The organism is Donghicola mangrovi (assembly GCF_013377535.1).
Taxonomy (GTDB): Bacteria; Pseudomonadota; Alphaproteobacteria; order Rhodobacterales; family Rhodobacteraceae; genus Donghicola; species Donghicola mangrovi.
Genome location: NZ_JABCJE010000006.1, coordinates 114,637 through 172,307 on the forward strand (window position 1 = coordinate 114,637; position 57,671 = coordinate 172,307).

General features: G+C 62.1%; 48 protein-coding genes (2 of these 48 only partly in view). 21 read left to right on the plus strand and 27 right to left on the minus strand.

Going from position 1 to position 57,671, the window contains the following annotated elements; genetic code table 11:
• The 6 genes from HJ536_RS13585 to HJ536_RS13610 form a co-directional block, all read right to left on the minus strand.
• Positions 1 to 1,265: the 5' portion of an aldehyde dehydrogenase gene (locus tag HJ536_RS13585; protein WP_177158133.1), read on the minus strand. 244 nt of this gene lie to the left of the window's left edge; 1,265 of the gene's 1,509 nt are visible here — the first part of the coding sequence; its start codon is at positions 1,263 to 1,265; its stop codon lies beyond the left edge, outside the window.
• 2 nt (positions 1,266 to 1,267) lie between these two features.
• On the minus strand, positions 1,268 to 2,185 hold the full coding sequence (locus HJ536_RS13590) for a dihydrodipicolinate synthase family protein (RefSeq protein ID WP_420811095.1): 918 nt from the start codon (positions 2,183 to 2,185) through the stop codon (positions 1,268 to 1,270).
• Positions 2,186 to 2,432: 247 nt separating this feature from the next.
• The gene (locus HJ536_RS13595; protein ID WP_228028722.1) at positions 2,433 to 3,539 is read right to left on the minus strand and encodes an alpha/beta hydrolase; all 1,107 of its coding nucleotides are present in this window, start codon (positions 3,537 to 3,539) and stop codon (positions 2,433 to 2,435) included.
• Positions 3,540 to 3,764: 225 nt separating this feature from the next.
• Complete coding sequence (locus HJ536_RS13600; RefSeq protein WP_177158135.1) at positions 3,765 to 4,817, minus strand: 2,3-butanediol dehydrogenase; 1,053 nt, start codon at positions 4,815 to 4,817, stop codon at positions 3,765 to 3,767.
• Positions 4,818 to 4,893: 76 nt separating this feature from the next.
• The gene (locus HJ536_RS13605) at positions 4,894 to 6,693 is read right to left on the minus strand and encodes an NAD(P)/FAD-dependent oxidoreductase (protein ID WP_177158136.1); all 1,800 of its coding nucleotides are present in this window, start codon (positions 6,691 to 6,693) and stop codon (positions 4,894 to 4,896) included.
• Positions 6,694 to 6,832: 139 nt separating this feature from the next.
• Positions 6,833 to 8,554, minus strand: coding sequence for a sigma-54-dependent Fis family transcriptional regulator (locus tag HJ536_RS13610; protein WP_177158137.1), 1,722 nt, complete (start codon positions 8,552 to 8,554; stop codon positions 6,833 to 6,835).
• A gap of 177 nt (positions 8,555 to 8,731) precedes the next feature.
• Between HJ536_RS13610 and HJ536_RS13615 the strand changes: the two genes are divergently transcribed.
• Entirely contained in the window at positions 8,732 to 9,988 is a 1,257-nt protein-coding gene (locus tag HJ536_RS13615; protein WP_177158138.1) for an SIP domain-containing protein, read from the plus strand.
• A gap of 51 nt (positions 9,989 to 10,039) precedes the next feature.
• Here HJ536_RS13615 and HJ536_RS13620 read toward each other — a convergent pair whose 3' ends face one another.
• The 9 genes from HJ536_RS13620 to HJ536_RS13660 form a co-directional block, all read right to left on the minus strand.
• A complete protein-coding gene (locus tag HJ536_RS13620) occupies positions 10,040 to 11,050 on the minus strand; it encodes a zinc-binding dehydrogenase (RefSeq protein ID WP_177158139.1) in 1,011 nt (336 codons plus the stop codon).
• A complete protein-coding gene (locus tag HJ536_RS13625; RefSeq protein ID WP_177158140.1) occupies positions 11,047 to 12,057 on the minus strand; it encodes a branched-chain amino acid ABC transporter permease in 1,011 nt (336 codons plus the stop codon). Before HJ536_RS13625 ends, HJ536_RS13620 begins: the two co-directional genes overlap by 4 nt.
• 12 nt (positions 12,058 to 12,069) lie before the next feature.
• Positions 12,070 to 12,930, minus strand: a complete 861-nt coding sequence (locus tag HJ536_RS13630; RefSeq protein ID WP_177158141.1) for a branched-chain amino acid ABC transporter permease — start codon at positions 12,928 to 12,930, stop codon at positions 12,070 to 12,072.
• A 1-nt stretch (position 12,931) separates the two neighbouring features.
• On the minus strand, positions 12,932 to 13,648 hold the full coding sequence (locus tag HJ536_RS13635) for an ABC transporter ATP-binding protein (protein ID WP_177158142.1): 717 nt from the start codon (positions 13,646 to 13,648) through the stop codon (positions 12,932 to 12,934).
• Complete coding sequence (locus HJ536_RS13640; RefSeq protein WP_177158143.1) at positions 13,645 to 14,373, minus strand: ABC transporter ATP-binding protein; 729 nt, start codon at positions 14,371 to 14,373, stop codon at positions 13,645 to 13,647. The genes HJ536_RS13635 and HJ536_RS13640 overlap by 4 nt, the downstream gene beginning before the upstream one ends.
• 6 nt (positions 14,374 to 14,379) lie before the next feature.
• Positions 14,380 to 15,672, minus strand: a complete 1,293-nt coding sequence (locus tag HJ536_RS13645; protein WP_177158144.1) for an ABC transporter substrate-binding protein — start codon at positions 15,670 to 15,672, stop codon at positions 14,380 to 14,382.
• A gap of 108 nt (positions 15,673 to 15,780) precedes the next feature.
• Positions 15,781 to 16,611, minus strand: a complete 831-nt coding sequence (locus HJ536_RS13650; protein ID WP_177158145.1) for an SDR family NAD(P)-dependent oxidoreductase — start codon at positions 16,609 to 16,611, stop codon at positions 15,781 to 15,783.
• A 28-nt stretch (positions 16,612 to 16,639) separates the two neighbouring features.
• The gene (locus HJ536_RS13655) at positions 16,640 to 17,155 is read right to left on the minus strand and encodes a 2,4'-dihydroxyacetophenone dioxygenase family protein (protein ID WP_177158146.1); all 516 of its coding nucleotides are present in this window, start codon (positions 17,153 to 17,155) and stop codon (positions 16,640 to 16,642) included.
• Between the two features lie 35 nt (positions 17,156 to 17,190).
• A complete protein-coding gene (locus HJ536_RS13660; protein ID WP_177158147.1) occupies positions 17,191 to 17,397 on the minus strand; it encodes a hypothetical protein in 207 nt (68 codons plus the stop codon).
• Here HJ536_RS13660 and HJ536_RS13665 point away from each other — a divergent pair.
• On the plus strand, positions 17,396 to 19,012 hold the full coding sequence (locus HJ536_RS13665; RefSeq protein WP_177158148.1) for a XylR N-terminal domain-containing protein: 1,617 nt from the start codon (positions 17,396 to 17,398) through the stop codon (positions 19,010 to 19,012). The genes HJ536_RS13660 and HJ536_RS13665 overlap by 2 nt on opposite strands.
• A gap of 43 nt (positions 19,013 to 19,055) precedes the next feature.
• Here the strand turns inward: HJ536_RS13665 and HJ536_RS13670 are convergent, their stop codons facing one another.
• From HJ536_RS13670 to HJ536_RS13690, 5 genes are read right to left on the minus strand one after another with little or no spacing between them, the layout of a single operon-like run.
• Entirely contained in the window at positions 19,056 to 20,621 is a 1,566-nt protein-coding gene (locus HJ536_RS13670) for an FGGY-family carbohydrate kinase (protein ID WP_177158149.1), read from the minus strand.
• Between the two features lies 1 nt (position 20,622).
• Positions 20,623 to 21,348 (minus strand): SDR family oxidoreductase, encoded by a 726-nt coding sequence (locus HJ536_RS13675; RefSeq protein WP_177158150.1) that lies wholly within the window; start codon positions 21,346 to 21,348, stop codon positions 20,623 to 20,625.
• A gap of 11 nt (positions 21,349 to 21,359) precedes the next feature.
• Positions 21,360 to 22,598 carry a sugar ABC transporter permease gene (locus tag HJ536_RS13680; RefSeq protein WP_177158151.1) on the minus strand — a complete coding sequence of 413 codons (1,239 nt, stop codon included), beginning with the start codon at positions 22,596 to 22,598 and terminating at the stop codon, positions 21,360 to 21,362.
• Positions 22,595 to 23,374 (minus strand): ATP-binding cassette domain-containing protein, encoded by a 780-nt coding sequence (locus tag HJ536_RS13685; RefSeq protein WP_177158152.1) that lies wholly within the window; start codon positions 23,372 to 23,374, stop codon positions 22,595 to 22,597. The genes HJ536_RS13680 and HJ536_RS13685 overlap by 4 nt, the downstream gene beginning before the upstream one ends.
• Before the next feature lie 57 nt (positions 23,375 to 23,431).
• On the minus strand, positions 23,432 to 24,466 hold the full coding sequence (locus HJ536_RS13690; RefSeq protein ID WP_420811096.1) for an ABC transporter substrate-binding protein: 1,035 nt from the start codon (positions 24,464 to 24,466) through the stop codon (positions 23,432 to 23,434).
• Between the two features lie 234 nt (positions 24,467 to 24,700).
• Here HJ536_RS13690 and HJ536_RS13695 point away from each other — a divergent pair, with 234 nt between their 5' ends.
• Positions 24,701 to 25,711: a substrate-binding domain-containing protein gene (locus tag HJ536_RS13695; protein WP_177158154.1), complete on the plus strand. Its 1,011-nt coding sequence runs from the start codon at positions 24,701 to 24,703 to the stop codon at positions 25,709 to 25,711.
• Positions 25,712 to 25,717: 6 nt separating this feature from the next.
• Here HJ536_RS13695 and HJ536_RS13700 read toward each other — a convergent pair whose 3' ends face one another.
• Complete coding sequence (locus tag HJ536_RS13700; protein ID WP_177158155.1) at positions 25,718 to 26,506, minus strand: IclR family transcriptional regulator; 789 nt, start codon at positions 26,504 to 26,506, stop codon at positions 25,718 to 25,720.
• A gap of 153 nt (positions 26,507 to 26,659) precedes the next feature.
• Between HJ536_RS13700 and fabG the strand changes: the two genes are divergently transcribed.
• From fabG to HJ536_RS13760, 12 genes are all read left to right on the plus strand, one after another.
• The gene (gene fabG, locus HJ536_RS13705; protein ID WP_177158156.1) at positions 26,660 to 27,391 is read left to right on the plus strand and encodes a 3-oxoacyl-ACP reductase FabG; all 732 of its coding nucleotides are present in this window, start codon (positions 26,660 to 26,662) and stop codon (positions 27,389 to 27,391) included.
• A 371-nt stretch (positions 27,392 to 27,762) separates the two neighbouring features.
• Positions 27,763 to 28,992, plus strand: coding sequence for a branched-chain amino acid ABC transporter substrate-binding protein (locus HJ536_RS13710; protein ID WP_177158157.1), 1,230 nt, complete (start codon positions 27,763 to 27,765; stop codon positions 28,990 to 28,992).
• A gap of 69 nt (positions 28,993 to 29,061) precedes the next feature.
• Positions 29,062 to 29,991 (plus strand): SMP-30/gluconolactonase/LRE family protein, encoded by a 930-nt coding sequence (locus HJ536_RS13715; RefSeq protein ID WP_177158158.1) that lies wholly within the window; start codon positions 29,062 to 29,064, stop codon positions 29,989 to 29,991.
• A gap of 1 nt (position 29,992) precedes the next feature.
• Positions 29,993 to 30,952, plus strand: coding sequence for a branched-chain amino acid ABC transporter permease (locus HJ536_RS13720; RefSeq protein WP_177158159.1), 960 nt, complete (start codon positions 29,993 to 29,995; stop codon positions 30,950 to 30,952).
• Positions 30,953 to 30,970: 18 nt separating this feature from the next.
• On the plus strand, positions 30,971 to 32,251 hold the full coding sequence (locus HJ536_RS13725; RefSeq protein ID WP_177158160.1) for a branched-chain amino acid ABC transporter permease: 1,281 nt from the start codon (positions 30,971 to 30,973) through the stop codon (positions 32,249 to 32,251).
• Complete coding sequence (locus HJ536_RS13730) at positions 32,248 to 33,006, plus strand: ABC transporter ATP-binding protein (RefSeq protein WP_177158161.1); 759 nt, start codon at positions 32,248 to 32,250, stop codon at positions 33,004 to 33,006. The genes HJ536_RS13725 and HJ536_RS13730 overlap by 4 nt, the downstream gene beginning before the upstream one ends.
• The gene (locus tag HJ536_RS13735) at positions 33,003 to 33,728 is read left to right on the plus strand and encodes an ABC transporter ATP-binding protein (protein ID WP_177158162.1); all 726 of its coding nucleotides are present in this window, start codon (positions 33,003 to 33,005) and stop codon (positions 33,726 to 33,728) included. Before HJ536_RS13730 ends, HJ536_RS13735 begins: the two co-directional genes overlap by 4 nt.
• A gap of 2 nt (positions 33,729 to 33,730) precedes the next feature.
• Positions 33,731 to 34,498: a 3-ketoacyl-ACP reductase gene (locus HJ536_RS13740; RefSeq protein ID WP_177158163.1), complete on the plus strand. Its 768-nt coding sequence runs from the start codon at positions 33,731 to 33,733 to the stop codon at positions 34,496 to 34,498.
• A 121-nt stretch (positions 34,499 to 34,619) separates the two neighbouring features.
• Entirely contained in the window at positions 34,620 to 35,462 is an 843-nt protein-coding gene (locus HJ536_RS13745) for an alpha/beta fold hydrolase (protein ID WP_177158164.1), read from the plus strand.
• Between the two features lie 12 nt (positions 35,463 to 35,474).
• On the plus strand, positions 35,475 to 36,953 hold the full coding sequence (locus HJ536_RS13750; protein ID WP_177158165.1) for a flavin-containing monooxygenase: 1,479 nt from the start codon (positions 35,475 to 35,477) through the stop codon (positions 36,951 to 36,953).
• Positions 36,954 to 36,964: 11 nt separating this feature from the next.
• Positions 36,965 to 37,744: a coniferyl-alcohol dehydrogenase gene (locus tag HJ536_RS13755; protein WP_177158166.1), complete on the plus strand. Its 780-nt coding sequence runs from the start codon at positions 36,965 to 36,967 to the stop codon at positions 37,742 to 37,744.
• 12 nt (positions 37,745 to 37,756) lie between these two features.
• Complete coding sequence (locus HJ536_RS13760; protein ID WP_177158167.1) at positions 37,757 to 39,202, plus strand: aldehyde dehydrogenase; 1,446 nt, start codon at positions 37,757 to 37,759, stop codon at positions 39,200 to 39,202.
• 44 nt (positions 39,203 to 39,246) lie between these two features.
• Here HJ536_RS13760 and HJ536_RS13765 read toward each other — a convergent pair whose 3' ends face one another.
• From HJ536_RS13765 to HJ536_RS13780, 4 genes are read right to left on the minus strand one after another with little or no spacing between them, the layout of a single operon-like run.
• Positions 39,247 to 40,077, minus strand: coding sequence for a PPC domain-containing DNA-binding protein (locus HJ536_RS13765; protein WP_177158168.1), 831 nt, complete (start codon positions 40,075 to 40,077; stop codon positions 39,247 to 39,249).
• The gene (locus HJ536_RS13770; RefSeq protein WP_177158169.1) at positions 40,074 to 41,690 is read right to left on the minus strand and encodes an acyl-CoA synthetase; all 1,617 of its coding nucleotides are present in this window, start codon (positions 41,688 to 41,690) and stop codon (positions 40,074 to 40,076) included. The genes HJ536_RS13765 and HJ536_RS13770 overlap by 4 nt, the downstream gene beginning before the upstream one ends.
• Positions 41,687 to 42,856 (minus strand): acetyl-CoA acetyltransferase, encoded by a 1,170-nt coding sequence (locus tag HJ536_RS13775; RefSeq protein WP_177158170.1) that lies wholly within the window; start codon positions 42,854 to 42,856, stop codon positions 41,687 to 41,689. The genes HJ536_RS13770 and HJ536_RS13775 overlap by 4 nt, the downstream gene beginning before the upstream one ends.
• Before the next feature lie 26 nt (positions 42,857 to 42,882).
• Positions 42,883 to 43,677 (minus strand): IclR family transcriptional regulator, encoded by a 795-nt coding sequence (locus HJ536_RS13780; RefSeq protein WP_177158171.1) that lies wholly within the window; start codon positions 43,675 to 43,677, stop codon positions 42,883 to 42,885.
• A gap of 212 nt (positions 43,678 to 43,889) precedes the next feature.
• On the opposite strand from HJ536_RS13780, the gene HJ536_RS13785 reads away from it, so the two are divergent.
• Genes HJ536_RS13785 through HJ536_RS13805 form a run of 5 tightly spaced genes read left to right on the plus strand, consistent with a single transcriptional unit; the run spans position 43,890 to position 48,419 of the window.
• Positions 43,890 to 44,912 carry a TRAP transporter substrate-binding protein gene (locus tag HJ536_RS13785; protein ID WP_228028723.1) on the plus strand — a complete coding sequence of 341 codons (1,023 nt, stop codon included), beginning with the start codon at positions 43,890 to 43,892 and terminating at the stop codon, positions 44,910 to 44,912.
• Between the two features lie 59 nt (positions 44,913 to 44,971).
• Positions 44,972 to 45,499: a TRAP transporter small permease subunit gene (locus HJ536_RS13790; RefSeq protein ID WP_177158172.1), complete on the plus strand. Its 528-nt coding sequence runs from the start codon at positions 44,972 to 44,974 to the stop codon at positions 45,497 to 45,499.
• A complete protein-coding gene (locus HJ536_RS13795; RefSeq protein ID WP_177158173.1) occupies positions 45,496 to 46,863 on the plus strand; it encodes a TRAP transporter large permease in 1,368 nt (455 codons plus the stop codon). The genes HJ536_RS13790 and HJ536_RS13795 overlap by 4 nt, the downstream gene beginning before the upstream one ends.
• Positions 46,860 to 47,657 (plus strand): SDR family NAD(P)-dependent oxidoreductase, encoded by a 798-nt coding sequence (locus tag HJ536_RS13800; protein ID WP_177158174.1) that lies wholly within the window; start codon positions 46,860 to 46,862, stop codon positions 47,655 to 47,657. Before HJ536_RS13795 ends, HJ536_RS13800 begins: the two co-directional genes overlap by 4 nt.
• A 9-nt stretch (positions 47,658 to 47,666) precedes the next feature.
• Positions 47,667 to 48,419 carry an SDR family NAD(P)-dependent oxidoreductase gene (locus HJ536_RS13805; RefSeq protein ID WP_177158175.1) on the plus strand — a complete coding sequence of 251 codons (753 nt, stop codon included), beginning with the start codon at positions 47,667 to 47,669 and terminating at the stop codon, positions 48,417 to 48,419.
• 133 nt (positions 48,420 to 48,552) lie between these two features.
• On the opposite strand, the gene HJ536_RS13810 is transcribed toward HJ536_RS13805, so the two are convergent.
• The gene (locus tag HJ536_RS13810) at positions 48,553 to 48,888 is read right to left on the minus strand and encodes a hypothetical protein (protein ID WP_177158176.1); all 336 of its coding nucleotides are present in this window, start codon (positions 48,886 to 48,888) and stop codon (positions 48,553 to 48,555) included.
• 723 nt (positions 48,889 to 49,611) lie between these two features.
• On the opposite strand from HJ536_RS13810, the gene HJ536_RS20915 reads away from it, so the two are divergent.
• A complete protein-coding gene (locus tag HJ536_RS20915) occupies positions 49,612 to 53,055 on the plus strand; it encodes a Hint domain-containing protein (protein ID WP_338082438.1) in 3,444 nt (1,147 codons plus the stop codon).
• Between the two features lie 45 nt (positions 53,056 to 53,100).
• On the opposite strand, the gene HJ536_RS13825 is transcribed toward HJ536_RS20915, so the two are convergent.
• Positions 53,101 to 57,671: the 3' portion of a LamG-like jellyroll fold domain-containing protein gene (locus HJ536_RS13825; protein ID WP_177158177.1), read on the minus strand. 2,878 nt of this gene lie beyond the right edge of the window; the window shows 4,571 of its 7,449 coding nt (coding positions 2,879–7,449); its start codon lies beyond the right edge, outside the window — the gene reads right to left on this strand; the stop codon is at positions 53,101 to 53,103.

A 57,671-nucleotide genomic window follows, 5' to 3' on the forward strand; every position in this document is an offset into this window, starting at 1 on the left:
TAATCGGTGTCATTGGCCACCGCGATAGCCTCTTCGAAATGGGCGACCTCGATCACAGTCAGGATGGGGCCAAAGATTTCCTCGACCGCCAGTTTGGCATCGCGGGCTTTGACTTCGGCGATGGTGGGCTCGATGAAGCCTTCGCCGATGATTTTACCGCCAAGGTGGATCGTCTCGGCCTGCGCGGCCTCGAGGTAGGAACAGACCTTCTTGAAATGCGCAGGGGACACCAGCGCGCCGACGCGGACCTGCGGGTCGAGGGGATCACCGACGACCCATTCGCGGGCGTGGGCTTTGATCCGTTCCAGCAGGGCGTCTTTGACACCCGACTGCACGATCAGGCGCGACGCGGCCGAGCAGTTCTCACCCATGTTCCAGAAGGCACCGTTGACCACGTGGGCCGCGACCGCATCCAGATCTTCGGCGTCGTCCAGAACGACGCAGGGGTTCTTGCCCCCCAGTTCCAGCACCACTTCCTTGAGGTTGCTGTCCGCCGAATAATGCAGGAAGCGGCGGCCCGTCACGGTCGAGCCGGTAAAGGACACCATGTCCAAATCCATATGGCGACCAAGAGGTTCGCCAACATCGGAGCCCGAGCCGGTGACCACGTTGAACACACCGCGGGGCACGCCCGCCTCATGGGCCAGTTCGGCCATGCGCAGGGCGGTCAGGGTGGTTTCGGCGGCGGGTTTCACCACTACAGAGCAACCGGCGGCCAAGGCAGGCCCGATCTTCCACGCCAGCATCAGCAGCGGGAAGTTCCACGGGAGTACCAAGCCGACCACGCCCACGGGCTCGCGTACGACCATCGCGATGTGGTTGTCCGAGGCCGGGGCGACCTGATCGTAAATCTTGTCGATCAGTTCCGCGTGCCACTTGATCACGTGGATGGACTCGGGGATGTCTACGGTCTCGCAGTCATAGATGGTTTTGCCGCTGTCGATGCTTTCCAGAACGGCCAGTTCACGGGCGTTGCGGGTCATCAGTTTGGCCAGACGGATCAGCACGTCCTTGCGCTCGGCGGGGTGGAGTTTCGACCAGCGGCCATCGTCGAACGCTTCGCGGGCCTTGGACACTGCGAAATCCACATCTTCGGCCCCGCAGGCGGCGATGTCACAGAGGGCGACACCTGTGGCTGGGTTCGTCGAGGTAAAGGTCTTGCCCGAGATCGCAGGGCGGTAGGTGCCGTCGATAAAGGCGTTCGTGGGCATGTCAATCGCGGCAGCAAGCGCCTGATATTCCGCGCGGGTCAGCAGATCGGCCATGGTCAGTTTCCTTCCTTAATCGCCGCGACAGCCAGTTTCAGCGTCCGGACCACCTGTTCGAGTTCGCGCTTTTCGTCTTTGTTCAGGCCCTTGAGCGGCGGGCGCATGGGGCCTGCCTTCAGGCCCGTGATTTCAACGCCGTGCTTGACGCACTGAATGAACTTGCCGCCCTGTTCGAGCACCCGCATCAGCGGCATCATTGCCGACATGATCCGGCGCCCCTTGGTGAAATCGCCCTGAACCACGCAGGTTTCATACAGGTAGATGTGCTCTTCGGGCAGGAAGTTGGAGCCTGCGCAAATCCAGCTGCGTGCGCCCCAGGCAAAGAATTCCAGCGCCTGATCGTCCATCCCGCAGCTGGTCTGGATATGGGGGTAATCCCGCGCCAGAAGGTGCAAGCGGTTGATATCGCCAGAGCTTTCCTTGATCCCGATAAAGTTGCGCGACCGGCCCACGCGGTCCAGAAACTCGCGCCCCATCTCGACGCTCATGCGGCCGGGGTAGTTATAGAGGATGATGGGCAGGTCGGCGGCGCGGTCGATGGCCAGCGCGTTCAGGGCGTTTTCGCGTTCGGTCGGAACCGAGTACGGGGGTGTTCCCAGCAGGATCGCATCTGCGCCCATGTCGCGGGCGCCAACGGCCAGCGCGATGGAGTCCGGCGTGCGCATCGCGCCCGTGCCGACGATCACTGGAATGCGGCCCGCCACGCGGTCGGTGATGAACCGCGCCAGCGCCAGACGTTCCTCGACGGTTTCGGCATAGTTTTCACCGGTGGACCCGCCCGAGATCAGGCCATGAACGCCCGCTGCAATCAGGGTTTCCACCAGCTCGGCCAGCGCGTTGTAATCAATGCCGCCATCGGCGTCGAACGGTGTGATCACCGGGGTGTAAATGCCTTCGAGCACCATCCTTGGCGTCATGTCGGGGTCTCCTGCACTGGCACGCGCCGAGGCCCGAGGGGCGCGGCGGTGCAATCCGTTTTATCCAGCTAAGTGGATTACGGACATTCGGGCAAAGGAGAAGTTTCACGCCTTTGGCATTAGAAAAACTATGGCAATAAGGTGGGGCCTGAAACACAACAGCCGGGCCGCGCCCCATGGCACGCCCCGGCTGCGTTCGAATTCCAGAGGGGACATGAGCACCAAACCCCTCTGGTCCGATAGGGTTTTACGCCAGATGTTCCCCGAAGAAGGCGGTCAGCTTGTCGAACGGGATCTTGTCCAGCTGATCATAAAGGTCCGTGTGGTTCGCATCGGGAATGATCATCAACTCTTTGGGCTCTGCCGCGTTTTCATAGGCGGTCTCGCTGAAATAGCGCGAATGGGCGTTCTCGCCGTGGATCAGCAGCGTGGGGCGCGGCGCGATTTCGTTGATGTAGGTCAGCAGGGGCATGTTCATGAACGACAGCGGGGTCGTGATGGTGAACGAACCGTTGGAGTTGATCGCGCGGGGGTGGAAGCCGCGCTCTTTGGATTTGTAGTAGGCGGCGTAATCGACCACGAACTGGGGCTCTCCGCCCTGAAGTTCCAGCGAAACGGGGCCATAGGCGGGGGCACCAGCCTCGGCGTCTTTCCAACGCTGTTCGGCCAGTTGCTGCAGCGTACCTGCGCGTTGCTCGGCGGTCATGCTATCATAGTAGCCCTTCGACATCACGCGGGACATATCGTACATGGTGCTGGTGGCCACGGCCTTGATCCGCTTGTCGATGGCGGCGGCGTTCAGGGCCATCCCGCCCCAGCCGCAAATCCCGATGATGCCGATATGCTCGCGGTTCACGGCGGGGTGCAGGCCCAGATAATCGACGGCCGCGCTGAAATCCTCGGTGTTGATATCGGGCGAAGAGACGTTGCGGGGCTCTCCGCCGCTTTCACCGGTATAAGAGGGGTCGAACGCCAGCGTGGCAAAGCCGCGCTCTGCCATGGTCTGGGCATAAAGGCCCGAGGCCTGTTCCTTGACCGCGCCATAGGGGCCGCTGATGGCGATTGCGGACAGGGTGCCTTCGGGACGGTCTTTGGGCAGGTACAGGTCCCCGACCAAGGTGATCCCGTAACGGTTCACAAAGCTGACCTTCTCGTGGTCCACGGTTTCGCTGCGTGCGAAGGTTTTATCCCAAGTATCCGACATCGTCTGAGCCTTTGCTAAGTTGGTGGAAAGGATCGACGCCGCGCCATAGGCCGCAATCGACGCGCCGCCCATTTTCAGCAGATCACGGCGCATCAGGCCGTCGTCGCTGCGGGTTTGGGCGATGGCTTGCGATGGGGTCTTTCTGGTCATCTCGGGCCGCCTTTCCATGTTGGTTTCGTTTCGCAGGATGGGCGGGATTGCCCTGTCTGCGTCATGAACGGGATGTAAGGGCGGACCTGTTTGTGAACTATCGGGGCAAAGTTCATAGCTTTGATGAACCTGCTTCATGGATGCTCGGGATTGTTCAGGGCGCAAAAGAGAACCGGCCAGAAGCATTCCGGCCGGTTCGACGCGCAGAGGGAGACGTATGCGCGGTTATTCCGGCGCTTCGACCAGAATTTTGACGTGGGACTTTTCGGCGACCAGCGCCTCGAAGCCTTCGGCCACGATGTCGTCCAGCGCGATGCGTTTGGTGACCAGCTTTTCGGCGCTGAAATAGCCTTGGGTCATCAGCGCCATGACCGCCGGATAGACATTGCGATAGGCGATGGTCCCCTGAAGCTGCCGTTCCTTGAGCACTGCGGTATTCGGCTGGAACGAGGCATCGCTTTCCCAGATCGACACGATAAGGGTCTGGCCTTCGTGGCGGGTGGCGTTGATGCACTGGGGCAGAACCTGCGGCACGCCGGTGACCTCGAACGCCACATGCACGCCGCCGGTGGCCTGAACGATCGCCGCAACCGCATCGGTCGAAGTCGGGTCAATCGCAGTGGTCGCGCCGATTTCCAGCGCCTTGGCCCGCCGCACTTCTGACGGTTCAACCACGTGGATTTCGGCAGCACCGGCCACGCGCAGCGCCTCGACTACCAGTAAGCCGATGGGGCCCGCACCGAACACGGCGGCCTTGTCACCGGCCTTGATCTTGGACAGACGCACGGCGTGCAGGGCAACGGCGGCGGGCTCGACCAGGGCGCCCTGCTCCATCGACAGATCGTCGGGCATCTTGTGCACCATCCGCGCGGGCACCACGGAATAGGCGGCAAAGCCTCCGTGACCGCCCGAGAGCCCCACAAACCCCAGACTGGCACACAGGTTATACTTGCCCTCCATGCAGGCGGCACATTCCCCACAGGCAAAGATCGGCTCGATCGCCACGCGGTCCCCGACCGACAGGCCGCTGACACCTTGGCCAAGCTCGGTGACGGTGCCGCAATATTCGTGGCCCATGGTGATGGGGGCCTTGTCGTGGCTCAGGGGGTGGTTTTCCGCAACGGGGACAAAGATCGGACCAGCCAGATATTCATGCAGGTCACTGCCGCAAATGCCGGTCCAGGCGACCTTGATCTTGATCTCGCCAGCGGCGGGGGTGGGTTCGGAAATGTCTTCGACGCGAATGTCCTTCACGCCGTGCCAACGCGCAACTTTCATAATGTGATCCAATATTCGGGAAATCTGGGGAAATTCCCCCGACGCAGGAGAGGCGTCGGGGGGACCGTCTGGCGCATCACTTCAGGTGATGCACCTCTTGGAGGCCGTAAACAGGGGTCTCCAGACCCTCGAGCCGCGCCTTGAGTTGCAGGGCCAGATACAGGGAATAGTGGCGCGACTGATGCAGGTTGCCGCCGTGGAACCACAGGTGCTCTTGCTGGGTCGGCTTCCACATATTGCGCTGTTCGCCCTCCCACGGGCCGGGGTCTTTGGTGGTGTCCGACCCCAGACCCCAGACCTTGCCGACCTTGTCCGCGACCTCTTGGCTGATCAGATCGGCGGCCCAACCGTTCATCGAGCCAAAGCCCGTGGCCATCACCACCAGATCAGCCTCTAGCCGCGTGCCATCGGCCAGAACCACAGCGGTTTCGTCAAAGTGGTCCACCTGTCCGTTCACCAGCTTGACCTCGCCATCAATGATCAGCTGGCTGGCGCCCACGTCGATGTAATAGCCCGACCCGCGGCGCAAGTACTTCATGAACAGGCCCGAGCCGTCATCGCCCCAATCCAGATCGAACCCTGCCTTTTCCAGCCCTGCATAGAATTCGGCATCCCGTTCGCGCATCTGGTCATACAGCGGGATCTGGAACTCGTGCATGATCTTGTAGGGCAGCGAGGCAAAGACCATGTCCGCTTTCTCGGTGGTCATGCCGCTGGCCACGGCCTCTTCGGAGTAGAGCGCACCAAGGCCGATCTCCATCAGGCTGTCCGACCGCACAATATGGGTCGAGGACCGCTGCACCATGGTCACATCCGCGTCGGCCTCCCACAGGGCCGCGCAGATATCGTGGGCCGAGTTGTTGGACCCCACCACGACCACTTTCTTGCCGGTCCAGTCATCGGGGCCCTTGTGCTGGGACGAATGCTGGATGGTCCCTTTGAAGGTGTCCATGCCGGGGAAACTGGGGATGTTCATCTTGCCGGACATGCCGGTTGCCAGCACCAGTTGGGTCGGCTCCAGCACAACCTTCTCGCCATCGCGGTTCACTTCGACCGTCCACTTGCCGGTCTCTTGGTCATAGGTCGCCTTCTCGACCTCGGAGCGGCTCCAGTAGTTAATCTCCATGACCTTGGTGTACATCTCCAGCCAGTCACCGACCTTGTCTTTGGGGGTAAAGACCGGCCAGTTGTCGGGGAACTTGATGTAGGGCAGATGGTCGTACCAGATCGGGTCGTGCAGACACAGCGACTTGTACCGGCTGCGCCACTGGTCACCGGGGCGGTCGTGTTTGTCCAGCACGATGGTCGGCACCCCCAATTGTTTCAGCCGCGCCCCAAGGGCGATGCCCCCCTGCCCTCCGCCAATGATTACCGTATAGGGCTGGGTGTCATACCCCAATGAAGCCTCGTCCGCCTGCTTGCGCTCCAGCCAGCTGGAGCGGTTCTTTTGCGCGCCATGTTCGGCGCCCATGGGGCGGCGTTTCCCGCGATTTTCCTCGAAGCCTTTCAGCTCTTGCAGGGCGGTCAGTAGGGTCCAGATGCGGTCATCCTTTAGGCGCATCAGACCCCAACCGCGGCCCGCTTTGGTTTCAAAGGTGATCCAGGCGGTGGTCACGCCGCCGTCCTCGGTCGGCATCTCGCCTGCCTGAATTTCAAAGTTCGACGGCTGGGTGTGCTGCAACTGAGCGGTCAGCATGTCGGCCACGCCCTCGGGGCCTTCGACGGTCTTTAGATTCCACGTCACCGCGATCAGGTCGCGCCAATAGCTGTCGGTGGCAAACAGGTCTTTGACGGCGTCGATATCCCCCGCCGCAAGCGCGGCATTAAGGCTGTCCAGCACCGATTGCGTTCGGGTCATCACTGTTGAATCAAGCATCGCATCTCCTCCTACGCGTGTACTTGGAGAAGAGCCTCGCCTGGCGTTGGGCCAGCAATCTATGGGGATTGGCGCGATTTACGACCAGAAAGACGGTTCTGCGGCGCGGCATGTTGCGGGCGCAACGCCGCGCAACAGGTCAGGCGGGCGGCTGCAACCCCGCCTTGCGCAAACGCCGCAGAACGGTGGACCGGTTCACCCCCAAACGCCGCGCGGCGCGGGACATGTTCCACTCGCACGCTTCCATGATCTGTTCGAGGGTGTCATCGGTTTCAGCGCGCGCCTCGCCTAAGGGGGCGGGCAAATCCGGCAGGTCGATCACATTCCCCTCGGCCATAGCAAGGGCGACATCCAGCACCTGCTCCAGTTCGCGAAGGTTTCCGGCCCAACTGCGCCCCAGCAGATCGGCCTTCGCGGACGGAGACAGCCGGATTTCGCTGGCAGTGCGCCGCCGGAGCATCCGATCCACCAGCCAGCCCAAGTCCTGCCGCTGCCGTAGGGGCGGAATGGTCAGGACGCTGCCGGTCAGCCGATGGAACAGCGTGCGCGGCACATCCAGATCGGCGGGTCCCACGCAACTGGTCACCAGCGGGCGCAGATCGGGGGCGGCATCCAAGAGGGCGGTCAGGGGGGCGGCGCAATCCTCGGGCAGTTCCTCGATCCGGCGCAGCAGCAGGGTCGTCGCCCCGCAGACCTGTCCGCGCAATTCGGCCAAGCCGTGAGGCGTGGCCATCGCGCAGTCCAGACTGACGAACCCGTGCGCCCCGCTGGCCATGTGCACTGCGCGGGCCAGCTTGGTTTTGCCTGTGCCCGTCTCGCCGGTGATCAGGACGGGCACTTTGGTGCGGGCGATTTTCTCGGCTTGGGATAGCAGGCGCATCATCGCCGGATCGCCGCCAGACAGACCCTCGATCACCCCGCCCCGAGGTTGGGGCCGCGGGGTGCGGCTGACCTGAGGGGCAATCGCGTGACCAAACAAGGCGCCCCCATCGCGGGTCTCGACAATACGCTCCTCGGTCGGGCGGTCGCGCATCAGGTCGGGCAGATCATCGACGGACAGGCCAAGCGCCTCTTCGATCCGCTGCCCAAGGATCACTGCCCCATCGGGAAACAGCCGCCGCGCCGCGCGGGTATAGCCGATCACTCTGCCCGATCCGTCCAGCCGCACGGCGGCCTCGGGGTCCACGTCCAGAAATTCGGGGCTAGAGGACAGGCGCAGCACCCAGTCACGGCGGCTTTCGGCCATCAGGTTCGCCATCTCGACCCGCCGCGCGGCGGATGTCACGAGGTTCATGGCAAGGTTCTGGCTGGTCTTGGGCGTGGGGGACCGCAGCAGCGAAATGTCCAGCACCGCCGCCAACTGCCCCAAGCTGTCAAAGATAGGCGCGGCCGTGCAAGACAGCCGCGTATGGGCGCTGCCGAAATGGTCGTCCTGATGTACGGTCACGGGCTCTTGGGTCACGATGCAGGCCCCGACCCCGCAGGTTCCCGCCAGATCCTCGGACCAGTTGGACCCCAGATAGAGGCCCGCCCCCCGCAGATCGTCCACAAACAGATCATCGCCGAAAAAGTCCACGCAGACCCCTTTGGCATCAGTCAGAAGCAGCACATAGTTCTGCCCTGCCACCTGCCGGAACAGGCTTTGCAGTCCCGACCGTGCCGCCCCGATCATCCATTCGGCCTGCTTGCGATGCTCGCGCAGCTCGGCCTCGGTGACGATATGGGCGGGATCGTTCCGCGCCGGGTCCATGCCGTACAGCTCGACGCAGCGCCGCCAAGAGGCCGAGACAAAGCTGTCCCGTCCCGTCGCGCCGCCCCCCAGAACCTGCTCGATTTCCTGAACGTGCCGTAAATCCCCCATCGGCCCTCCCCCTCTGGCGATCAAGTGTACACGGGTTTTCCGCACACGCTTGGCGATACTTTGGTTCTAGGCGGATGGTTGCTGGCCCTTCACATCTTGATGATCGGGCGGCCCGCGGGGTTGCGTTTCGATTTTCGATATAACATTTAGTTCGATATATCGAAATGGATTGAAGAGATGAAACAGCATCACGGGCCCGATGGGCGGGCCCACCCCCGAGGGCGGCAAAAGCGCCCCTTTGACAACGGCACCTTGCGTCTGCTGGTGCTGGATATGATCGCCGCCGCCCCCCGCCATGGCTATGAAATCATGACAGAAATCGAAACGCGCACCGCAGGGGCCTATCGCCCCAGTCCGGGAGTGATCTACCCCGTGCTCTCCAAGCTCGAGGACGAAGGCCTGATCAGTTGCGAGGCCGCCGATGGCAAGCGCAAGCTGTGCCAGATCACCGATGCGGGCGCGGCCTATGCGGTGGCGAACCACAAACGAGTGCGCAGCGCCCTGCCCCATCGCGGCGGTCGCCACAACGTCCCGTTTCCTGTCCGGGATGCGATGGACGCCCTCAAAGCCGCCCTGCGCGGCCGGATGGGCACCGCCGACACCACCACAATCGCGGCCATGGCCGAGGCCATTCATGCCGCCGCTGAAACCATTAACGGCCTGACCGATCAGGCTTCGGAACCCGATATGAACCAGATCATTACCCGCCACCGCCACGAAATCCGCCGCCGCACGCTGACCGTCACCAACACCCAGCGCCTGACGCCCCACATGATCCGCGTCGAGTTGGAGAGTCCCGAGTTGGAAGGTTTCACCAGCCTCGGGTTCGACGATCACATCAAACTGTTCTTCGACACCGGCACCGACAAGCCTGCGATGCGCGACTATACCCCTCGGGGGTTTGATGCGGCGGCGAACCGTCTGACGCTGGACTTCGCCGTCCACGATGCCGGTCCCGCGACGGATTGGGCGCTGAACGCGGGCGTTGGCACCCAGCTGCAAATCGGGGGGCCGCGTGGCTCTGCCGTGATCGCGCCGGTTTTCGACTGGTACCTGCTGGTGGGCGACGAAACCGCCCTGCCCGCAATGGGCCGGCGGGTCGAGGAACTGCCCGCAGGCGTTCAGGTCATCACCGTTGGGGCGGTGATCGACGGGGCCGAAGAGCAAACATGGACCAGTGATGCCGACCTGACCGCCCATTGGGTGCACCGCCCTGCCAGCGCCGCCACCAATCCCGCGCCGGTGCTGGATGCCCTGCGCGATCTGCCCCTGCCCGAGGGGCGCGGCTTTATCTGGATCGCGGCCGAGGCCAGCGTCGCCCGCGCCGCCAAGGAATACATGCTGACCGAGCGCACCCATCCCCGCGAATGGCTCAAGGCGTCGGGCTATTGGGTGCAGGGCGAGGCCGACGCCAAGGCCAAGCTGGACGACTAAACCAGCAAAGCCCCCGAAATTCGGGGGCTTTTCCGTTGGGTTCATTCGTGGTCAGGCGGCCGAGAGATCGATCAACACCTTGCACTGGGTGGTGCGCTGCCTCAGGGCCTCGAACGCCACCGGCATCGCGGTCAAAGACACCGTGTCCGAGATCAGATGTTGCGGCGCATATTTGCCCGCATCCAGCGCCCGAATGGCCATCTCGAACTCCGGCATGGAAAAGAATACGGACATCACGATCTCGACCTCTTTGGAGATGGCGCGGAAGCTGTCCATGTGATCGGGCGCCGTGCACAGCCCCAGCACAACAACGCGGCCGCGCGGGGCAACCAGCCCGATGCAATGGTCGATCAGGCCGGGTTTGCCGACGCATTCAAAGACGATCTCGGGGGGCCCGCCACAGGCCTCGGCCACGCGGCAATCCAGATCGGGGCCGCTGATCAGGAAGTGGGTCGCGCCAAGGTCCATCGCCCGTTCGCGCTGATGGTCGTGCATGTCCACCACTACGACCTGCGCCGCCCCTAGCCTGCGCGCCCAAAAGGCCACCGCCAGCCCGATCGCCCCCGCGCCGACCACGACGACCCGCGCGCCGGGCTGCATCCGCGCCCGCATGACCCCGTGCAGGGCCACGCCCAAAGGTTCGGCCAAGGCGCCGTCCACCGCGGAAATCCCCCACGGCAGTTTGCGGCACTGAAAGGCGTCCACGGCAGCGAATTCCGCGTAACCACCCCCGATGAGCGAGAAGTTCGCGCACCACGCCGGTTCCCCCTTGATGCAGGCCGCGCAGGTGCCGCACCCGCGCAGGGGGGCCGCGGACACGTGGTCGCCGACCTTCAGGCCGGTGACGCCCGCACCGATATCTACCACTTCGCCCGAAAACTCGTGACCGATGACTTCGCCTCCCGTCAGGCCAAAGGTCGGGTCCTCGGTCATGTGCAAGTCCGACCCGCAGATCCCGCAGCGGCAGACCTTGAGCAGGATTTGGCCATCGGCGGCTTCGGGCGTGTCCACGGTTCCGATCCGTAGGGGCTGACCCATGGCGTCGAATATCGCAGCCTTCATCGTTTGTCCTCCAGCACCAGTTTGCGTTGCACGGGGAACCACGGGTGATCCCCCAGTTTCTTCAGCAGACCCCAGACCCCGCCACGGGCATAAAGCGCGATGATCAGCGTCAAGAGGCCCAAGACGATCAGGTAGGCCGAGCCGTATTCCCCGAACAAACGATCCGCGAAGAAGTAGATCAGCGCGCCGACGATGGCCCCTTCGATCGCGCCGATGCCGCCAACCATGACGATAAAGATCGACATCGAGGCCCAGAAGGGATCGAACCCCGCCGCCGGTGTGATCCGCAGCTGCGCCATGTAATAGATCGCGCCCGCGAAACCCGTGCCCACTGCCGCCGCGACAAAGATCAGGAAGCGCAACTGGCCGACGTTGACCCCTTGGCTCGCCGCTGCGATGGGGTTGTCCCGCATGGCAGTCAGGGCCAGCCCAACGCGGGACCGCAGCAGCCAATAGCTGCCCCCGATGGTCGCCACCAAAAGCAGTGCGCACAGCAGAACAAAGGCGATTTCCCGTTCATGCTGGCTGTATTGGGTCATGACCCGGAGCGTCAGGCCAGCGCCCGCATTCAGGTAGTCGATGTTGGAGGTGGTCAGGCGCACGGCCTCGGCCACAACCCAAGTGCCGATGGCAAAATAAGGTCCGTCGAGCCGGCGCAGCAGCAGATAGGTCGGCACCGCCAGCACCGCAGGCGCGATCAACGACAGGATCACGGCCACAAAGGGGTTCAGCCCGAAATTCTGCGCGAGCACGAAGAGCATGTAGCCCGCGACCCCGATGAATGCCTGCTGCCCCACCGAAACCAGCCCGGCATACCCCGCCAGCAGGTTCCACATCTGCGCAATCGCCAGATAGCAGCTAAGTTCAATCGCCCACCGGATATTCCCCGAAGAGGCCCACCACGGCATGGTCACAAGGCCCACCAGCACGATCACGCACAGGCTCATGGCGATGCGGCTGGAAGGGGTGGCCCGCACGACTCGGGCATGTTGGAACGGTTGTGTCATTGCAAAAGCCCCTTATTTCTTACGTGCCATGATGCCTTCGGGGCGCGTTGCCAACACCGCGAGGAACACCAGATGACCGAACAGAATGCCCAAGCCGGGGTCGATCCGAAGGCCGATAGCTTGCGCCACCCCCAGCACCATCGCCCCAAGGAATGCTCCCCAGAGCGACCCCATGCCGCCGATGATCACGGCCTCGAAAGCGTAGATTAGTTGGGCAGAGCCGTCGGACGGGGACACGGTGGCCCGCAGAGCGGCGAACACCGCGGCCAGACCCAGAATGGCGACCGCGATGGCGGTAGCGATGGCATAGATGCGTTTCGGGTCAACGCCGGTCATGGCGGCGGCCTCGGTATCGGCGGCGGCGGCGCGGAGGCCACGGCCAAAGCGGGAGTAGCGCAGCACCGCGTCCAGCCCGCCCGTCAATACGACCGCGCACATCAGGACCAGCACCGGCAGGACACCCAAGTAGATCCCGCCGATCTCGAAACTGGCGCTGGCGATGCCAGAGTTGGGCAGGCTGCGCGTGTCAGCTGACCAGACCTCCAGCATCAGGTTCTGTAGGGCAATCGACAGCCCGAAGGTCGCGATCAATGAGGGCAGCGGGTCTGCCCCGACCACTTTGTTCAGGATGAATTTCTGCAGCACCCACCCCAGCAGCACCGCGATCGGCACGATCACCACGATCAGCCCGATATTGCCAAGGGGCAGCACGCCCGCCAGCGAAATCACGATGAGGGACAGCAGGATCATCACGTCCCCATGGGCAATGTTCACGATCCGCATGACCCCGAACATCAGCGCCATCCCGAGGGCGTATTGGGCGTACATGCCCCCCAGCAGAACCCCTTGAATAATTGCATCAAGCCACTGCATGTCACGCTCCGAAATAGGCCGAGGCGATGGCCTCGCGGGAAATGTCTTGGGAAATGCCGGACAGGGTTATGCGCCCTTCCAACATGCAATACAGGCGGTCCGAGGCTTCGCGGGCCAAAGTCACGTCCTGCTCCACCAGCACGATCGAGGTCCCGGCGGCGCTGATTTCCGGCAACACGGCGTAGATTTCGCGGATCACTTTGGGCGCAAGACCAAGGCTGATTTCATCGCACAGCAGCACCTTGGGCTGGCACAGCAGTGCGCGGGAAATGGCAACCATCTGCTGCTGCCCGCCGGACAGGTTTTCGATGGGCTGGCGGCGCTTTTCCTTGAGGATCGGGAACAGCTGGAACAGGCGCTCGCGGGACCACGGGCCTTCGGCTTCGGACATGCGGGCGTTGTCGATGGCGACGCGCATGTTTTCCTCGACCGACATGCCAGTGAAAAGGCGCCGCCCCTCGGGGACCATCGAGATGCCCTTGCGGACCATTTGATGAGCGGGAGTGCCGCCGACTGGCGCATTTTCAAACCGGACCATGTCGGGGGCCACGGGCAGCAGGCCAAAGATCGACTTCAGAAAGGTAGACTTGCCCGCGCCATTGGCACCGATCAGCGAGATAACCTCGCCCTTGTCCAGATGCAGGTCGATGCCGAACAGAGCCTGAAAATCGCCGTAGCCGCCGGTCAGGGCGTGGGTCGACAGAATAGGTGAACTCATGCCTCGATCCCCATGTAAACGCGCTGGACTTCGGGGTTCTGCATCACCTCGTCGGGGGCGCCCTCGGCGATTTTGACGCCGAAGTTCAGCACCATGATGCGGCTGGCAACGGCCATCAGGGCGTGCAGCACGTGTTCGATCCAGATGATGGTGACGCCTTGATCGCGGACGCGGCGGATCAGGGCGACCAGTTCAGCCCCTTCGGCGTCGGTCAGGCCGCCTGCGATCTCGTCCAGCAGCAGAAGTTTCGGTTTGCCCGCGAGCGCCCGCGCCAGCTCCAGCCGTTTGCGGTTCAGCAGGGTCAGGCTGCCCGCAGGCGTGTTCGCGTGCTCCCACAACCCGCAGTCACGTAGCACACGCGCACAGTGGTCATAGGCCTCGGCCTCGCGCAGGTTGGCACTCATCATGGCGGGGACCAGCAGGTTTTCAAAGGCCGTCATCGCGCCAAAGGGTTGGGGCACCTGATAGGTGCGCCCGATCCCCCGTTGGCACCGCCGGTAGGGCGGCTCGGCCGAGAGGCGAGAGCCGTCAAGCGACAGCTCTCCTCCGTTGGCGGCCAGATCGCCGCTGATCAGGTTGAACAGCGTGGTTTTCCCTGCCCCGTTCGGGCCAAGGATCCCCAGCACATCGCCCGCCGCCACCGAAAAGCTGACATCGTCCACCACGGTCACGGCGCCGAAACGCTTGGTCAGCCCTTCGGCGACAAGGATTTTACGATCGGGCATAGGGGCTTAGCTCCAGCTGATCGGGGACATCTGCGCTTCGGGCTGCAGAACGTCGGGGTTCAGGCTGCTGTCCACAATCTTCAGGTCAAAGGGCCACTTCTCGCCCTTGACCCACTGCCCGCCAAAGATGGGGGTCTTGCAGATGTTGGCGTGGGGGCCTTCGCCGAAACGGATGTTGCCGACGATAGTGTCCAGATTGGTCGCGGCCAGCGCGTCGCGGTTGGCCATCCGGTCCATCGGGTTTTCCGAGCGCTTCAGGCTGTCCAGAACGACCTCCCACAGGGCATGGGCGTACCCCAGCGGCTGGGTCCACTGCTTGCCGGTCTCGGATTCCCAGATGTCCGCCAAGTCGCGGCTGGTCTGACCGGTGAGCGAGGATTTGTAGGGGAACGCAGGGGTCCACCAAACCTCCGAGGACATGCCCTCTCCCAGATCGCCCATCGCTTCGATCCCCGAGGGGAACAACAGCGCGGCGGCGACGGTCACCACTTTGGGGTGGTAGTTCTGCTGGTTGCACTGGGTGATAAAGGTCTTGAGGTCCGCCACATAGGTGATGCCGCCGACGATCTCGCAGTTGTTGTTCTTGAACTCGGCGATCTGCGCCGAGAAGTCGTTGGTGCGGGGCTCGAACATCGAGGGGGCAAAGGCCTCGAAGCCCGCGTCACGTACGGCAGGGGGCAGACCGTAATCGTTGTTGCCCCAGGTTTCGCCATCGGCGTTGCGGGGGAAGAGCATCCCGACCTTGCCGTTGGTCTCGATCGACTTCCACATGCCGGTAAAGGTGCCAAGCACATCCTCGAGGCCCCAGAAGAAGTGGTAGGTCCATTCAAAGGGTTGCTCGGCGCCGCCACGGGGCATTACGAACGCCTGCCATGGCGAATTCGACGAAATGCAGGGCACGCCATAGAGTTCACACTGGTCAGCGGTCGGGTTGTTGATGTCCGTGGTCGAGGCGGGCAGCATAAAGTGCACCTCGTCGTTCAGGATCAGATCGCCCGCGATTTCAGCGGCCTTGTTGGGGTTCGATTGGGCGTCCCGCAGCAGAATTTCGATGTTATAGGTCTCGCCGCCGATCTCGATGCCGCTTTTGACCAGATCCATGATCTTGTTGGCGGTATAGTCGTCGGTGTCGCCGAACAGGGACAGCGGGCCGGTCATAGGGCTGATCACCCCGATCTTGATGGTCTTGGCCGCGGCCCGCACGCCGCGCGGCAGGGCGATGGTGGCCGCAGTGACAGCCCCCAGCCCCTTGAGCAGGGTGCGGCGGTTCACGGTGTGCGGATTGATGGTCAGTGTCATGTCTCTTTCCTCCCTTGAAAACGGCGAACCAAGGGCGCCTCCCAGGCCCGTTTGGCAGGTCCGCCAGACCCACGGGGCAACGTCAGCGCCGCCCCGAACTGTGTGATGTCAGTCGATTTCCTGAGCGGGGCGCAGGATCAGCCCCCCGTCGATGACCATTTGCGAGCCGGTCACATAGGCCGACGCACCCGACGCTAGATAGAGCGCGAGGGGCTTGATCTCGTCGGTTTCGGCGACGCGCCCCAGACAGGACCAGCGGATAAAGGCTTGGCGATCCTCGACATTCGCCATGCGGCCCTCTGCGATGTTCGTGATGAACGGCCCCGGACAGATGGCGTTGACGCGGATGTCATAGCGCCCCAGCTCCATCGCCAGCTGCTTGACCAGATGGCTGACACCGGCCTTGGCGGGCATGTAGGGGGTGCCCACAATGCCATCCACATAGAAGGCTGCAATCGACGATGTCGCGATGATGGACCCGCCCCGCCCCTGCCGCTTCATGTGCCGCGCCGCCAGCTTCATGGTGTAGTAGATCGAGGTCAGGTTTACCCCGATCACCTTGTCCCAGTGGTCGTCGTGCAGGTTGTCGATCTCGCCCTCGGGGTTGCGGCGGCCTTCGGGGGTCAGGAACCCCGGTCCGGCATCCACGCCCGCATTGGCGAACACCACGTCGATCCCGCCCTGATGGTCCGCGATTTCATCGAACGCGGCGTTCATTCCTGCGCGATCCGTCACGTCGCAGACAATCCCGTAGACCTTGCCGTACCGCTCCGAAATCTCGGTCACGGTGCGGTTCAACTGGTCTGCGTTCAGGTCGATCAAGGTGACCAAAGCCCCCTGCTGCGCCATGATTTCCGCATAGGCCCGACCCAAGCCATAGGCCGCGCCCGTCACGACGACCGATTTGCCGGTCACGTTGAACATCGTCTCCAAAGACATGCGCTCTCCTCCTTCGGCGCGGGGGCCGTTACATGAACATGTCTTTGTTGACGGGGATGTTGTTGGCTTCGCAGTAGCTGACGTAATGGTCGATGAACCAGAACACGTCGGCGGTGAATTCGTAGTTCGCCTCGTCGTCGAAGAACTCGATCGCGCCGTTCAGCCAGAACAGGGCCTTCATGCCGTTCGGGTCGTCCGAATATAGGGTATGCGCCGTGCCGGGCAGTTCGTAGACAAAGTCACCGGGGCGCGCGACCCAGTCGTATTCGTAATAGCCCCACGACCCTTCCAGCGTGACAGCGGACACAACGCCCCGATGGCGGTGGGTGCCGATGCGGCCGCCGCCCTTGACCCACAGGATGTTCGCGGCCGAGTTCTGGCGGATGTCAAAGGCCAGATGCTTGATCGCTGCGTGCTCGCCAAAGGGCACCCAAGGGTTGTTCTTGTCGTCCCCGGGGATAAAGGCGCCTTCTTTGCCAAAGCGGTGAATCATCGCCTCGTGGGGCTCTGGCGGCAGCTTGGTAATCAGTCGATGTTCGTTCATTTTTCCTCCCGATCTCCCTGTGTTCAGGGCAAGGTTCAGCAGACCGGCAGGGCGATATTTGCGTCAAAATAAAAAATCGTCGCCGCTCTGCGGCATGGAGCAATTTCGCCAGATTGTCTGGCAATTTCAGCGGTAAAATTTTTCCTGACTGCGCGGGAAACCTTTAAATCAAGGCGATTTTGCTGCGGCGCAGCTTCATTATTTGGTGAAATGGTTTCATGAAATGCGCAATGTGGCCCCATGAAAACATCCGAAGACGAAGAACGCCTGCTCCACCGTGGGGGCCGCCCGACGCTGGCGGACCTGCTGGACACGCTAGAGTTTAGTCCCTCCAAAGGGGCGATCGAATTGAACGGCGCGCGGATGGTTCTGGCGCGGGCGACTTTTGGCGCTGACCTGCAGGACGAACTGGTCCGCCGGTTTGGTGAACACGAGGCCATGGTGCTGCTCATGCGCCTTGGCTACCGGAACGGGCGCGAGGACGCGGAATTCATCCGGCAGGAGTGGCCCAATCTGGACGTCGGGGATGCTTTCACCGCAGGCACGCGCCTCCATATGATGACCGGCACGGTGCGGGTCGAGACCCTGCACAACGATTTTGACTTCAAGAACGACCGGTTCTCGGGGGATTTCCTGTGGCACCAGTCGGTCGAGGCGACGGAATATTCCCGCCGCCACGGGCGGGCTTTCGCGCCCGTCTGTTGGGCGCAGACCGGATACGCGGCAGGCTATGCCAGCGTCTTTTTCCGCAAACTGGTCCTGTACAAAGAGGTCAGCTGCGCCGCGATGGGCGACAAATCCTGCCGCGTGGTGGGCAAAACCGTGGATGGCTGGGGCGAGAATGATCCCTTTGTCCGCATGTTTCTGGACGAGGTCCTGTCCACCCGCGCCGAAAGCCCCGCCCGCCGCAAAGCCTCTGACCGCCTACAAGACAGCGTCAGCACCCGCACGCTCGAGGAGTTGGTCGTTGCACCCGTCCGCGCCGATCTGGATCGCATCGCCCGGGCGCGCCTGAACGCCCTGATCACGGGCCCCGAAGGCTCGGGCTGCCGGATCGCGGCGGGTTGGTTGCACGCGGCCCGCTTTGCCCACGGCAAAATCCACCGCTGTCACGCAAACTCAGCGCGTCTGCCCGACCTATTAGAGGACGTGCGCAAGGCCATCGCCGCCACCGGCACCGCAGGCCACACGGTGATCGTCGAAGGCATCGACGCGCTGCCCGATGACCTGCAACTGACCCTGATCGAGATGATCAAGACCTTCGGCGCGGGGCCAGTGAACCTGCAAGTGATCGGCCTGTCCCAGCAGCCGTTGGCCCAGTTGCATCAGGCCGGACGGCTTCGGGCCGAGCTGATCTATGCCCTGTCCGTGCTGCCGGTGGCCATGCCCCCGCTGGCGGTCCGCGCGGCGGATATCCCTGCACTGGCGGACGCCCACTTGATGCGGATGCGCCCCACCGAAGAGGACGTGCCCCCCCGCCTGACCGAAGACGCGCGGCAGGCCCTGATGTTCGGGGATTGGTCGGGGAACCTGCCGGAACTGCGCGCCACTTTGATGCGGGCGGCGATCTGTGCGGTGAACCCGCCCTTGATCGACGCGCCGGATATCGAGGCCGCCAGAGGTGTCTCTGGCGCTGCGCCTGAGGTGTCCCACGATGGCGATTTCTCCCGACTTTTTGGGCAGTTGCGCCCCTTCTTTGAAGCGGGGATCGGGATTGACGCGCTGGTGTCCCGCATCGAAGGGCAAGCCTTGGCCGAGGCGGGAGGCAACGTCTCTGCCGCCGCTCGAACCTTGGGGTTGAGCCGCGCCAAACTGGATTACCGCCTGCGCCAGAGCAAAGAGGATGATCTGGTCTGACGGTCGGTTTTCGCGGGCATCAGGGTGCGGCGCCCGCGAAGGCTTACGCGCTGACCGCGCGACGGGCGATGGCCTGCAAGTCCTCGTATATCGCATAGCGCGCGGCGTGGCGGGCGACCGCGGTGGGATCGGGCTGGTGCGTTGCCTCCAGAGCCGACATCTGGTCCATCGCCTGCGTGACCGAGCCATGAACTCCGCCCGCAACTGCTCCGAGAATTGCGGAGCCTAGCAAAACAGGCTCCTCGGTCCGTGGCACGGCAACCGGAAGGCCGGTCGTATCCGCCAGAATTTGCCGCACCAAAGCCGATCGCCCCGCCCCGCCGCTGATCACGATTTCCTGCACGTGGGTGCCGGTGCGGGCCTGAGCCTCGGTGATCTGGCGCAGGCCGTAACCCAGCCCGCAAAGCCCCGCCAGATAGAGGGCGATCAGGCTGGACAGGTCATTCTCCATCCCGATGCCGCTGATCACGGCGCGGGTGTTCGGGTCCGCATGGGGCGCGCGGTTGCCAAGGGGTTCTGGCACCACATGCAAGCCTTTGACGGTCTGTAAAACGTCGTGGGTTTGGGCCTGAGTTGCCAACCAATCGGGCAAGGACATACCGTTTTGCTTGGCCTGCGCCTGCGCTGCGGGGGCGTAGGGGTGGTGCAGGATCAGGGCGTCGATGGCGGCGCCGGCGGCTGACTGGCCCCCTTCGTTCAGCCAGAGGCCGGGGACCATCGCGCTGAAATAAGGACCCCAGACGCCGGGGACAAAGGCGGGCTCGGTTGTGCTGGTCATGGTGCAGGACGAGGTGCCGAATACATAGGCCAGACGTACCTGCGGATTGTCGCCAACTGACCCGATCCCGCCCGCATGGGCGTCGATCAGGCCTGCGCCCACGGGGGTGCCTTCGGGCAGGCCCAACTCCGATGCGGCCCGAGCGGTCAGGCCAGTGCCCAAGGGCGTGCCTGCCTCGACCACGTTCGTGCCGATCCGCTCGAACCCTTGGTCCGCCAGATCCCCCAGTCCGATGGCGCGGATATAGCTGTCGTCCCAGCGCCCTTCGTGGCCCAAATAGGTCCACTTGCAGGTCACCGTACAGATGGACCGCGCCAGATCACCCGAGGCCCGCCATGTCAGGAAATCGGTCAGGTCCATGAACTGCCATGCCTGCGCATAGAGGTCAGGCATGTTCTCCTTCAGCCACAGGAGCTTGGGGGTCTCCATCTCTGGCGAAATCCGCCCGCCCACATAGGACAGCACATCATGGCCCATCGCGTTGATCCGCTCGGCCTGATCAAGGGCGCGGTGGTCCATCCAGACGATGATATTGCGATCCTCGGCCACGGGCAGTGGCGCGCCGCCCTCGCCCAAGATCACCAGCGAACAGGTCGCGTCGAACCCGATCCCGCGCACGCTGGCGGGGTCCACGCCTGCCGCAGTCACCGCCGATTTTACCGAAGTGCAGACCGCGTTCCAGATGTCCTCGCTGGATTGCTCAACGATGCCGCCTGCGCCCTTGTGCAGGGCGATGGCGCATTTGCCGGACCCCAGCATCGCGCCCGACAGGTCAAAGACCCCCGCCCGCGCGCTGCCGGTGCCCACGTCGATCCCGATCACGCAACCCATGTCACAGGTCCACGCTGTTGGGCAGCAGCACCAGATCGCGGACCACAACGCCTTTGGGACGGGTCAGCATAAAGACCAGCGCATCCGCGACCTCTTCTGGTTGCATGAGCGAGCCGTTGGCCAAAGCTTCGTCCATCTTTTCCTTGGGCCAATCGTCCAAAAGCGCCGTCACCACAGGGCCGGGCAGCACCGCCCCCATGCGCACCCCGTGGGGCGCGACTTGGCGGCGGGTGGTATGCAGGAACGCCTGAACCGCGAATTTGGAAGCGGTATAGATCGGCTCCCACACCACGGGGACGACACCGGCGACCGAAGAGGTGAACACCACATCCCCGCCTTTGCGCGCGATCATGCCCGGGAGGACAGCGTTCACACAGCGAAAGGCCGCATTGATGTTGAGGTTCAGCATCCGGTCCCACTCGTCCGGATTCCCTTCGGCCGCTGCGCCGCCGACGTAAGAGCCGGCATTCGCATGGAATATGTCGAGCGGCCCTACCAGCGCCTCGATCTGCGGGACCATGGCGCTGACCGCTGGCCCGTCGAACAGGTCCAGCACCAGCGGGTGCGCGTTGGGGCCGAGTTCATCGCAGAGGGTCTGCAGTTTCTCGGCGTCGCGGTCGATCAGGACGACTTTGGCGCCTTCGTTCAGCAGGGCTTTGGCGCAGGCCAGACCTATGCCAGAGGCAGCGCCGGTGATGGCAGCAGTTTTGTTTTCCAGTTTGGTCATTGGTGTTTTCCTTAGGCGCGGCCGTGGCGGGCACGAGAGCGGCGGGCAAGGCTGTCAACGATCACAGCGATGGCCAGAACGGCACCGGTGATCATGTAGCGCAGCGAAGACGACAGGTTCAGCAGGGTCAGGCCGTTCGAGATCGCCTGGATCACGATGACCCCCAGCAGGGCCGACCAAGCCGACCCGCGACCGCCAAACAGGCTAGTGCCGCCGATGACTGCCGCCGCGATGGCGTTGAGGTTCACGTCGCCGGTGCCAGCTTGTTGGCTGGCCGATGCCAGACGGGACGCAGCGAAGACGCCGCCCAGAGCTGCCAGCGAAGAACACAGCGCAAAGGCTGACAGGCGGATTTTCTGCACGCTGATGCCAGAGCGGCGCGCGGCCTCGGCGTTGCCGCCCACGGCGAACATGGAGCGGCCCCATTTGGTGCGGCGCAGGGCATAATCCAGCGCAATTACGAACAGGGTAAACACACCGAACATCCACGGCACACCCCGCCCGAGGTTCAGGTAGTAGACGCAGAACAGAAGGCCCGCGGTCAGAAGTCCGGCCTTGGCGAACAGGACAGAGCGACCCGCGCTAGACAGGTTGGCTGCTCGGCGGCGGGCCATGGTTTTCAGGCCGAAGAAGACCATCAAAACGCCGGGCAAGATCGCCGCCAGATAGGACAGCCAGTCGGGCATGATCAGGATCTGACCGAACTTCACCAGCGCCGAGGTGTAGGGCAAGTTGATCGAACCGGTGGACCCGAGGAGGTACAGTTGCAGGCCAAGCAGCGCCAGCAGGCCGGACAGGGTGGCGACAAAGGACGGCATCTCGAACTTGTTGCGCAGGAAGCCGTAGATCAGGCCGACCACCATGCCAGCCAGCACCGCGCCAAGGATCGCCAGCGCCACTGGAACGCCCGTATTCACCCAAAGTACACCGACCAAGGCAGACGACAACCCGCTCATGGAGCCGATGGACAAGTCGATTTCCCCCAGCAGCAGCACGCAAACCACCCCGAGCGAGATCAGGCCAATCGCGGCGGCATCAAACAGCAGGTTCACAAGGTTGTTCGGGGCCAAAAACACCGGATTGAGCGTTGAAAAGACGACTGAAATGACGATCAGACCGACGATGACGGGCAGCATTCCCAGATCACCGGAACGGACACGGTCGATCAGGGCGCGCAGGGCGCCAGCGATGCCTTCGTCATGACGGACGCGGCTGTCCGCGCGGTCGAGTCGTTGGGATGCGTCGCTCATGCGCTGGCCTCCTCTTGTTTGCGGGCCATGCGCTTGGAGACGCTGTTTTCAGCCGCCCCCGTGATCGCGGCCACCAATTCCTGATGGGATGTTTCGTTGGTAAAGACGCCGTTGTTCTGCCCCAGACGCAGCACGACAATCCGGTCTGCGACGGCGCGGACGTCCTCCATGTTGTGAGAGATCAGAATGACCCCGTGGCCTCGATCCCGAACCCGTTCGATCAGGTTCAGGACCTCGGCAGTTTGGGCGACACCCAGAGCGGCGGTGGGTTCGTCCAACATGATAATCTTGGGGTCGAGTAGCAGCGAGCGGGCAATGGCCACAGTCTGGCGCTGCCCCCCCGAGAGGGACGCGATGGGTTCGCGGACCGACGGAATGCGGGCGGCGAGTTCCTGAAGAAGGGTCCACGCGCGAACCTCCATCTGGACCTCGTCCAAGGCCCAAGGGTCGATCTCGTGGCCCAAGAACAGGTTCGACACCACGTCCAGATTTTCGCACAGCGCGAGATCCTGAAAGACGGTCGCAATCCCCAATTCCAGCGCGGTGCCGGGGCTGTCCAGCGATACGGGCTGCCCGCACCATTCGATAGTGCCTGCGGTAGGCTGGTGCACCCCCGCCAAAACTTTGATCAGGGTGGATTTCCCTGCTCCGTTGTCGCCCACAAGAGCCACAACCTCGCCCGCGTGGACGTCGAGTTCGATATCCTGTAGCGCCGTAACGGCACCGAACTGCTTGGACACGCCACGCAGTTTCAGGATCAGATCGCCTTTGTTCATTGGTCCTCTCCTCCCCAAGGGTGGCGAGGGCAGGTGATGCCGCCCCCGCCGGATGCGTTACTCGATACCCAGTTCGGCGCAGGCGGCCGCATACTCACCCGTGCACACTTCGGCTGCGGTCTGAATGCCCGCGTCAAAGATCTCTGCCTTGATGTTCTTTTGGGTCACCACGGCGGGCACGAACAGCTGCGAGGGCGTGTCGTAGAGCGTGGTGGTCGGCTCGGGCGTGCCGCCTTCGATCAAGGTCATGGCGACTTTGGCCGCCGCTTCTGCCACGATTTCCGAGGGCTTGGAGATGGTGTTGTACTGGTCGCCTGCGATGATCAGCTGAAGCGCCGCGATGGTCGCGTCGTTGCCCGTGACGGGGGGCAGCGGGTCAACGCCAGCAGCCTTCATCGCGGCAATAGCGCCACCTGCGGTGCCGTCATTCGCGGCCACGATACCTTTGATTTCACCGCCAAAACGGGTGATCTGACCAGCGGCCCATTCCTGTGCTTTGGGCGGCGCCCAATCGGGGGTGTCGAATTCCGAGAGGGTTTTGTAGGCCGAGTTATCCAGCGCAGAGTCGATGCCGTCGCGGATCAGGCCAGCCGCCGCATCGGTAGGCGAGCCGTTGATTTGCAGAACGCCTTCGCCATCGGCAACGCCGGTGGCCTTCAGGTGATCGACCAGCGACTGAGCGATCGCGCGGCCAATGCCTTCGTTATCGAAGGAGACGTAGAAATCAGCGGGCATGTCGGGGATCGGGCGGTCATAGGCGATGACTTTGACGTCCTGCGAATGGGCGATCTGCACCAGTGCCGCCGCAGCCGAGCTGTCAACGGGGTCCAGAACGATTACCTTGGCGCCCTGCGCGATCACCGAGTTGAACTGCTGCTGTTGCAGGGCCACGTCGGCGTTGGCGTTCTGGTAGATCACCGTGCAATCCGCGCAGAGTTTGGCCATCGCGGCCTGAAAACCGGGGTAATCGTGCTGCTCATAGCGGGTGGACGCCTGATCGGGCATCAGGAACGCAACGGTGGCAGTCTCGGCCATGGCTGCACCTGCGGTCAGCGACGCGGCGGCGGCAGTAAGCATCAGTTTTTTCATCATGTTTCTCCTCCAGAATGGTGCGACCCCGTTCATGGAAAAGATGGCCGGCAACATCAGACCGACCCGCGAACCGCGGGGCCAGAGCGCCTGTGCACCGTTTACCCTCCCACAACCCTCCTCAAGGTCGCTCTTTCGGTTGAGCAGACTGTTTAACAAATGCTCAACCGATGGAGCATGATTGCCACCGAATTTTAACCCTGTCAATATGGGCACATCCAACAGGAAAGAGCGGACGTGACCGACAGCAATTCTTCAAAGCGGCCAACGATTTACGATTTGGCGCAAATCGTCGGAACGTCCCCCACTGCGGTCAGTTCGGTCCTGAATGGATCGTGGAAGAAGCGTCGAATCAGCCAGAAACTGGCGGACAAAGTGCTCAAGGCGGCGCAGGATAACGGTTACACGGTGAACATTCAGGCCAGCGTTCTGCGGCGCGAGCGGTCGAACATCGTGGGGATGATCCTGCCGAAATACGACAACCGCTTTTTCGGCGCGATGGCCGAGGAGTTCGAGACCCGCGCCCGCGCCGCTGGCCTGTTCCCCGTGATCACCTGCACCCAGCGGGACCCTGCCTTGGAACTGTCCGCCGCCCGTGAAATGCTGAGTTATCAGGTAGACTACCTGATCTGCACCGGCGCGACGGACCCCGATCAGATCACCGATCTGTGCCGCGGGGCGGGGGTAAAAACCCTGAACCTCGACCTGCCCGGGACCAAAGCGCCCTCGATCCTGTCCGATAACTTTACCGCCGCGCGCGACCTGACGCGGGTTATTCTGGACGCCTGCGAACGGGATTTTGGCGTGGTCGAACCGCTGCTGTTCATCGGTGGCCGCTCTGACGATCACAACACGCGGGAGCGCCGTCGGGGTTTCCTTGAGGCCCATTCCGAGCGCAGCATTTCCGTGCCCGATGAGCGGTTGATCACGAATGGCTATGCGCCGGAAAAGGCCCGCCATACCCTGACCGCGCTAGACCATGTTCCCCACGGGATTTTCGTGAACTCCACCATCACCCTCGAAGGGGTGGTGTTCTGGCTGCAATCCTTGCCCCCCGAGCGGGCCGCCGAAATCCGTTATGGGTCGTTTGACTGGGACCCCTTTGGGGCGCTGCTTTCGCAGAGTGTGGGGATGGTCCGGCAAGACGTGGGTGCCCTGCTGGATCTGACATTCCAGACCATGCAATCGGGTCAGGATGCGGCCGAGATGCAGTTGGTGCCTTGTGCGCTGGTAATGCCCAAGTTCTGACAGGCATCAGCTAGCGCCGGACTGCCCCGACACGGCCTCGGAAATTCGCAGTGCCGTTGCTCTGAGGCTCGGCAGGATTTTCTCGGCCCGCTCTTTGGTCAGGCGCTGGGGGATGGTCGAAATGCTCATCGCCAAAAAGGAACTGCCACGTGGATTCGGAACCGGCACGGTCAGGCCCGCAACCCCAATAAAGGTCACGTCCCGCGCCCACCCGAAGCCATGTTTGCGAATGGCTTCAACCTCGTCCCGCAGGCCGTCAGGCTCGGCCTCGCCGAATAGGCGCTTGTCGGTTTGGGCGCGGCTGATGATCTGCTCGGATTCGTCCTCGGACAAGGAGGCCAGCAATGACCGCCCGCAGTGGGTCGAGACCAGCGACAGCGTCTGGTTGGCGGACACAACGTGGGTCCGGATCGGATAGGCACCCTCGCAGCGCAGCAGGTAATGGCTGAAATCACCGGTTCGCATCGCCAGATACACCGTGTCGCCGCAGTCATCGGCCAGCGCCTGCACGATGGGGCGCAGACGTGCGGGGTCGCCCACGGGACTGGGGGCGTTCAGGCCCAGTTCATAGATTTGCGAGGACAGTCTGTACCCCCTATCACGGGTGCGCTCGACGAATTGTTCCGCGACCAGCGTGCTGAGCATCCGGTGAACCGTCGGGCGGCTAAGCTTGGTGCGTTCGGTCAGGTCGATCAGCCGTGCTCCGCCGGGGCCGAACCGCCCCAGTTCGCGCAGAATCAAGCAGGTGCGCTCGACCACCTGACTTTTGCCTGCCTTGTCTTCTTGTTCTGCCATGATGCCCCTCGAAAGACCACTATTCGGACTTATGGGGCAGATTGGTGGCCCGATCAATCACAGAGCTTGCAAAGAAATCAGAATTGTATGCGCCATGACCGTATTTCAAAAAGTCTGCATGTCGGACATTCTTGACATCAAGGGAGAGGTTTCATGGCCGAAAGGTTTCAAGATCAGGTCGCCGTTATCACCGGCGGTGCGCGCGGGATCGGGCGCGCGGTGGCGCAGCGTTTGCTGTCCGAGGGCGCGAAAGTGGCGATCTGGGACATGGGTGGCGCAGCAGAGGCCGCCGCAGAGTTGGGGGCGCTTGGGGTTGCGGTTGATGTCTCGGACGAGGCGTCGGTGAGCGCGGCATTCGCGGCGACCGAAGAAGCCTTTGGTAAGGTTGATATTCTGGTAACGGCGGCGGGGATTACAGGCCCGACCCATCCGGTGCTGGGGCACGAATACATGTCTTGGAAGCGGGTTCTGGACGTCCATTTGGGGGGTGTGTTCCTGTGCACGCGGGCGGTCGTTGATGGGATGGTCGCGCGGGACTATGGGCGCATCGCGACGATTGCCTCTGTCGCGGGCAAAGAGGGGAACCCGAATGCCTCCAGTTATTCGGCGGCCAAAGCTGGGATCATCGGCTTCACTAAATCTTTGGGCAAGGAACTGGCCGCGACCGGCGTTCGTGCCAATTGTTTTGCGCCGGGGCTGATCAATACGCCCCTCATGGAACAACTTCCGCAAGAACAGATCGAGTTCTCTTTGTCGCGAATCCCTCAGGGGCGCTTCGGTACGGTCGAGGAATGCGCGGCCATGATTTGCTTTATGATCAGTTCGGAATGTTCGTTCAACTCTGGCGCCGTGTTCGATATGTCCGGCGGGCGAGCCACCTACTAAGTTCGATTGATGGACTCTTTTGGGCGACAGGCCCTGAAAGAGTCCATTCTGTTTTCGCACAAGAAATTCGATATATCATTTAATAACAGATATATAATCCGCAATCCTCACAAATCCCCATCTTAATGGGCGCAAAAAATTCAGCTTTAGGTCCGCATGTTGGACTCTATGAGTTGACCGTTTGACCCGAGTTTTACACCATAGGCTGCACAAGGGAGCACCCGCCACACATCACGAGGAGAGACGTGTCGGGTGATTGGGCCTAGGCCTTTTGGAGAAACGGGAATTCAATCGCAGGTAGATGTCCGCACGGACACCCCCAAAGGCCACCGCCCGAGGGGACCGGAGAGATTTCCCTTAGGGAGACGCATATGACCAGAACTGTTTTCGCATCCGTTATTGCTTTGGTGGCCGCATCCGCAGCCCACGCGCAGGACACTTTCAAATTCGCGATGATCGACCCTTTTTCGGGTCCTGCCGCCGTCGTGACCGAGCGCATCGAAAAGGTGCTGCGCTATTCCGTGGACGAGGTGAACGCCAAGGGCGGCCTGAACGGCCAGCAGATCGAAGTCCTGACCTTTGACAACAAGATGTCACCGCAGGAAACCGCCATTCAGGCGCAGAAGGCGATCGATCAGGGGGCGCGCATTCTGCAAACCTCGGTGTCGTCGTCGAACACCTTTGCGCTGGTGGATTTCGTCAACAAATACAACCGCCGCAACCCCGATCATCAGGTCATTGTTTTCGACGGGGCGTCCCATGACCCCGCGATTACTGGCGCGAAATGCAGCTATTTCAGCTTCTCTTGGGTGCTGGATGCGGACACCAAAACCGCTGGCCTTGCGACCTATCTGAAGGACCGCACCGACATCACCAAGGTCTACCTGCTGAACGCCGAAGGCTCCTCGGGTCAGACCACCCGCCAGTCGGTCATCGACAAGGTCGGCGCGAGCCGCCCCGATATCGAATGGGTTGGCGATGACACCCACCCTCTGCAGAAAATCACCGACTTCACCCCCTATATCGCCAAGATCAAGGCATCTGGCGCGCAGGCCGTGATCACTTCGGACTGGGGCGCGGATCTGGCGCTGGTCCTGAAGGCCGCGGGCGAAGCGGGGCTCGACGCCGAGTGGTACACCTATTTCTCCACCGGCCCCGGCGCACCGACCGCGATGGCGCAATCGGGCCTGAATGGCAAAGTTTACTCGGTATTCGATGGTGACGCGGGCATCCAGAACGCGGATCTGCAAGCGCACGAAGTGGCCTTCCGCGAGAAGACCGGCATCTCGGCAGGCGCCTTCCCCGGGGACAGCTCGGCGATGCGCGCGCTGGCCTTGGCCGCAGAGAAGGCGGGTTCGAACGAGGTTGACGCGCTGATCGCCAGCCTCGAAGGGATCGAATTCCAGACCATCTACGGCGCCCCCGCCCATAGCCGCCCCGAGAACCACCAGATGGTGACCCAGATGGCTGTGTCCCGTTTCATCGACGTTCCCGAAGGCGCGCTGGACGAAGAAGGCACCGGTTGGGGCTGGGAAAACGTCGCGCTCATTCCGGCCGAGGCGATCACTCTGCCCACCGAATGCAAGATGAAGCGCCCCTGATATCTCCCTCGGGGCGCGGAACGACGGTGTTTTGCGCCCCGCACGTATCGTTGGTGTGAGGAGGAAAGAATGACCAATTATCCCTACAGAACCGTCGCGACCGGCCTCGGGTTTCCCGAAGGCCCCGTTGTGATGCCGGACGGCTCGGTGATCGTCTGTGAAATCAAGAACCGCTGCCTGACCCGTATTTCCCCCGATGGCACCAAAGAGGTCGTGGTCACCCTGTCCGGCGCACCCAATGGTGCGGCCGTGGGGCAGGATGGGGCCTTTTATATCTGCAACAACGGCGACGGGTTCGCTTGGGGTGATCCGGGGGGCGTAACCCAGCCCGTGGGCGGCAACCCAGAATACAGCGGCGGCCGGATCGAGCGCGTGGACCTGACCACCGGCGAAGTCACCGAGCTCTACCGAGAGATCGGCGGGCACCCCTTGCTGATGCCGAATGACATCGTGATCGACCGCGACGGCGGCCTGTGGTTCACCGATCATGGCACCCGTACGCCCCGCAGCTTCCTGCATGGGGGGCTCTATTACGGCAAGCCCGACGGCTCTTTCGCCTGTGAAATCGCGTGGCCCATCACCACCGCGAACGGTGTCGGCCTGTCGCCGGATGAAAAGACCGTTTATGTGGCCGAAACCGAAACCGGCCGCCTTTATGCCTATGATATCATTGGAGAAGGTGAAATTCACAAGCCCAACCCCTTTGAACCCGGCGAGGCCGTTCTGGCCCAAGTCGAAGGGTTCAAACGGTACGACAGCCTTGCCGTTGAGGAATGCGGAAACATCTGCTGCGCAGGTCTGACCCCCGGCTGCATCACCGTCATCTCGCCCGAAGGCAAAGAGGTCGAGACCGTCGAAATGCCCGACCCCTTCTCGACCAACATCGCGTTCGGCGGGCCGGATATGAAGACCGCCTATATCACCCTGTCCGGTTCGGGGCAGTTGATTGCCATGGACTGGCCCCGCGCGGGGCTCAAGCCGAATTTCTCGGGGCTGTGACATGAGCGCGGAAGTTATCACATTCTCTCTGCTGAACGGCACGCTCTACGGCATGTTGCTGTTCCTGTTGGCCTCTGGGCTGACGCTGATCTTCTCGATGATGGGCGTTCTGAACTTTGCCCATGCCAGTTTCTTTATGCTCGGGGCCTATTTCGGCTACGAGATTTCGGGGATCGTCGGGTTCTTTCCGGCCCTGATCATCGCGCCGGTTCTGGTCGGCCTGTTCGGCGCCCTGATCGAACGCTACGGCCTGCGCCGTGTCCACAAATTCGGCCATTTGGGCGAGCTGCTGTTTACCATCGGCGTCGCCTTTGTGATCGAGGAAGCGATCCAGATGATCTGGGGCCGCAGCCCGATGGACTATCAAGTGCCCGAGGCGCTGAATTTCACTGCCTTTGAAATCTTTGGCACCGGCTACCCTGCGTTCCGCTTGTTCATGCTGATTATGTCGGTGGCGATCTTTGCGGGTCTTGCCCTGCTGCTGACCCGCACCCGCGTTGGTCTGATCGTCAAAGCCTCGCTGACCCACCCCGAGATGGTGTCCATGCTTGGCCACGATGTGCCGCTGGTGTTCATGTCTGTCTTTGGTGTCGGCTCTGCGCTGGCGGGCGTGGCTGGTGTGATCGGCGGCCCGATCCTGATCACCCAGCCGTCGATGGCCGCAGCCCTTGGCCCGATCCTGTTTGTGATCGTGGTGGTCGGTGGTCTGGGATCGCTGGCCGGGGCCTTTATCGCCTCGCTGCTGGTGGGGTTCATCCAGACCTTTGCCGTGGCGATCGACCTGTCCGTTGCGGATGTCTTTGGCCTGATCGGAGTGACCCAGCCCCCCGCCGCCCTTGGTGCGCTGGTGTCCGATATCTGGAACGTCTCGGTGTCTCAGGTTGGCCCCGTCATTCCCTATCTCTTGCTGGTTGTGATGCTGATTTTCCGCCCCATGGGCCTGATCGGCAAGCGCGCCTGATGCTGAAAGGATAAACATATGTCAGTCAGCACACTCGATACGCCCGCGCGCAGTGCCAATACGCGCCTGACCGCCGCCCTGCCGTGGCTGGCCATCACCGCGATGCTGGTCATCCTGCCTTTGCTGTTCAGCAGCAATTCCATGATTTCGACCCTGAACTATCTGGGGACGATGGCGATCTTTGCCCTGTCCTATAATGTTCTCTTGGGTCAGACGGGGCTGCTGTCCTTGGGGCATGGGACGTTCTTCGGGCTTGGCGGGTTTATCGCCACCCACGCGATCCTGCACATGGCCGAGGCGGGGCTTAGCTTTCCCCTGCCCTTGATCCCCGCGATTGGCGGGTTCGGGGCGCTGATCCTCGGGGTGTTCGGGGGCTGGCTGGCCTCTGGCCGCGGAGGGATGCCCTTTGCCATGATTACCCTCGGACTGGCAGAGCTGGTCTATGCGGCGGCGGCGCTTTTTCCCTCGATCTATGGCTCCGAAGAGGGGATCGCCATCGACCGGATGGAACTTGGGGCGTCGTTCGGAATGGATTACGGCCCGACCGTGGACATCTATGTGATCATCGCGGTGTGGTTCCTGATCTGTGCGGGCATTCTGTACTATTTCTCGAAAACGCCCTTGGGTCTGCTGACGAACGCCGTACGCGACAACGCCGAGCGCATTGAATTTCTAGGCTTTTCCGCCCGCCGTGTGCGAATGCTGGCCTATGCCATCGCCGCCGCTGTGGCCGGTGTCGCCGGATCGCTCGCTGCCCTGAATTTCGAGATCATGACCGTGAACGAGATGGGCGCGGCCACCTGTATGCTGGTGCTGCTCATGACCTATATCGGCGGGACCAAGCATTTCTTCGGGCCGGTTCTGGGGGCCATTGTGATCGGTCTGATGAAGATCTGGCTGTCCGATATTTCCCCTGCGTGGATGATGTACTTTGGCCTGTTGTTCATCTTTGTGGTGATGGTGCAGCCCGCCGGTCTGGCCGGTATTCTGATGGACGGGATCGCGCTGGCCCGCTCTGGCACCGCCGCCGCCCAAGCACCGATGCTGGCTCTGATCGGGCTGGCCGGTCTGATGACCCTGATCGGCACGATCATCCTAATCGAGTTGGCTTACCGCGCCGGTCTGGACGCCCCCTTGGGCCCTGAAATCACTGTGCTGGGTCTGCCGCTGAACACCGGATCGGTGCTGTCCTGGGGTCTTGGCGCTGTGCTGGCCGGTGGTGGCATCGCTGCCATGCGCCCCTTGCTGGACCGTCTGGACACCCTGCGCCACACCCTCAGCCAAGGAGAGACCGCATGACCAACGCGCTCGAACTTAGAGACCTGAAAAAGTCCTTTGGTCCGGTGGAAATCATCCGCGGCGTCAATCTGGACCTGCGTGCGGGCGAACGCCACGCCCTGATCGGGCCGAACGGCGCAGGCAAGTCCACGCTGTTCCACCTGATCTCGGGCCGGATCGCGCCCACCTCGGGGCAGATCCTGTTCCAAGGGCAGAACATCGCGGGCAAACCCCCTGCCGAAATCGTGCGCGCGGGCCTGTCGCGCAGTTTCCAGATCACCAACATCTTTCCGCAGATGAGTGTGCTGGATAACTTGCGCTGCGCCGTGCTGTGGAAACTGGGCCATCGCTATTCGATTTTCAGGCAGACCCCAACACTGCCCGACGTGGCCATCGAATGCGAGCGCCTGCTGGATCAGCTTGGCCTGACGCGCCGCGCGCATGATACCGCCGACAGCCTGACCTATCCCGAACAGCGGGCGCTGGAACTGGGGCTGGCTGTGGCCTCGGGAGCGAATACCCTGCTGCTGGACGAACCCATGGCGGGCATGAACCATTCAGAAACCGAAGCCGCCCTGCAACTGATCATGAAGGTCACCGAGGGCAAAACCCTGCTGATGGTCGAGCATGACATGGGTGTCATTTTCGAGATGGCCGACCGGATTTCGGTGCTGGTCTATGGTCAGATCATCGCCACCGGCACGCCTCAGGAAATCCGCGCGAACCGCGCTGTTCAAGAAGCCTACCTTGGCACCACCGAGGAGGAAGCCGCATGAAACCCGAGCTGAACATCACTGCCGAAACCCTGCTGTCGGTCCGCGGCCTTCAAGCGTGGTACGGCAAGAGCCACATCCTGCACGGGGTCGATCTGGACGTAAAACGGGGCGAGATTGTCTCGCTCTTGGGGCGGAACGGCGCGGGGCGCTCGACCCTGCTGAAGGCGATCATGGGCGCGGTCACCACCAAGGGCGAGGTGCAGTTTGGCGGCCAGTCCCTTGGCGGGCAGAAGCCGCACCGGATCGCCCATGCGGGTATCGGCTATGTCCCCGAGAACCGTGACGTTTTCCCCGATCTGACGGTACGCGAGAACCTGATCCTGGGCCTGAAGCCCAAGGGCGAAGGGCGCTGGTCGATGGAGGATATCTTTGACCTGTTTCCCGTGCTGCGGACCCGTGCGGAAACGAATGCTGGGTCGCTGTCGGGGGGCGAGCAGCAAATGCTGACCATCTGCCGGACCCTGATCGGCGATCCCGATCTGATCATGGTGGACGAACCGACCGAGGGCCTCGCCCCCAAGATGGTCGCCGCTGTGGGCGAGTTGTTGGAGCGGATCGCGGCCAAAGGTGTGTCGATCCTGCTGGTAGAACAGAAACTGGTGATCGCGCTGGATATCTCGCACCGGCTTTATGTCATGGGCCACGGCGAGATTGTGTTCGAGGGCACACCTACGGGGCTGATGAACGCCCCCGAAGTACGCGCCGAATGGTTGGAGGTTTAACAATGAGCAGACCTGTTGCACTGGTCACAGGCGCCCGCCAAGGGCTTGGCCGCGGGATCGCGCTGGCACTGGCCAAAGCGGGCTTTGATGTGGCCGCGCTGGACATCGTGTTGGACGAGAAATCCGATGCGGTGATCCAAGAGCTGAAGGCACTGGGGGCGCGGGCCTATTTCGGGCAGATGGACCTGTCCGATCTGGATGCCCACACCGCCGCGATCGAGGCCGCCGAAGACGCCTTGGGTCCGGTGGATGCGCTGGTGAACAACGCCGGTATCGCGGCCCGCCCGCTGACCGACATTCTGGATCTGGGGTCCGAAGCATTCGACCGCAATCTGGGTGTGAACCTGCGCGGGACGTTCTTTTTTACCCAAGCGGTGGCCAAGCGGATGATCGCGCGGGACACGGATCGGTACCGGTCCATCACATTCATCACCTCGATCGCGGCCAGCCATGTGTCGACCGACCGCAGCCCCTATTGCGTTTCCAAGGCGGGCCTGTCGATGACCGCGCAGCTATATGCGGACCGGTTGGGGCGCCACGGAATTGCGGTGCACGAAATCCGCCCCGGTTTCATCCGGACCGAGATGACCGGCTCGGCCCCGACGGGCAAGATCGACGCCTATATCGAAAGCGGCGCCGTCACCCAGAAACGCTGGGGCGAGACGGCAGATATCGGCGCGGTTGCGGCCTCGCTCGCGTCGGGGGCGCTGCCCTATGTGACCGGACAACCGATTTACGTGGACGGGGGGTATCACATCCCCACGGCCTGATCACCCTCGGGGGCGTAGGCCCCTGATTTGCGACAAAACCAGCCTCCGTCCGGGTTTGGCCCGGCGGCACCGCACCCGTTCGGGCTGCGACCAGAGAGGCTATTTCTGGAGGAGATTTGAAATGCTAGACAACCAACCCTTCCGCGAAGGGGCAGTCACCGTCGGCGGCGTCAGTGTCCGCTACCGCGTGGCTGGCCCCGAGAATGACCGCACGCCCCTGGTTCTGGTGCACGGCACTGCGGGCTCGATCGACGGGCACTACGGCTATATTTTCCCGATGATGGCGTACCGTCAGCGGGTAATCGCGCTGGACTGGTCCGAACCCGAAGGCGACGCGCTGGAGCTGGCCGATCTGGTCGCGCAGGTCAAAGCCGTCATCACCGCCGAAGTTCCCGAAGGCCCCGTGACCCTGATGGGCTATTCGCTGGGGGCCTGTGTGGCCGCCCTGACCGCCTACGAAATGGGGGACAAGGTCGCGAACCTGATCCTGGCGGCGGGCTGGCTGCGCACCGACACCCACCAGAAAATGCGCAATGACGTGTGGCGCCAGCTGCGCGATCAGGACAGTGCCTCGATCACGCAGTACATGACCTTCTGCGCGTTTTCGCCCGCGTTCATGAACATGCGGACCCTGACCGATATGAAGGCCGCAGCGGGTATGCTGAAGATCACCCCCTTTGTCGACAAGCAGATGGACCTGAATACCCGCATCGACATCGCCGCCGAATGCGAAGGGATCGCCGCCAAGACGCTGGTGATCGGCTGCACCTACGACATGATGGTGCCCAAGCATCACTCCAAACAGCTGTTCGGCGCGATCGAAGACGCGCGCTATGCGGAAATCCCCTCGGGGCACGCGGTGGTCCATGAACGGGCGGCCGAGCTGTTCCACTATGTCGACCGCTTTACCCGCCAGCCGGATGAATTCCCCGCAGGCACCATCATCCCCGCGCAGAAACCCTGAGGAGACAAGGCAATGACCACCGAAACCGATATCCTGATCGTTGGCACCGGCTTTGCCGGCCTTGGCATGGCGATCCAGCTCAAACGTGCGGGCCGCGAGAATTTCATCGCGATCGAGCGCGCGGGCGATGTGGGCGGCACCTGGCGCGATAACCACTATCCGGGGATTGCCTGCGATGTGCCTTCGCACCTCTATTCCTATAGCTATCTGCCAAACCCCGACTGGTCGCGCGTGTTCTCTCCGGGTGGGGAAATTCAGGCCTATATCCGCAAATGCGCCGAGGACGAGGGCATCCTGCCCCACATCCATTTCCACACCGACATGCTGAAAAGCACGTGGGACGAGGCATCCAAACGCTGGGTCGTCGAAACGTCCAAAGGCACCTATGTCGCGAAAATCCTGATCACCGGCACCGGCCACCTTGCGGACGGGCATATGCCCCGGATCGAGGGCTTGGACAGCTTTGTCGGCGATGTGTTCCACTCGGCCAACTGGGATCACTCTGTCTCGCTCGAGGGCAAGCGGATCGGCGTCGTGGGCTCTGGCGCGTCGGCGATCCAGATCGTCCCCGAGATGCAAAAGGTCGCCTCGGAGATGGTCGTGTTCCAACGCTCGGCCCCCTATATGATCCCCCGCTGGGACCGCGAATTCACCGAAGGCGAGCGCCGCATGTGCCGCCGCGATCCGTCGGTGGTGGAGGATCTGCGCTCGGAGATCTTCTGGTCGGGCGAGTTCAACTTTGCCCAACGCCGCAACATCCCGCGCTTCCTCAACGAGGCCAAGGCGCTGGCCGTTGGTCACCGCGAGGCGCATATCAAAGACCCCGACCTGCTGGCCAAACTGACGCCGGACTATGAAATCGGCTGCAAACGTCTGCTGATTTCCAACACCTACTACCCCGCCATCGCCGCCGAGAACGCAACGCTCGAGGCATCCGCCCTGAAACGGGTCGAGGGTAACATGGCCTATGGCGCCTCGGGCACCGGATACGAGCTGGACGTGCTGGTCTTTGCGACCGGGTTCGAGGCTGTCCGCCCGCCCTTTGCCGCCCGCATCTTTGGCTCCGAAGGCATCAGTCTGGACGCCCACTGGGATCGCGGGATGCAGGCCTATGACTCGATCGCGGTGAACGGGTATCCGAACCTCTTCATCATTAACGGGCCGAACACCGGTCTGGGGCACAACTCGGTCGTCTATATCATCGAGGCGCAGGTCGACTACATCATGGGCGCCCTTCAGCAGATCGAAGAGCAATCTATCGAAGTCATCGAGGTCAAGCGCACCGCCGAGGACGCCTATATGGAAAAACTCGACACCATGGCGCAGGGCACCGTCTGGCTCGCGGGTGGGTGCAAGTCGTGGTACGTGGACGACCGCTCCGGCCGTTTGACGCTGGTGTGGCCGGACTTTGCCCACAGCTTCCGCGATGAAAACGGCACCTTCCACCCCGAAGGCTATGACATGCAACCCGCCCCTGTGGCGGCGGAATAAGGGCGCGCATCATGTTGGAAAACAAGACAATCATCGTGACCGGCGTGTCCTCTGGCATCGGCCAGGAGGTCGCGCAGCAGATCAAAGCGGCGGGCGGCAAGGTGATCGGCATCGACCGCAACGCGCCCACCGTGGCGCTGGACGGGTTCCATCAGGTCGACCTGACCGACGAGGTCGCACTGGATGCCCTGATCGAGACTTTGAAGCCGCTCAAGGCGGATGGGCTCGCCAATATCGCGGGCGTTCCCCCTACCGCCCCCGTCGACGTTGTCGTGACGGTCAATCTAGTGGCCTTGAAAAAGCTGACGCTGGGGCTGGTGGACAGCCTTGCGGACAACGCGGCCATCGTCAATCTGGCCTCGCTGGCCGGTTTGGGATGGGAAGCCGAGACCGCCAAAATCAAGGCCGCCGCCGATCTGACCCACGCCGATGTGCCCGCCTTCTGTGCGGATCAGGCCATCACCAAGGACACCAGCTACTTCTTCACCAAGCAGGCGCTGGTTGCATGGACCCACGAGAACCGCTGGACGTGGCGCGACCGCGGCATCCGCATGAACGCCGTCAGCCCCGGCCCCGTGGACACGCCGATCCTTGGCGATTTCCTTGAAACCCTAGGCGAGCGCGCCGAAGAGGACGCCCGCATCATGGACCGCCCCGGCCGCCCCACAGACATCGCGCCGGTCGTGGTGTTCCTGCTGTCGGACGGCTCTGGCTGGCTGCGCGGCATCAATATTCCCTGCGATGGCGGCATGCGCGCCTACATCGACGCCACCAGCAACGGCCTGTCCTGAAGGAGACCGCAAATGAGTCTTGATCTGTTGATCGACGGCATGGCCTGCCCTGCCGAACAAAGCCGCACCTTCCAGCGCACCGATCCGGTGACCGGAGAGGTTGCCACCCACGCCGCCGCCGCCTCGGTCGAGGATGCGCTGCGGGCGGTGCGGGCCGCCGATGCGGCCTTTGCCGAGTGGTCCAAGACCGGCCCCGAAACGCGCCGGACCCTCCTGACCAAAGCTGCCGACATCATGGACGCCCGCAGCGTCGAGTTCGTCGAGGCGATGGTGAGCGAGACCGGAGCGACCACCATGTGGGCGGGCTTTAACGCCCATCTGGCCGCCGGAATGCTGCGCGAGGCTGCGGCCATCACCACTCAAATCGGGGGCGAGGTGATCCCCTCGAACAAGCCGGGGACGCTGGCGATGTCGGTGTCCAAACCGCGCGGGGTCTGTCTGGGGATCGCGCCGTGGAACGCGCCGGTGATCCTTGGGACGCGGGCAATTGCCACGGCCTTGGCCTGCGGGAATACGGTGGTGCTGAAGTCATCCGAACTGTGCCCCCGTGTACACCATCTGATCGGCGACTGCATGCAAGAGGCAGGCTTTCCGGCGGGCGTCGTGAACGTCATCTCGAACGCGCCCGAGGATGCCCCCGCCGTGGTCCAAGCCCTGATCGAGGCCCCCGAAGTGCGCCACGTGAACTTCACCGGATCGACCGGCGTGGGCCGTATCATCGGGCGTCTGGCGGGCGAAAACCTGAAGCCGGCGCTGTTGGAGCTGGGTGGCAAGGCCCCCTTGATCGTGCTCGAAGATGCTGATCTGGACGGCGCGGTGAACGCGGCGATCTTTGGCGCGTTCATGAACCAGGGGCAGATCTGCATGTCCACCGAGCGGATCATCGTTGTGGATGCGGTGGCGGATGCCTTTGTCGCGAAACTGGCGGCGCGGGCGGCTGCCCTGCCCTACGGCAATCCGCGGGACAAAGTGGTTCTGGGATCGCTTGTGACCCCGGCCGCGGCCGAAAAGATGGACGGTCTGATCGCCGATGCCACAGCCAAAGGTGCCAAGGTCATCGCAGGCGGCACCCGTGACGGCGCAATCCATGCGGCCACGTTGCTGGACAGTGTGACGCCCGAGATGCGCATCTACGCCGAGGAAAGCTTTGGTCCCGTAAAATCCATCATCCGTGTGGCCGACACGGACGCGGCCATCGCGGTGGCAAATGACACCGAATACGGGCTGTCGGCGGCGGTGTTCTCTCAGGACATCACGCGGGCGATGGACGCGGCCAACCGCATCCAGAGCGGGATTTGCCACATCAACGGTCCCACCGTCTCGGACGAGCCGCAAATGCCCTTTGGTGGGGTCAAAGCCTCGGGCTACGGGCGGTTCGGCGGCAAAGCGGGGATCGCGGAATTCACCGTCCAGCGCTGGATCACCATCGAGGACCCGAACCAGCACTACCCGTTCTAAATTGAAAAGACAGCGGCCTCGGATCGGGGCCGCTGGACTGCTTGTCAGGCGGTTTCCAGCACCAGAACTTCGAAGGTCACGCAGACGGGCGAGGTTCCTGCGCTGATCTCTCCGCTAAACCGATCGCCTGCTGGGTCCACGCAGATCATGGGCAGAGTCAGTGCCCCGTCCCACCGCGCTTGGGGCGCGATGAGCACCTCGGAAATCGGCGAGGCCATGGGTGTGCCTTCTGCGAACACCGCGCCGATCAGGCTGCCTATGCCATAGACCGTCGCGTGGGCAAAACCGGAACCCTGGAGGATCGTCGTTAGGGTCTGGTGGATATCGTGGTGCGGGTTCACCTTGGCGATCAAGGCGTTGCCCTGCGCAGCGCCGCCGGTCGGGTGAAAGATCGGAAACAGCGTTTCCGCGTTCATCGACACGTCAAATGCCCCGCCGGAAAAGGCAATGAGCGTCACCTCGCAATCCGCGGACAGGGTGACCGCATCGGGCAGCAGGTGGCCGATCTCGGTCCCTGCTTCGGACCGCCAGACCGCGTGGCAGTGCAGCCACCACGCACCGTCCCGCTTGCCGATGATCGCCGTGCCTGCCTCGATCCTCCCAGAGGTCCGGCTGTGGGTCGCGCTGTACCACGCCGCGTGAACACCATCGTTCGAATGGCCCGGCATCACGAAATCGAACGGGCCCATTTGCAGCCCGTCCATCACCATCACCCCGCTGTCGCAGCCAGCAGCCTCCATGGCATCCGCAACAGCCTGCATCAGCACCGCGCCCTTGGGTAGTGTCACGCTGACCTGATGCGCTGTCCCGCGCGCCACGGAATAAGGCTCTGGCGCTGGGGGGCCGGGATGCCGGATCACCTCGCGGCTGTTCATGACAGCTCGCCGGGCCAGAGGCCTTGGGCCTCTAGCTCCTCTCGGACCAGCTTTTTGGTGATCTTGCCGTAGCCGGTTTTCGGCATCTCGGTCAGGTAGATATACTGGGACGGCAGCTTGTATTTGGCCAGCTTTGCGGCAAGCAAAGCGTTCAGTTCGGTGTCATCCACCGACTGGTCCGGTTCCAAAACACAGACCGCCAGCCCGACCTCGCCCCAAGTCCGGTGGGGGCAGCCAAGGATCGCGACCTCGGACACCGCGGGGTGGGTCAGCAGCAGTTCCTCGATCTCGCGCGGGTATACGTTCGACCCGCCAGAGATGTACATGTCGGACGCCCGCCCCGTGATGTAGAGGTACCGCTCTTCGTCCAGATGCCCCAGATCGCCCGTGCGGAACCACCCGTTGCGAAAGGCTTTCTCGTTCGCGCCGTCGTCCATGTAGTAGCCCGCGCAAACGGCGGGGCCGGCGACACAAATTTCGCCGGTCTGATGGGGGCCGAGGATCTGGCCGTCGTCCCCTTGAACGGTGACGTGCAGACCCGTGCGCTCGATCCCGCAGGTTCCGACACGGGCGTCAGGGCCGTCCTCAACGTGGTGGTCATGGCGCGGCAGCACGGTGATCGCGCCGGTTACTTCGCCAAGGCCGAAGTATTGCACCAACACATGACCTAGTTTGCGCAGGGCGTGCTTCTGATCCTCGCGGTACATGGGGGCGCCGGCGTAGATCACGTAACGCAGGGAGCTGTGATCATAGGCGTCGACCGCCGGATGCTCGGTCAGCATTTTGACGATGGTCGGCACGGTGAACATGTTGGTCACCTTGTAGCGCTGGACGAGTTCCCACGCGGCCTCGGGGTCGAACTTGCCCGCAGGCACCAGAACGCTGGCGGCCCCCGCCGCGATCTGGACCAGTTGGTGCATCCCCGCCCCGTGAGACAGGGGCGCAACGACAAGGCTGACGTCATCGGGCGTGGTGGCGGGCATCAGGTCGTTCAGGTGGTTCAGGGTCGTGAAACCCAGTTGGCCGTGGGTCAGGACAACCGCCTTGGGCCGACCGGTCGAGCCAGAGGTAAAGAACAGCCAGCACGGATCATCGCGGTCCACATCGGCGTTCGGGATGTCCTGCCCCATGTAGTCAGCGATCAGGCCTTCGTAACCCGTGCCAAAACCGTTGCCGATGCAGATGACCTGTTCCAGTTTCGGGGCGGCTTCGATGCAGGCGGTGGCGTGGCCTTCGAAGTCCTGTTCGCAGAACATCAGGGACACGTCGGCCTTCTGGCCCAGATAGGCCACTTCGTCCGCGCGCTGGCGAAAGTTCGAGGGCACCCAGACCGCGCCCACCCGCCAGCAGGCGAGCATAATCTCGGTGATCTGGTTGTTGTTGGGGGATTGCACCAGCACCCGGTCACCGTGCTGGATGCCGAACCGGTCCCTCATCGCGGCGGCAAGGGCGCTGACGCGGGCGTCCAGCTGCGCCCACGTGATGGTCATGTCCCCCCAGATGATCGCGGGCCGGTCCCCCAGACGGGCGGCGTTGCGGGTCAGGAAGTGGGCGAGGTTAGTGGTGCGGGTGCTCCACGGCAGCTTGGGGTCACGGTTCATCGAGGCGCTCATTTCACGCGCTCCATGATCGAGACGTAGTTCGCCACCGCCGCGCCGCCCATGTTGAAAACGCCCGCCATGGTCGCGCCGTCGATCTGCATGGTGCCCGCGTCGCCCGCGAGCTGCATCGCGGCCATGACGTGTTGGGACACGCCCGTGGCCCCCAACGGATGGCCCCGCGATTTCAGACCTCCCGACGGGTTCACCGGCAGCTTGCCAGTGCGGTGGGTTATCCCTTCGCGGATCACGCGGCCGCCTTGACCACGGGGGGCGAGGCCCATGGCCTCGTATTCCAGAAGCTCGGCAATGGTGAAGCAGTCGTGCGTTTCCACGAGGCTCAGGTCGTCCAACGTTACGCCTGCCTCGGCCAACGATTTCTGCCAAGCGCCTCGTGCGCCCGCAAACTCTGTCGGATCGCGGCGCGATAAGGCCAGCACGTCGTTCACTTGGTTCCGCGCGCGGAAGGCAATCGCCCGCTCCAGATCTGCCGCCACATCGGGGTGCGCGATGACCAGAGCCGCCGCCCCGTCCGAAATCAGCGAACAATCCGTGCGGCGCAAAGGCCCTGCCACCAGCGGGTTCTTGTCGCTGACGGTGTTACAGAAATCGACGCTGAAGTCCTTGTGCATGTGGGCATAGGGGTTCAGCATCCCGTGGGCGTGGTTCTTGGACGAGATCATCGCCAGTTCCAGACTGTGATCCCCGTTCGCTTGGAAATAGCTGCTGGCGATCTGGCCAAAGACACCGGCGAATCCGTTCTCGGACTCGCCCTCTTCGGCACGGTAAGAGGCCGTCAGCATGATGTCCCCCGCCTGCGATGTGGGGGTGCTGGTCATCTTCTCGGCCCCGACGACCAGCGCGATCTTTCCCCGCCCCGCTGCGATAAAGTCCATCGCCGCATAGAGCGTTGCCGACCCCGTCGCGCAGGCGTTTTCCAGATGCATCGCGGGGACATGGGCCAGTTCCGGCACCGCCATCCCGACCAAAGACCCCTCAAACGCCTGAGGCGAGAAGCCGTTGTTGTAGACGCCGACATAGATGCCATCGACGTCCGCGGCCTCGACCCCGGCGTGGGTCAGGGCATCGGGCACGACGCTGGCAATCAGGTCGATCAGGTTTTCCTCGGGCGCTTTGCCGAACTTGCTGTGGGCCCAACCCACGATTTGCGGATGTGTCATGGTTCTCCCCCTCCTTGGAACCGATGTCAGGTGTAGCCAAGCTTGCGGCGCAGCTTGGCTTCGATCTTGGCGGCCTCGCGCAGCAGCATCTTGGCCAGGTCTTTTTGTCTGTCCTCGCCCATGCGGGAATCGATGGCCGCAATGGACAGCGCCCCCAGCACGTCGCCGGTGGGGGCCTTGATCGCCACCCCGATGGCCCAAGAGTTCGCCAGATAGAGCCCCGGGTTCAGGGCCCATCCGTTCTGGCGGCATTGGGCGATGCTCTGGTCCACAACTTCGGGCGTGTATCGGTCATAGCCCTTGGCCAGCAGAGGCGTGATTTCCTGCCGCATCATGGCCAGTTCTTCGTCGGGCATGGCGGCCAGAATGGCCATCGCGCCAGCGCCCACCCCCAAGGGATGACGATAGCCGACCTGTAGCGCCTGGGTGCGGATCGGATAGGACCCCTCCTCGCGGTGCAGACACACCGAATAGGCCCCGCGCCGCATGGACACAAAGCTGCTGTCACCGCTTTCGGCGGCCAGATCCTTGAGGCTGTCCATCGCGAAGTCCAGCAGGTTGAACCGCCGCTGCGCCATCAGGCCGACCACATAGCTTTCGGGCCCCAGCGCATAGTTCCGCGATACGGGGTTCTGTTCGACCAGACCCGACCGCATAAGCGCCAGAAGCATCCGCCGGACGGTCGGGCGGCTCAGGCCAGACTGCGCGGTCAGGGCTGTCATAGGCACCTCTTCCCCGCCCCAGCGCGCGATCAACGTCAGCAAGGAAAGCGCCCGATCGACGCTTTGTGCGCCGCCTGATTCTACCTGCGCCGTGGTCATTTAAATATCCACATTATGGACATGTATTCTCCTCTTCCCAACACATGCTGAGCGATCGGCACACCCTTGGCAAGTTTTTTCGATTTTTTGTTTACATACTGAAAATTCAACTCGTATCATGAGATGGCATGTAAACGTCCATATTGTGGATATCATGACCTTGTGGCCGGATTGGGAGGTTCGCCGCAGGGTTCAAATCGGGAGGAGAAATCATGAAGACTTTTGGAAAGGTCGCCTTGGCTGCGACCCTGCTGGCCAGTGCTGCCCACGCGGAAACTCTGGTCATGCAAAGCGTCTATCCGTCGTCCTTGCCCTTGCTTGGCGATAGCGGTGTCAATCTGACCAAGCAGGTCGAGACCCTGACCGGCGGCTCGCTGACCATCGAGTTCAACGAACCCGGCGCCATCGTCGGTGGCAACGAAATGTGGGACGCGATCTCGACCGGCGCGGTGGATGCTGGCTGGTACAGCCCCGGTTTCGCGCAGGGCATTATCCCTTCGGCGGCGATCTTTACCTCGGTTCCGTTCGGCCCCGACATCCGCGCCTATACCGCATGGTGGTACGAGGGCGGCGGCAAAGACATCTGGGCCGAGATCACCAAACCCTACAACATCCACACCGAGCTTTGCGCCATTCTGGTTCCCGAAGCTTCGGGCTGGTTCGCCAAAGAGATCAACTCGCCCGAGGACCTGAAGGGCCTGAAGATGCGGGTCTTTGGCCTTGGGGCGCAGGTCATGCAGAAACTTGGCGCCGAAGCGCAGTCGATGCCGGTGGCTGATACCCTGACCGGTTTGCGCCTAGGCACCATCGACGCGGCAGAGGTGTCCTTCCCGCTGATCGACAAAGCGGTGGGCATGAACGAATACGCCAGCCACTACTACTTCCCCGGTTGGCACCAGCAGACCTCGTTGATCACCTTTATCGCGAACCAGGACGTCTGGGACGGTCTGGAAGAGCAGCAGCGTTTCGCGATCCAGACCGCTTGTGCGGCGAACGTCGCCTATACCGCCGCGCAGGGTGAGGCCAAGCAGCTGCAACCCCTCGCCGATCTGGAGGCTGCAGGCGTCACCGTCCACACGTGGAACGACGAGATGATGGGCGCCTTCCGCACAGCATGGGACGAAGTCGTCGCCGAACAAGTCGCTGCTGACGAGAACTTTGCCAAAGCATGGAAGAGCCTGTCTGACTTCCGCGAAGGCTTCGCGAAATGGGCTGATCTGGCCTACATCAAATAAACGGTGCGGGGCGGCCCTGTTGCCGCCCCTTCCCGCATTTTCCTCAGAGGATTTGGGTGATGGAACGATTGCTTGCGGTCTCGGATCGTTTGGCAGGGCCGTGCCGTGTGGTTGCGCGCCTGTGCGGCTGGCTGCTGCTGGTCCTGATGGCGGTCATTCTTTATGACGTGATCGGGCGGCGCTTTTTCTCGACGGGGTCGTTCAAGCTGCAAGAGCTGGAGTGGCACATCCACGGAGCCATCGCGGTGCTGTGTTTTGGCTATGCCTACACGGAAAACGCCCATGTGCGGATCGACCTGTTTTCCCAGCGCATGAACCCCAAAACCCGCCTTTGGATCGAAATTCTGGCCGTCGCTTTGCTGCTGATCCCCTTTATGGTGCTGCTGGTCTGGTACGGCTCTGACTTTGCGTGGCGCAGCTACACCCGCGCCGAGGGCAGCCCGGGCGGTGTTGGTCTGCCCAACCGCTGGATCATCAAATCTGCCATTCCGATCGGGGCTGTCCTGACCATCTTTGGCGGTCTGTCGGTGATGTTGCGCGCGATCGTCGCTCTGAAACGCCCCGATCTGGTGCAGGAGATGGTATGATAGAGCTGCTTTCTTCCTCGCTTCCGGGCCTGATGTTCCTGTCACTGGTGTTCGCGCTGTTCTCGGGCGCGCCGGTGGCGATCATGCTGATGGGGGTATCGCTGGTTTTTGGCATTCTGGCGCTGATCACGGGCGATATGCGGTTGGCGCAGGCGACCCTGCTGCCGAACCGTATCTTCTCGGGGACGATCGAGAACGCGGTGCTGGTGGCCGCGCCGATGTTCATCTTCATGGGCATCATCATGGAGAAAACCCGCATTGCCGAGGATCTGCTGGTTACCCTGCAACGCCTGATGCGGGTCATTCCGGGGGGGCTGGCGCTGGCTGTGGTGCTGATGGGCACCATTCTGGCAGCGGCCACGGGGATTATCGGCGCGTCAGTTGTGATGCTGGCCATGCTCGCGATCCCCACGATGGTCGAGCGCGGCTATGACAAGGGGCTTGCGGCGGGAACGGTCGCCTCCGCTGGAACGCTCGGCATTCTGATCCCACCCTCGGTGATGCTGGTCTTTATGGGCGATCTTCTGAGCATTTCTTTGGGCAGGCTGTTTGTGGCGGCGCTGCTGCCGGGTCTGCTGCTGTCGGCGCTCTATGTCATCTACATCGTTGTGCGCAGTTGGCTGCAACCAGGCATGGCCCCCAAAGCGCCCGCGCCTGCACCCCATGAACGCGACGGCCTGTGGCTGGAGACAGCCAAATCCGTGCTGGCGCCGCTGGTGATGATCATCGCTGTGTTGGGCTCGATCCTAGGCGGTGTTGCCACCCCGACCGAAGCCTCTGGCGTCGGGGTCTTTGCCGCGCTTCTGCTGGGGCTGCTGCGGGGACGCCTGAATATGGAGGTCCTGCGCGAAAGCATGGACGGCTCGGTCAAGCAACTGGGGATGCTGTTCTTCATCTTTGTCGGCGCGACCGCGTTCTCCTACATCTTCCGCAAAGTTGGAGGAGAGCACTTTATCGTCGAGACCGCCCGCGCCCTGCCCTTTGGCGATTGGGGGCTACTGTTCGCCATGATGGGCATGATCTTTGTCATGGGGTTCTTCTTTGACTGGATCGAGATCACCCTGATCATGCTGCCGATCTTTGCGCCAGTGGTGCAGTTGATGGACCTTGGTGGCCATGTGGAACAGGCCCAGATGATCTATTGGTTTGCCATTCTGGTGTCCTTGAACCTTCAGACATCTTTTCTGACGCCGCCCTTCGGGTTTGCTTTGTTCTACCTGCGCGGGGCGGCCTCTAACCACCTGACGATCAGGGATATTTACCGCGGCATCATCCCGTTTGTCTTGCTGCAACTGGTGCTGCTGGGGCTCACCATCGCCTATCCGCAGATTGCGCTGTGGCTGCCGGAAAGGATGTTCCAATGAGCGGACGCATGAAAGGCAAACGCGTCGCTGTCATCGGCGCAGGCTCGGTCGGTGCGGGCTGGGGCAATGGCAAAGCGGCCGCCGTTTTGTACGCCCGAGAAGGGGCAGAGGTGCTGTGCGTGGACCGGAGCCTGTCCGCCGCTGGCGAAACCGCCGCGCTGATCATCGCAGAGGGCGGCACGGCCCATACCTTTGCTGGCGAGATGACCGACCCTTTGGCTGCCACTGCGATGGCAGGCGCGGCGATGACCCAGATGGGCGGGCTGGATGTGCTGCACTTCAATATCGGCACCAGCGTCAAAGGGGGCCTCGACGATACCGACTTTGCGGACTGGCAGCGGGTGTTCAGCATCAATCTGGATGCGGCCTTTCACGCGACCAAGGCCTGCGTCCCCCACATGGGTGCAGGCAGCGCGATCGTGTATATCTCTAGCCTCGCGGGGCTGAACAACGGGCCCTATCGTTATATCGGGTATGAGGCCTCGAAGGCCGCGTTGCAGCGCTTTGCCCGCAGCATCGCCATCGAATACGCCCCGCGCGGCATTCGCGCGAATACGGTCGTGCCGGGCATGATCGACACCCCCCACGTGGCCGCCATGATCGCCCCCGGCCAGAACATGGAAACCGTGCGCGCCGCCCGCGCCGCTCAGGTCCCTCTGAAGCGGCAGGGCACCGCGTGGGACATCGCCGAAGCGGCGCTGTTTCTGGCCTCCGACGCGGCGGGATTTATCACCGGCGTTGATCTGCGGGTCGATGGCGGGATGGGAACTTTGATGGGCACATCAGCAAGTTAGGACAGACACATGACGCAAAAGATTGCACTGGTCACGGGCGCGGCCCGTGGCATCGGCCTTGCCACGACCAAGCTCTTGATCGAAGAGGGCTGGCAGGTCGCCATGATTGACCGCGACGGCGACGAACTGGCGCTGGCGGCCGAGGGACTGGATCAGGCCAAACCCTTTGTCTATGACGTCTCGATCCCAGATCAGGTGACCGGGACGATCGCGGCCGTCCGCTCGGCCTTTGGCCGCATCGACGCGGTGGTGAACAACGCCGGTGTCGCGGATTTCGGCCCGATCGAGGACACAGACTTTGCCCGCTGGCGCCGCGTGATGGAGACGAACCTCGACGGTGTGTTCCTTGTGTCCCAGGCGGCAATTCCGTCCCTTAAGGAAACCAAGGGGGCTTTGCTGAACATCGCCTCTATCTCGGGGCTCAGAGCGTCAACCCTGCGCGTGGCCTATGGCACCTCCAAGGCTGCGGTGATCCAGTTGACGAAACAGCAGGCCGCTGAATTGGGGGAATACGGCATCCGCGCAAACTGCGTTTGCCCCGGTCCTGTCCGCACGAAACTGGCGATGGCGGTCCACTCGCCAGAGATTATAGCCGCCTATCACGATGCCATCCCGCTGAACCGGTATGGATCGGAACGCGAAATCGCCGAAGTCATCGTGTTCCTGTGCTCTGAGCGCGCAAGCTATGTGACCGGCCAAGTCGTCGCCGCAGATGGCGGATTTGACAGTACGGGCGTGGGTTTGCCAGCATTGCGGGTCTGAATATTTCTGGCTCTGGCGGAAGGAGGCTTTGGACCTGAGTCTGGCAGAGCTAACGCCAAGCTTGTTTTCGAGCGCAGATTTTCTGCGCTGTCGGGGCTAGGTGCCCAAAACTTGAGGCGGGCCCGCCTTCAGGTCAATTCGTTCCGCTGGTTGACGACGTCGAAGACGTGGAAGAGGTGCTCGAAGTCGAGCCGTTTCCACTGGCATTGCCCGAGTTGCGTGCCATTGCGCCCAATGCCAAAGCCGCGATCCCTGTAAAGGGTACACCTGCCACACCGATGCCGCCTTGAACAAGGTTCAAGTTCTCCAGTGGAGCTTTGAAGAAAACGGTCTCCGGATCGCTTGTGGCACCTTTGACGATCACAGGCTCTTCTGCCGGATCATCTTTGGCCAAGCTGCCCGCAACGGCGGCAGTAGAAAACAAAGCTGACAAAACCATAGTGACGAGACAAATTGCTGATGGTTTCATGGCTGGCATCCTGAATTATTGCTGGTCAAAATATCCAAATGGGATTTAGGTGTTCCTATTGGTGTAATTCGGATTGATATCTGAATTTATGTTATATTTCCATGTGTTTGCGTCACTCCAAATAATTTGTGATGTGCATTAATTGTTTCATATTATGAATTGTGTTAGATTTGCCTTTTATAATACCTGCTATTGCAAATTTCACCATCATTGCTCTCAAGTTTTATTTGTGATTATTTTTTGCTAAATTTTATGTGATGGGAAAGACTTTTGCATGCTATTGGGTTTTATCATGGGTCACTTGCATTTATGTTTTCGTTTTCCCGAGTTGATTTGAAACCTTGATTTTCACATATAAAGAAACCGGTAAAATATTATCCCCGCTTGTCGCGTGAAACTTCCGTTCAGAAAGATGCGAAATGCCCAAGATCGGGGAGCTGTGAGCTAAGATTCGCAGTCGATTTGGTTTCGAATTGCGCCCGCTGGGAGCGCAGGCCTTGGTCCGTCACGCGCCGACGACGCTAGGCGGCAGACACCCTGCGATGGCCGCGCCTTCTTCCACGCTCTTGGTATCTCCCGATACCCACATGTCTATTAAGGGTATGTGCACCCTGTCCAAGTAAAGAAGACCAACAAAGCACCGTTGAATATCCGATGGGTCCGGATTCCACGGACGTTTGTGCAGCGGTGTGAAAGCTGTGGGTTCAACTTGGGAGCTTACTGGTGTCAACGACTTTTGACGTCATTTTTCTAGGGGTCGCGTCTGCAATTGACGTTGTCGAAGGTGACAACAATTCCGAAAATGCATCCTCGCTCGTCGGGAAAACCTACGGAAGCGAGGGGGTGCCCCTAGCGGCCAGCATCTTTAGCCTGTCTATGGTCGGGGATGTCGGAACAAACTACGACACCAACAACAACACCTATAACGACCAGTTCTCGGTTAACGGAACGAACTACACCTTCGACGGGATCGCGGTGTATTCCTCGACGGTGCGGTTCACCGACGGGACCTCGATCACCTACAACATCCGGATCGCGCAGACCACGACGGGCGAGACGTTCATCATCCCGAACCCCGTGGGCGGCGAAGCGGAACAGGCGCTGATCTCGGAAAAGCCGATTGAATCAGTGACCTTCAACTCGGTGGTGTCCAGCGATGCGGTGATGGCGGCGAGCCGTGTGGACAACGGCTTTACCAACGACATCATCGACGGGACCGAGGGTGCGGACAACATGCGCCTTGGCCATGTTGACTCTCACGGCGACCAGATCGACGGCACCGACAACGTCATTCACGGCGGCGGCGGCAACGATACGATCGAGGGTGGCGGCGGCGCTGACACGATCGAGGGCGGCGCTGGCAATGACCTGATCTATGGCGATACAGAAGGGGACGTGCGGTTTGGCACGCTGAACCCGACCAACTCTGACAACCTTCAGGACGAGAACCAGACCGAGGCGTGGCAAACCCGTGCGGTCGAGCTGATCGAGCTGCCGAACGGCAAGCTGGTTATGATCACGTCCGAGCGTTTGGCCTCGACCGACGGGATTGCCAGCTACCAGATCGACAACGATCCAAGTTCGTCGACCTATGGGCAGATCATCGGGACCCAGATCAGCAAGGTGACCGAAGCCAGCATCGGCAACGGTTTCCATAACATCGAGGCCATGAGCAGCATCACGCTGAGCTCTGGCGTGACCTATGTCTATACGGCCGACCACGACACCGACACGATCGGCATCGTTAAGGTTAACCTTGATGGCTCGTTGACCTATGTTGACCACCTGACCAGCGTTAATCTGGACGAAGTTGGGGAACTCAGCGCGGTCGAGGTTGGTGGGAAATCTTTCCTTCTGGCGACGGCGGGGGGATCGGCCGATGCGCTGACGGTCTATGAGATCGGGTTGGACGGGCGGCTGACCCAGACCGATATAGAGCACGACCAGAGCGGCACGGCCGAGAACTTTCTGGCGGAAAGCGGTCAAAGCTCTTCGTCGTTGCTCGAGAGTTTTACCAACAGCAGCGGTCAGACCTTTGTTATCACGGGCGGTTCCGAGAACGGCATTGCTCTGTGGACGCTGGACAGCAACGGCCAGCTGACCATTCAGGACGCCCGCGCCGATGACGCTGCAGGCGCCGGGGACACCAACCCTGCCGGTGAGGCGCTGACCCGCGACCTGATTTCGCCAACCGAGACAGGCCTCTGGCACGTTTCCGCGGGCGCGTTCGCCGAGATTGACGGTCAGACCTATTTGTTCGTGGGCGGCACCGACGATGACGTTGTCATCTTCCGCGTGGACGGGACGACCAGCTATGACCTGACGCTGGTGGGGCAGCTCGATAATGCGGTTATCGACATCTCCTCTATGGCCTTCCTTCAGACCGATGATGGCGGCGCCCTTGTGGTGGGGGGCGAACAGAGCGGTCTGAACTTCTATGGTATCACGGTGAATGGCGACGGTACGGTCACCCTTACCCTGACCAACACCGTTGCCGATGGCCCCGAGGGCGGGGCCGAGCTGCTGGATTCCGAAGATATCGACGTGGCGGGCGGTTTGCTGGTCTCGGCCAGTGATTACGACAGCGGCGTCGCCATTATCGACACGGGGCTGAATGATCCGGACCTTGTGGGCGATCCGGGCAATGACAGCATCACCGGTGGCGCAGGCAACGACACGATCTACGCGGGCGAAGGCAACGACACCATCGTTCTCGAGGATAACTTCGGCACCGATGTTGTTGCGGGCGGTGAAGACGCCGACCTGAGCGATATCGATCTGCTGGACGCCTCTGGCATCACGCTGACCGGTGTGAACGTGGTCCTGTCGGGCGACGAGGCTGGCACCCTGACGGCGGGCAGTTCTGCGGTGACCTTCACCCAGATCGAGGCGTTCAACCTGACCGATCTGGCGGATCTGTTTGACGGCAGCGCGGCCTCGGCCCCCGTGATTATCTCGGCGGGTGCGGGCGATGACAGCATCACTGGAACCTCGGGTAGCGACACCATTTATGGTGAAGAGGGTAACGACACACTGAACGGTGGGGCCGGTGCGGACCAACTCTATGGTGGCGACGGGAATGACAGCATTTCCGCAGGCACAGGCACCGATACGTTGGAGGGGGGTCTGGGGAACGACACGCTGGCCGGGAACGGCGGCGCGGATGTGCTGTCCGGCGGAGATGGCGACGATAGTCTGGCGGGCGGTCTGGGGAATGACACGCTGGACGGCGGGTCGGGCAATGACACGCTGACCGGCGGCAGTGGGGATGATGTCTTTGTCTATTCCGGCGGGTCGGACGTTATCACCGATTTCAACTTCGGAAACACGGGCGCGATTAACGACGGTGATACGGCGAACAACGATTTCGTCGATCTGTCCGGTTACTATGACACCCTCTACGAGCTTTGGGCGGACCAACGGGACGACGGTATCCTTAACCAGTCGAACACGGTCGATACCCGCGGGAATGCGGTCGATTACGGGGATAACACCCAGTTCGGCACTGGATCACTGACCTTTACCGGTGCGACGGGGGATCGTTATTCCTTTAACCAGGACAATACCGGAGTGGTCTGTTTCACCCATGGCACGCTGATCCGCACGCCCTCTGGCGATGTTCCGATCCAGTCGCTGAAAGCCGGTGATCTGGTGGTGACCCGCGACAACGGGGTGAAGCCGCTGCTCTGGATCGGGTACCGCCATCTGGATGGGGCGGTTTTGACGGCTCAGCCCCATTTGCGGCCCGTTTTGCTGAAGCACAGCTTTTTCGGGTTTGACCGCGATCTGGTTGTATCGCCCCAGCACGGGGTGTTGCTGCGCTCCGATTTGCGCGGCGGAGACGAGGTTCTGTACCGCGCGATCCATCTGGCGCGTTTGCCCGGTGGCGCGGCGCGGCAGATGCTGGGGTGCCGATCGGTCACCTACATCCATCTGCTGTTCGACCAGCACGAGGTGGTTTTTGCGAACGGTCTGCCGAGCGAGAGCCTCTACCCTGGCCGCACCGCCATCCGCAGCATGAACATTGCCGCGCAGTCCGAGGTGTTGGAGCTTTTCCCCGATCTGCAGCGGTTTGATCCCGCTATGGCGTATGGGTCCCCTGCCCGCACCTATTCGCGGACGGGATTGTTGCCCGATCACCTTCGGGAACTGCGGCTGGCAGGTTAAAGTAAAAGGCCCCCTCGCCGATGCGAAGGGGCCTTTAGATTAGGGTTAAACCAGTTCCGGCAGGGTGTTGAACAGAACCTCTTCGTCCAGAATGTCATCGTCCATCTCGACCCGCAGCACTTGACCGCCGCCATTCTCGAAATAGTCGATGTGGATCTGGTAGTAGCCGGTCTCGGTGAACACCACTTCGGCGCGGGTGGTTTCAGGGGACCGAAGGCCCGCGTATTCCGCCACAACCTCGCCACCGATGCTCATCGAGAACCCGTCGTCGCTGTAAACATCGAAGGTGTGCGTCCCCGCCTCAATGAACACAAATCCGTCGAGGGTCACGCCGAAGGTGTCCGCGCGGTCCGACCCGTCGCCCTCGGTGACTTCGCCGCCCGAGGCGACAAAGGCGTCGAGGGTGCTATTGGACGCCGACGTGAATTCCATCGATTTGGCTTCAAAGGTAAGGTCGGCATCGGCTCCGTCGGTCAAGGTACGGTAAACGCTGATCGACCCGATCGCGCTGTCCATATCGTAAAGCGCGCCGTTCAGACCATCGCCTTCGCCCGTGACATCGGTTGCCAAGGCCACGTTGTCGACGGTTAACGCCTCAACCCAACTACCCGAGGTGTTCAGGTAGTCCATTTCGGCGTTGCTCAGCGCCTCGTCATAGACCGACAGCGCGCTGATGGTGCCGTCAAAGCTCCACCATGGCCAGATTTGACCGGCCGATCCGGTGCTAAAGGTCGCCCCCAGCATCAAGTCCTGATCCATCGCGGCGAAGTCGATATCGGGGTTGTTCTCGGCTTCGACTTTGACACCGTTCAGATACAGACTGATCGTGTCCCCGTCATAGCTGAGCGCAGCGGTGTATTCCTTGCCCGCTTTCAGGCCCAGATCGATGCTGCTGAGATAGGCGTATTTGCTGCCCTGACGGACATCCATCCGCAACTCGCCATTCAGCACATAGACCCGATAGAACCCGTCCGCATCCCCGTTTGCCCCCCGCGAGAACAGGGTGTAGCGGGTGTTGTCGTTCATCGCGTCCAGCGTGAAACTGGTCACAATCGACCCTTCGGCCGTGGCATCCACATACCGCAGTTCCGCCTGAGAAGAGCTTTGCACCGACAGGTCCGTGCGGGTCATCACCGGCACCGCGTCAAAGCTCTCGGCGGTTACTGTCTGCCCCACCAGCGAGCCGTCCGCCAGTTCGTCCGCCAAGAGGTCAGACAACCAGATCGCCATTTCCGACAGCTTTTCATCAGTGTTGTTGTTCTCGTTCAGCACGCGGTCCGAGCGGTAGCCGAACCCGAGGTTATAGAGGCCATCCATCACCGTCTGCACCGCCCACTCGTCATAAAGCGAGGTGCGCGCATCCATCGCCAGCCCGAAACCAGAGGTGGTAGATCCGTTCAGATTCGCCCATTCCTCGGCATAGGTGTTTTGCAGCCAGACCGAGATATCCTTGAGGTCGGAAATGGTCAGAGCGCCGTCGCGTGCCACATCGGTGGCAAGGATCGCCTCGAGCAGCATGGTGTTCAGACCATCGGCAGCGGTTGCGGCCTCGGCGATCTGGGTGGTGGTCAGGTTGGCGTTCAGGTTGTCGTCGTCGGTGATCAGATCGACCAGCGCATCCAGCCCCGTTCCGGTCGAGCCGGTGACATAGGGATTGGCTGATGCCTCGGTCACCAAGGCGCCACTGGTCAGATCGGCGGCCAAAGCAGCCTCTAGCCAATAGGCCACATCGGACAGGCGCTGGTTGGAATTACCGTCTTCGTTAATCAGGCGGCCATTGGTGTTGTAGCCAAAGCCCAGATGGTAGACCCCGTCCAGCACCGTGTTCACCAGATTTTCACCGTAGATTTCGGCGCTGGCCCCGTCGTTCTGCACCAGATGGAAGCCGGTCTCTTCGGTCCCGTCGTCATCGCCGTGGGCGATCGCATAGGCGGAATTCGCGTCCCCGCCGTAATAGGTTTCCGAGATGTAGTTCGACAGAACCCGCATATCGCTGGCGCTGAAGCTGCCGTTGCGGGCGATGCCGGTGGCAATAATCCCGTCCACAATCATGGTATTGATCTGATCGGCGTAATAGGCGCCCTCGGTAATCTCGTTGATCGAGATATTCTGGTTCAGCCCGATATCGGACAGGATCAGATCGACCCACTGGTCAAGCCCCGTGCCGGTGGTGCCGGTAAAGGCGACCACATCGTCATTGGCCAAGGCTTCCATATCATCGGCCAGCAAGGTGTTCAGCCAGTCCGCCACATCCGCGATGGTCTGGTTGGAGTTGCCGTCCTCGTTGATCAGGCGACCCGAGGTGTTATAGCCGAAGCCCAGATGGTAGATCCCGTCCGCAACGGTGTTCACGAGGTTCTCGTTGAAAATCCGGGCGTTCGCACCATCGTTCTGGACCAGATGGAAGCCGGTTTCCTCGTCGTTTTCGTCGTCCCCGTGCAGGGTCAGCCACGCGCTGTCCGCGCCATCCGCGTAGGTGGCGGCGATATATTCGGACAGGCCGCGGATTTCGCTCTCGGTCAGGGTGCCGTCATTGGCGTATCCCAGTGCCTTGATGCTATCGACGATGATGTGGTTCATCCCGTCCGCCGAGGCCGCCCCCCCGTTGATCTCGGCCAGAGTGATGCGGGTCTGAAGCCCCAGATCCGCGCCGATCCCGTTAACCAAGGCGTCAAGGCCGGAGCCGGTTGTCCCCTGCACCACGGCGGTGGCATCTGCATTCGCAAGCGCCTCCATGTCGTCGGCCAAGAGGTTCGTCAGCCACTCGCCCACGCTGTTCAAAGAGGCGTTCGCCGCGCCATCTTCGTTGATCAGGCGGCCATTCGCATAGCCGAACGGCAGGTGGTAAACGCCGTCAGCCACGGTGTTGATCGCGTTCTGCGAATAAAGGCGGGTGTAGGAGCCATCCCCCTGCACCAGATGGAAGCCGGTTTCTTCATCGCCCTCGTCATCGCCGTGCGCTTCGACAAAGGCGGCCAGCCGGTCGGCGTCGGCCTGAACCCAGTCAGACAGGCCAGCAACCTCGGCGGCGGTGATCACGCCGTCATTGGCCAGACCCAGTTCCTGAATGCCCTGAACAATCAGCGCGTTCATGGTGTTCATGGCGTCTGCAGCGCGGATCAGATCGGACTCGGCGATTTTACGGTCCAGTTCTGTGTCGGTGCCGACAATCTCGACCAGTTGATCGAGGCCAGTGCCTGTGGTGCCTTCGACCACCGCGTCGTTGCCCGACACAAGGGTGCCATCCGCCAGATCACCGGCCAGAATGTGGTTTAGCCAGTCGGCCACATCCTCGACATTGGCGTTGTTGTTGCCGTCCTCGTTGATCAGGCGCTGGTTGTTGTAGCCAAAGCCCAGATGGTAGATCCCGTCGGCCACGGTGTTGATCGCCTTCTGGCCATAGACCAAGGCCTGACCGCCATCGTTTTGCACCAGATGGAAGCCGGTCTCTTCGTCGCCGTCATCATCGCCGTGCAGAACCAGCCACTGATCCAGACGGTTTTCGTTGATCCAGGTGGCGATGTCATAGACTTCGGCCGTGCTGATGGTGCCGTCATCCGCAGCACCAAGGGCCTTGATTGCTTCGACGATGATCTGGTTCATGCCGTTCGCAGCCTCGATCGCCTCGGCGCGGTCGGTGATCAGGGTGTTCAGTTGCAGGCCGTCATCGTCGGCGATCCAGTCGAGGATCTGATCCAAACCCGTGCCAGTCAGCACAATTTCATTGGCGCTCGGGTCGTATTCGGTGGCCGAGAGGTAGGCCTCCAGGCTGGTATAAAGCTGCGCGGTTTCGATGGCTGCGCCGTCCAAGGACAGTTCCAGCACCTGCCCGCCGGTGTTTTCATAGTAATAAAGGTCGATCTGATAGAGACCCGCCTCGTAGGTCTGGGTGCCGGTGGTGGCCCCGATCGAACGCGCCACCGAGAAGCTGATCAGTTCGGCCCCGCCAATCGCCAAGGCAAAGCCGTCATCAGAGCGGACGGTAAAGCTGTGCTCGCCCGCGTCCAGCCAGATATAACCGGTCAGATGCATACCCATGGTCTGGACAGCCGCGCTGCCATCGCCAGAGGTTACGGTGCCTTTGGTGGACAGGAAGTCGGTCAGGCTCTGGGTATTGGTGCCCGCAAAGCTGACCGTGTCCGCGTCAAACGTGTGCGTGGCGGCCAGGGTGCCGCTGCTGATCCCGGTGATCAGTTTCTGGATCGATGCGAACGAGGAACTGACATCGTAAACCGTGCCGGTCAGGCCGTTGCCCATGGTCTGGACTGCACCTTCGGGCAGATCGACGGCCTCGGCCACAGCTTCGGGCAGGTCATTGTCCAGCGCCAGAACCTCTTGCGAGGTCAGGTTGCGGTTATACACCTGAACCGAGGTGATCTCGCCATCAAAAAGGTTGTGGTTCGTGTTGCCATCGTTCCACGCCCACATGCGGGACTCGCCGATGGCGATGGGGTTGTCGTTGTTCAGCCAGGTGGTGATGGCATCCGCATTTTCGGCAACCAAGGCGCCGTCCAGATACAGCTGCGCGCCATTCTCGCCAAAGTTCACCACGATGTCGGTGGACACACCGGCCTGCAATATCCCCGCGGGCGAGGTCAGAACATAGGTCGTGTCGG

What these genes read in the sequence shown, in the direction of transcription:
- HJ536_RS13590 (WP_420811095.1), bottom strand. Translation starts at nt 2,185, where the DNA reads ATGACGCCAAGGATGGTGCTCGAAGGCATTTACACCCCGGTGATCACA.
- HJ536_RS13595 (WP_228028722.1), bottom strand. Translation starts at nt 3,539, where the DNA reads ATGACCAGAAAGACCCCATCGCAAGCCATCGCCCAAACCCGCAGCGAC.
- HJ536_RS13600 (WP_177158135.1), bottom strand. Translation starts at nt 4,817, where the DNA reads ATGAAAGTTGCGCGTTGGCACGGCGTGAAGGACATTCGCGTCGAAGAC.
- HJ536_RS13605 (WP_177158136.1), bottom strand. Translation starts at nt 6,693, where the DNA reads ATGCTTGATTCAACAGTGATGACCCGAACGCAATCGGTGCTGGACAGC.
- HJ536_RS13610 (WP_177158137.1), bottom strand. Translation starts at nt 8,554, where the DNA reads ATGGGGGATTTACGGCACGTTCAGGAAATCGAGCAGGTTCTGGGGGGC.
- HJ536_RS13615 (WP_177158138.1), top strand. Translation starts at nt 8,732, where the DNA reads ATGAAACAGCATCACGGGCCCGATGGGCGGGCCCACCCCCGAGGGCGG.
- HJ536_RS13620 (WP_177158139.1), bottom strand. Translation starts at nt 11,050, where the DNA reads ATGAAGGCTGCGATATTCGACGCCATGGGTCAGCCCCTACGGATCGGA.
- HJ536_RS13625 (WP_177158140.1), bottom strand. Translation starts at nt 12,057, where the DNA reads ATGACACAACCGTTCCAACATGCCCGAGTCGTGCGGGCCACCCCTTCC.
- HJ536_RS13630 (WP_177158141.1), bottom strand. Translation starts at nt 12,930, where the DNA reads ATGCAGTGGCTTGATGCAATTATTCAAGGGGTTCTGCTGGGGGGCATG.
- HJ536_RS13635 (WP_177158142.1), bottom strand. Translation starts at nt 13,648, where the DNA reads ATGAGTTCACCTATTCTGTCGACCCACGCCCTGACCGGCGGCTACGGC.
- HJ536_RS13640 (WP_177158143.1), bottom strand. Translation starts at nt 14,373, where the DNA reads ATGCCCGATCGTAAAATCCTTGTCGCCGAAGGGCTGACCAAGCGTTTC.
- HJ536_RS13645 (WP_177158144.1), bottom strand. Translation starts at nt 15,672, where the DNA reads ATGACACTGACCATCAATCCGCACACCGTGAACCGCCGCACCCTGCTC.
- HJ536_RS13650 (WP_177158145.1), bottom strand. Translation starts at nt 16,611, where the DNA reads ATGTCTTTGGAGACGATGTTCAACGTGACCGGCAAATCGGTCGTCGTG.
- HJ536_RS13655 (WP_177158146.1), bottom strand. Translation starts at nt 17,155, where the DNA reads ATGAACGAACATCGACTGATTACCAAGCTGCCGCCAGAGCCCCACGAG.
- HJ536_RS13665 (WP_177158148.1), top strand. Translation starts at nt 17,396, where the DNA reads ATGAAAACATCCGAAGACGAAGAACGCCTGCTCCACCGTGGGGGCCGC.
- HJ536_RS13660 (WP_177158147.1), bottom strand. Translation starts at nt 17,397, where the DNA reads ATGGGGCCACATTGCGCATTTCATGAAACCATTTCACCAAATAATGAA.
- HJ536_RS13670 (WP_177158149.1), bottom strand. Translation starts at nt 20,621, where the DNA reads ATGGGTTGCGTGATCGGGATCGACGTGGGCACCGGCAGCGCGCGGGCG.
- HJ536_RS13675 (WP_177158150.1), bottom strand. Translation starts at nt 21,348, where the DNA reads ATGACCAAACTGGAAAACAAAACTGCTGCCATCACCGGCGCTGCCTCT.
- HJ536_RS13680 (WP_177158151.1), bottom strand. Translation starts at nt 22,598, where the DNA reads ATGAGCGACGCATCCCAACGACTCGACCGCGCGGACAGCCGCGTCCGT.
- HJ536_RS13685 (WP_177158152.1), bottom strand. Translation starts at nt 23,374, where the DNA reads ATGAACAAAGGCGATCTGATCCTGAAACTGCGTGGCGTGTCCAAGCAG.
- HJ536_RS13690 (WP_420811096.1), bottom strand. Translation starts at nt 24,466, where the DNA reads ATGATGAAAAAACTGATGCTTACTGCCGCCGCCGCGTCGCTGACCGCA.
- HJ536_RS13700 (WP_177158155.1), bottom strand. Translation starts at nt 26,506, where the DNA reads ATGGCAGAACAAGAAGACAAGGCAGGCAAAAGTCAGGTGGTCGAGCGC.
- fabG (WP_177158156.1), top strand. Translation starts at nt 26,660, where the DNA reads ATGGCCGAAAGGTTTCAAGATCAGGTCGCCGTTATCACCGGCGGTGCG.
- HJ536_RS13710 (WP_177158157.1), top strand. Translation starts at nt 27,763, where the DNA reads ATGACCAGAACTGTTTTCGCATCCGTTATTGCTTTGGTGGCCGCATCC.
- HJ536_RS13715 (WP_177158158.1), top strand. Translation starts at nt 29,062, where the DNA reads ATGACCAATTATCCCTACAGAACCGTCGCGACCGGCCTCGGGTTTCCC.
- HJ536_RS13720 (WP_177158159.1), top strand. Translation starts at nt 29,993, where the DNA reads ATGAGCGCGGAAGTTATCACATTCTCTCTGCTGAACGGCACGCTCTAC.
- HJ536_RS13725 (WP_177158160.1), top strand. Translation starts at nt 30,971, where the DNA reads ATGTCAGTCAGCACACTCGATACGCCCGCGCGCAGTGCCAATACGCGC.
- HJ536_RS13730 (WP_177158161.1), top strand. Translation starts at nt 32,248, where the DNA reads ATGACCAACGCGCTCGAACTTAGAGACCTGAAAAAGTCCTTTGGTCCG.
- HJ536_RS13735 (WP_177158162.1), top strand. Translation starts at nt 33,003, where the DNA reads ATGAAACCCGAGCTGAACATCACTGCCGAAACCCTGCTGTCGGTCCGC.
- HJ536_RS13740 (WP_177158163.1), top strand. Translation starts at nt 33,731, where the DNA reads ATGAGCAGACCTGTTGCACTGGTCACAGGCGCCCGCCAAGGGCTTGGC.
- HJ536_RS13745 (WP_177158164.1), top strand. Translation starts at nt 34,620, where the DNA reads ATGCTAGACAACCAACCCTTCCGCGAAGGGGCAGTCACCGTCGGCGGC.
- HJ536_RS13750 (WP_177158165.1), top strand. Translation starts at nt 35,475, where the DNA reads ATGACCACCGAAACCGATATCCTGATCGTTGGCACCGGCTTTGCCGGC.
- HJ536_RS13755 (WP_177158166.1), top strand. Translation starts at nt 36,965, where the DNA reads ATGTTGGAAAACAAGACAATCATCGTGACCGGCGTGTCCTCTGGCATC.
- HJ536_RS13760 (WP_177158167.1), top strand. Translation starts at nt 37,757, where the DNA reads ATGAGTCTTGATCTGTTGATCGACGGCATGGCCTGCCCTGCCGAACAA.
- HJ536_RS13765 (WP_177158168.1), bottom strand. Translation starts at nt 40,077, where the DNA reads ATGAACAGCCGCGAGGTGATCCGGCATCCCGGCCCCCCAGCGCCAGAG.
- HJ536_RS13770 (WP_177158169.1), bottom strand. Translation starts at nt 41,690, where the DNA reads ATGAGCGCCTCGATGAACCGTGACCCCAAGCTGCCGTGGAGCACCCGC.
- HJ536_RS13775 (WP_177158170.1), bottom strand. Translation starts at nt 42,856, where the DNA reads ATGACACATCCGCAAATCGTGGGTTGGGCCCACAGCAAGTTCGGCAAA.
- HJ536_RS13780 (WP_177158171.1), bottom strand. Translation starts at nt 43,677, where the DNA reads ATGACCACGGCGCAGGTAGAATCAGGCGGCGCACAAAGCGTCGATCGG.
- HJ536_RS13785 (WP_228028723.1), top strand. Translation starts at nt 43,890, where the DNA reads ATGAAGACTTTTGGAAAGGTCGCCTTGGCTGCGACCCTGCTGGCCAGT.
- HJ536_RS13790 (WP_177158172.1), top strand. Translation starts at nt 44,972, where the DNA reads ATGGAACGATTGCTTGCGGTCTCGGATCGTTTGGCAGGGCCGTGCCGT.
- HJ536_RS13795 (WP_177158173.1), top strand. Translation starts at nt 45,496, where the DNA reads ATGATAGAGCTGCTTTCTTCCTCGCTTCCGGGCCTGATGTTCCTGTCA.
- HJ536_RS13800 (WP_177158174.1), top strand. Translation starts at nt 46,860, where the DNA reads ATGAGCGGACGCATGAAAGGCAAACGCGTCGCTGTCATCGGCGCAGGC.
- HJ536_RS13805 (WP_177158175.1), top strand. Translation starts at nt 47,667, where the DNA reads ATGACGCAAAAGATTGCACTGGTCACGGGCGCGGCCCGTGGCATCGGC.
- HJ536_RS13810 (WP_177158176.1), bottom strand. Translation starts at nt 48,888, where the DNA reads ATGAAACCATCAGCAATTTGTCTCGTCACTATGGTTTTGTCAGCTTTG.